52 protein-coding genes, 1 tRNA gene and 5 pseudogenes (1 of these 58 only partly in view) are annotated in these 56,668 nt (G+C 60.6%); 30 read left to right on the top strand and 28 right to left on the bottom strand.

Annotation, left to right across the window (positions count from 1 at the left end; translation table 11 throughout):
* The first annotated feature begins 311 nt into the window (after nt 1-311).
* Entirely contained in the window at nt 312-1,622 is a 1,311-nt protein-coding gene (locus R1A29_RS11710) for an MFS transporter (RefSeq protein ID WP_085708385.1), read from the top strand.
* A 73-nt stretch (nt 1,623-1,695) separates the two neighbouring features.
* Here R1A29_RS11710 and R1A29_RS11705 read toward each other — a convergent pair whose 3' ends face one another.
* Nucleotides 1,696-3,684 (bottom strand): peptidase U32 family protein, encoded by a 1,989-nt coding sequence (locus R1A29_RS11705; protein ID WP_085708386.1) that lies wholly within the window; start codon nt 3,682-3,684, stop codon nt 1,696-1,698.
* 126 nt (nt 3,685-3,810) lie between these two features.
* Nucleotides 3,811-4,191 (bottom strand): RidA family protein, encoded by a 381-nt coding sequence (locus R1A29_RS11700; RefSeq protein ID WP_438301562.1) that lies wholly within the window; start codon nt 4,189-4,191, stop codon nt 3,811-3,813.
* A gap of 496 nt (nt 4,192-4,687) precedes the next feature.
* Between R1A29_RS11700 and R1A29_RS11695 the strand changes: the two are divergent.
* Nucleotides 4,688-5,072: pseudogene (locus tag R1A29_RS11695) on the top strand (DUF6124 family protein).
* An 85-nt stretch (nt 5,073-5,157) separates the two neighbouring features.
* Here R1A29_RS11695 and R1A29_RS11690 read toward each other — a convergent pair.
* The gene (locus R1A29_RS11690) at nt 5,158-5,595 is read right to left on the bottom strand and encodes an ATP synthase beta subunit C-terminal domain-containing protein (protein ID WP_438301561.1); all 438 of its coding nucleotides are present in this window, start codon (nt 5,593-5,595) and stop codon (nt 5,158-5,160) included.
* Between the two features lie 318 nt (nt 5,596-5,913).
* Between R1A29_RS11690 and R1A29_RS11685 the strand changes: the two are divergent.
* A pseudogene (locus tag R1A29_RS11685) lies at nt 5,914-6,608 on the top strand (transposase).
* Nucleotides 6,609-6,784: 176 nt separating this feature from the next.
* On the opposite strand, the gene R1A29_RS11680 reads toward R1A29_RS11685, so the two are convergent.
* Nucleotides 6,785-7,018: a hypothetical protein gene (locus R1A29_RS11680; RefSeq protein ID WP_438301560.1), complete on the bottom strand. Its 234-nt coding sequence runs from the start codon at nt 7,016-7,018 to the stop codon at nt 6,785-6,787.
* Nucleotides 7,019-7,310: 292 nt separating this feature from the next.
* On the opposite strand from R1A29_RS11680, the pseudogene R1A29_RS11675 reads away from it, so the two are divergent.
* Nucleotides 7,311-7,457 (top strand): annotated as a pseudogene (locus R1A29_RS11675) (transposase); the annotation flags it as partial.
* A 133-nt stretch (nt 7,458-7,590) separates the two neighbouring features.
* Here the strand turns inward: R1A29_RS11675 and R1A29_RS11670 are convergent.
* A complete protein-coding gene (locus tag R1A29_RS11670; RefSeq protein WP_438301559.1) occupies nt 7,591-7,800 on the bottom strand; it encodes a hypothetical protein in 210 nt (69 codons plus the stop codon).
* 1,067 nt (nt 7,801-8,867) lie between these two features.
* Here R1A29_RS11670 and R1A29_RS11665 point away from each other — a divergent pair.
* Nucleotides 8,868-10,550, top strand: a complete 1,683-nt coding sequence (locus R1A29_RS11665) for an MFS transporter (RefSeq protein WP_134826597.1) — start codon at nt 8,868-8,870, stop codon at nt 10,548-10,550.
* A 35-nt stretch (nt 10,551-10,585) separates the two neighbouring features.
* Here R1A29_RS11665 and R1A29_RS11660 read toward each other — a convergent pair whose 3' ends face one another.
* Genes R1A29_RS11660 through R1A29_RS11640 form a run of 5 tightly spaced genes read right to left on the bottom strand, consistent with a single transcriptional unit; the run spans nt 10,586 to nt 15,383 of the window.
* Nucleotides 10,586-12,619 carry an LTA synthase family protein gene (locus tag R1A29_RS11660; RefSeq protein WP_438301558.1) on the bottom strand — a complete coding sequence of 678 codons (2,034 nt, stop codon included), beginning with the start codon at nt 12,617-12,619 and terminating at the stop codon, nt 10,586-10,588.
* A gap of 3 nt (nt 12,620-12,622) precedes the next feature.
* Nucleotides 12,623-13,225, bottom strand: coding sequence for a hypothetical protein (locus R1A29_RS11655; protein ID WP_438301557.1), 603 nt, complete (start codon nt 13,223-13,225; stop codon nt 12,623-12,625).
* On the bottom strand, nt 13,225-14,520 hold the full coding sequence (locus R1A29_RS11650) for a sialidase family protein (RefSeq protein WP_438301556.1): 1,296 nt from the start codon (nt 14,518-14,520) through the stop codon (nt 13,225-13,227). The genes R1A29_RS11655 and R1A29_RS11650 overlap by 1 nt, the downstream gene beginning before the upstream one ends.
* 51 nt (nt 14,521-14,571) lie before the next feature.
* The gene (locus R1A29_RS11645; RefSeq protein WP_438301555.1) at nt 14,572-15,117 is read right to left on the bottom strand and encodes a cytochrome b/b6 domain-containing protein; all 546 of its coding nucleotides are present in this window, start codon (nt 15,115-15,117) and stop codon (nt 14,572-14,574) included.
* Nucleotides 15,117-15,383 (bottom strand): PepSY domain-containing protein, encoded by a 267-nt coding sequence (locus tag R1A29_RS11640; RefSeq protein WP_114882494.1) that lies wholly within the window; start codon nt 15,381-15,383, stop codon nt 15,117-15,119. The genes R1A29_RS11645 and R1A29_RS11640 overlap by 1 nt, the downstream gene beginning before the upstream one ends.
* Nucleotides 15,384-15,553: 170 nt before the next feature.
* On the opposite strand from R1A29_RS11640, the gene R1A29_RS11635 reads away from it, so the two are divergent.
* From R1A29_RS11635 to mntP, 3 genes and pseudogenes are all read left to right on the top strand, one after another.
* Nucleotides 15,554-16,216, top strand: coding sequence for a response regulator (locus R1A29_RS11635; protein WP_119429240.1), 663 nt, complete (start codon nt 15,554-15,556; stop codon nt 16,214-16,216).
* Nucleotides 16,213-17,609: pseudogene (locus tag R1A29_RS11630) on the top strand (ATP-binding protein). Before R1A29_RS11635 ends, R1A29_RS11630 begins: the two are co-directional and overlap by 4 nt.
* 208 nt (nt 17,610-17,817) lie before the next feature.
* The gene (gene mntP / locus R1A29_RS11625; protein WP_432219446.1) at nt 17,818-18,381 is read left to right on the top strand and encodes a manganese efflux pump MntP; all 564 of its coding nucleotides are present in this window, start codon (nt 17,818-17,820) and stop codon (nt 18,379-18,381) included.
* 15 nt (nt 18,382-18,396) lie between these two features.
* Here the strand turns inward: mntP and R1A29_RS11620 are convergent, their stop codons facing one another.
* The 3 genes from R1A29_RS11620 to R1A29_RS11610 are packed head-to-tail and all read right to left on the bottom strand — an operon-like array spanning nt 18,397 to nt 22,634.
* Entirely contained in the window at nt 18,397-19,743 is a 1,347-nt protein-coding gene (locus R1A29_RS11620; protein ID WP_438301554.1) for an MFS transporter, read from the bottom strand.
* Nucleotides 19,744-19,792: 49 nt separating this feature from the next.
* The gene (locus tag R1A29_RS11615; RefSeq protein WP_438301553.1) at nt 19,793-20,866 is read right to left on the bottom strand and encodes a C45 family autoproteolytic acyltransferase/hydolase; all 1,074 of its coding nucleotides are present in this window, start codon (nt 20,864-20,866) and stop codon (nt 19,793-19,795) included.
* A 40-nt stretch (nt 20,867-20,906) separates the two neighbouring features.
* Entirely contained in the window at nt 20,907-22,634 is a 1,728-nt protein-coding gene (locus R1A29_RS11610; protein WP_438301552.1) for an amidohydrolase, read from the bottom strand.
* A gap of 105 nt (nt 22,635-22,739) precedes the next feature.
* Between R1A29_RS11610 and R1A29_RS11605 the strand changes: the two genes are divergently transcribed.
* Nucleotides 22,740-23,645: a LysR family transcriptional regulator gene (locus R1A29_RS11605; RefSeq protein ID WP_438301551.1), complete on the top strand. Its 906-nt coding sequence runs from the start codon at nt 22,740-22,742 to the stop codon at nt 23,643-23,645.
* A gap of 82 nt (nt 23,646-23,727) precedes the next feature.
* The gene (locus R1A29_RS11600; RefSeq protein ID WP_438301550.1) at nt 23,728-24,702 is read left to right on the top strand and encodes an AraC family transcriptional regulator; all 975 of its coding nucleotides are present in this window, start codon (nt 23,728-23,730) and stop codon (nt 24,700-24,702) included.
* Nucleotides 24,703-24,732: 30 nt separating this feature from the next.
* Here the strand turns inward: R1A29_RS11600 and R1A29_RS11595 are convergent, their stop codons facing one another.
* Entirely contained in the window at nt 24,733-26,643 is a 1,911-nt protein-coding gene (locus R1A29_RS11595; RefSeq protein ID WP_438301549.1) for a tyrosine-protein phosphatase, read from the bottom strand.
* A gap of 214 nt (nt 26,644-26,857) precedes the next feature.
* Here R1A29_RS11595 and R1A29_RS11590 point away from each other — a divergent pair, with 214 nt between their 5' ends.
* Nucleotides 26,858-27,142, top strand: coding sequence for a FecR/PupR family sigma factor regulator (locus tag R1A29_RS11590; RefSeq protein ID WP_438301548.1), 285 nt, complete (start codon nt 26,858-26,860; stop codon nt 27,140-27,142).
* Nucleotides 27,143-27,161: 19 nt separating this feature from the next.
* Here R1A29_RS11590 and R1A29_RS11585 read toward each other — a convergent pair whose 3' ends face one another.
* Nucleotides 27,162-28,466 carry an MFS transporter gene (locus R1A29_RS11585; RefSeq protein WP_438301547.1) on the bottom strand — a complete coding sequence of 435 codons (1,305 nt, stop codon included), beginning with the start codon at nt 28,464-28,466 and terminating at the stop codon, nt 27,162-27,164.
* Between the two features lie 30 nt (nt 28,467-28,496).
* Nucleotides 28,497-29,675: a M20 aminoacylase family protein gene (locus tag R1A29_RS11580; protein ID WP_438301546.1), complete on the bottom strand. Its 1,179-nt coding sequence runs from the start codon at nt 29,673-29,675 to the stop codon at nt 28,497-28,499.
* Between the two features lie 142 nt (nt 29,676-29,817).
* On the opposite strand from R1A29_RS11580, the gene R1A29_RS11575 reads away from it, so the two are divergent.
* The 4 genes from R1A29_RS11575 to R1A29_RS11560 are packed head-to-tail and all read left to right on the top strand — an operon-like array spanning nt 29,818 to nt 32,451.
* On the top strand, nt 29,818-30,771 hold the full coding sequence (locus R1A29_RS11575; RefSeq protein WP_438301545.1) for a LysR family transcriptional regulator: 954 nt from the start codon (nt 29,818-29,820) through the stop codon (nt 30,769-30,771).
* Nucleotides 30,772-30,829: 58 nt separating this feature from the next.
* On the top strand, nt 30,830-31,324 hold the full coding sequence (locus R1A29_RS11570) for a PaaI family thioesterase (protein ID WP_438301544.1): 495 nt from the start codon (nt 30,830-30,832) through the stop codon (nt 31,322-31,324).
* A 24-nt stretch (nt 31,325-31,348) separates the two neighbouring features.
* The gene (locus tag R1A29_RS11565; RefSeq protein WP_438301543.1) at nt 31,349-31,756 is read left to right on the top strand and encodes a RidA family protein; all 408 of its coding nucleotides are present in this window, start codon (nt 31,349-31,351) and stop codon (nt 31,754-31,756) included.
* A 32-nt stretch (nt 31,757-31,788) separates the two neighbouring features.
* A complete protein-coding gene (locus tag R1A29_RS11560) occupies nt 31,789-32,451 on the top strand; it encodes a glutathione S-transferase family protein (protein WP_438301542.1) in 663 nt (220 codons plus the stop codon).
* A 9-nt stretch (nt 32,452-32,460) separates the two neighbouring features.
* On the opposite strand, the gene R1A29_RS11555 is transcribed toward R1A29_RS11560, so the two are convergent.
* From R1A29_RS11555 to R1A29_RS11540, 4 genes are read right to left on the bottom strand one after another with little or no spacing between them, the layout of a single operon-like run.
* The gene (locus tag R1A29_RS11555) at nt 32,461-33,579 is read right to left on the bottom strand and encodes an agmatine deiminase family protein (RefSeq protein ID WP_438301541.1); all 1,119 of its coding nucleotides are present in this window, start codon (nt 33,577-33,579) and stop codon (nt 32,461-32,463) included.
* Between the two features lie 47 nt (nt 33,580-33,626).
* The gene (locus R1A29_RS11550; protein WP_438301540.1) at nt 33,627-34,730 is read right to left on the bottom strand and encodes an extracellular solute-binding protein; all 1,104 of its coding nucleotides are present in this window, start codon (nt 34,728-34,730) and stop codon (nt 33,627-33,629) included.
* Between the two features lies 1 nt (nt 34,731).
* On the bottom strand, nt 34,732-35,640 hold the full coding sequence (aguB, locus tag R1A29_RS11545; RefSeq protein ID WP_438301539.1) for an N-carbamoylputrescine amidase: 909 nt from the start codon (nt 35,638-35,640) through the stop codon (nt 34,732-34,734).
* 3 nt (nt 35,641-35,643) lie between these two features.
* The gene (locus tag R1A29_RS11540) at nt 35,644-36,696 is read right to left on the bottom strand and encodes an agmatine deiminase family protein (protein WP_438301538.1); all 1,053 of its coding nucleotides are present in this window, start codon (nt 36,694-36,696) and stop codon (nt 35,644-35,646) included.
* 137 nt (nt 36,697-36,833) lie between these two features.
* Between R1A29_RS11540 and R1A29_RS11535 the strand changes: the two genes are divergently transcribed.
* Nucleotides 36,834-37,721 carry a LysR substrate-binding domain-containing protein gene (locus R1A29_RS11535; protein ID WP_438301537.1) on the top strand — a complete coding sequence of 296 codons (888 nt, stop codon included), beginning with the start codon at nt 36,834-36,836 and terminating at the stop codon, nt 37,719-37,721.
* On the opposite strand, the gene R1A29_RS11530 is transcribed toward R1A29_RS11535, so the two are convergent.
* Both R1A29_RS11530 and R1A29_RS11525 read right to left on the bottom strand, forming a co-directional pair.
* Nucleotides 37,703-38,863, bottom strand: coding sequence for a radical SAM protein (locus tag R1A29_RS11530; protein ID WP_438301536.1), 1,161 nt, complete (start codon nt 38,861-38,863; stop codon nt 37,703-37,705). The two genes, R1A29_RS11535 and R1A29_RS11530, sit on opposite strands and share 19 nt — an antisense overlap.
* Nucleotides 38,864-38,930: 67 nt before the next feature.
* Complete coding sequence (locus R1A29_RS11525) at nt 38,931-39,878, bottom strand: LysR family transcriptional regulator (RefSeq protein WP_438301535.1); 948 nt, start codon at nt 39,876-39,878, stop codon at nt 38,931-38,933.
* Between the two features lie 135 nt (nt 39,879-40,013).
* Between R1A29_RS11525 and R1A29_RS11520 the strand changes: the two genes are divergently transcribed.
* The 6 genes and pseudogenes from R1A29_RS11520 (at nt 40,014) to leuD (ending at nt 44,369) form a co-directional block, all read left to right on the top strand.
* Nucleotides 40,014-40,418: a RidA family protein gene (locus tag R1A29_RS11520; RefSeq protein WP_438301534.1), complete on the top strand. Its 405-nt coding sequence runs from the start codon at nt 40,014-40,016 to the stop codon at nt 40,416-40,418.
* A gap of 78 nt (nt 40,419-40,496) precedes the next feature.
* Nucleotides 40,497-41,054, top strand: coding sequence for a transcriptional regulator (locus R1A29_RS11515; protein ID WP_438301533.1), 558 nt, complete (start codon nt 40,497-40,499; stop codon nt 41,052-41,054).
* Nucleotides 41,055-41,139: 85 nt separating this feature from the next.
* A pseudogene (locus R1A29_RS11510) lies at nt 41,140-41,697 on the top strand (HD domain-containing protein); the annotation flags it as partial.
* Nucleotides 41,695-42,207, top strand: a complete 513-nt coding sequence (locus R1A29_RS11505) for a GNAT family N-acetyltransferase (protein ID WP_438302031.1) — start codon at nt 41,695-41,697, stop codon at nt 42,205-42,207. The pseudogene R1A29_RS11510 and the gene R1A29_RS11505, both read left to right, overlap by 3 nt.
* Before the next feature lie 128 nt (nt 42,208-42,335).
* Nucleotides 42,336-43,757, top strand: coding sequence for a 3-isopropylmalate dehydratase large subunit (gene leuC / locus R1A29_RS11500; RefSeq protein WP_438301532.1), 1,422 nt, complete (start codon nt 42,336-42,338; stop codon nt 43,755-43,757).
* Between the two features lie 3 nt (nt 43,758-43,760).
* Nucleotides 43,761-44,369, top strand: coding sequence for a 3-isopropylmalate dehydratase small subunit (leuD, locus tag R1A29_RS11495; protein WP_438301531.1), 609 nt, complete (start codon nt 43,761-43,763; stop codon nt 44,367-44,369).
* Between the two features lie 39 nt (nt 44,370-44,408).
* Here leuD and R1A29_RS11490 read toward each other — a convergent pair whose 3' ends face one another.
* Complete coding sequence (locus tag R1A29_RS11490; RefSeq protein ID WP_438301530.1) at nt 44,409-45,326, bottom strand: LysR substrate-binding domain-containing protein; 918 nt, start codon at nt 45,324-45,326, stop codon at nt 44,409-44,411.
* Nucleotides 45,327-45,885: 559 nt separating this feature from the next.
* Between R1A29_RS11490 and R1A29_RS11485 the strand changes: the two genes are divergently transcribed.
* From R1A29_RS11485 to R1A29_RS11465, 5 genes are all read left to right on the top strand, one after another.
* Entirely contained in the window at nt 45,886-46,071 is a 186-nt protein-coding gene (locus R1A29_RS11485) for a DUF1843 domain-containing protein (protein ID WP_085708738.1), read from the top strand.
* A 34-nt stretch (nt 46,072-46,105) separates the two neighbouring features.
* Complete coding sequence (locus tag R1A29_RS11480; protein ID WP_085708430.1) at nt 46,106-46,738, top strand: DUF1842 domain-containing protein; 633 nt, start codon at nt 46,106-46,108, stop codon at nt 46,736-46,738.
* Nucleotides 46,739-46,780: 42 nt separating this feature from the next.
* Nucleotides 46,781-47,359 carry a DUF1842 domain-containing protein gene (locus R1A29_RS11475; protein WP_085734020.1) on the top strand — a complete coding sequence of 193 codons (579 nt, stop codon included), beginning with the start codon at nt 46,781-46,783 and terminating at the stop codon, nt 47,357-47,359.
* Between the two features lie 103 nt (nt 47,360-47,462).
* Nucleotides 47,463-48,926 carry a GDL motif peptide-associated radical SAM/SPASM maturase gene (locus tag R1A29_RS11470; RefSeq protein WP_265814775.1) on the top strand — a complete coding sequence of 488 codons (1,464 nt, stop codon included), beginning with the start codon at nt 47,463-47,465 and terminating at the stop codon, nt 48,924-48,926.
* A 201-nt stretch (nt 48,927-49,127) separates the two neighbouring features.
* A tRNA-Gln gene (locus tag R1A29_RS11465) sits at nt 49,128-49,202 on the top strand.
* A 50-nt stretch (nt 49,203-49,252) separates the two neighbouring features.
* On the opposite strand, the gene R1A29_RS11460 is transcribed toward R1A29_RS11465, so the two are convergent.
* The 3 genes from R1A29_RS11460 to R1A29_RS11450 all read right to left on the bottom strand — a co-directional run bounded on the left by R1A29_RS11460 (nt 49,253) and on the right by R1A29_RS11450 (nt 50,872).
* Entirely contained in the window at nt 49,253-49,645 is a 393-nt protein-coding gene (locus R1A29_RS11460; RefSeq protein ID WP_438302030.1) for a DUF1801 domain-containing protein, read from the bottom strand.
* Nucleotides 49,646-49,799: 154 nt separating this feature from the next.
* Nucleotides 49,800-50,141: a hypothetical protein gene (locus tag R1A29_RS11455; protein ID WP_085708435.1), complete on the bottom strand. Its 342-nt coding sequence runs from the start codon at nt 50,139-50,141 to the stop codon at nt 49,800-49,802.
* Between the two features lie 86 nt (nt 50,142-50,227).
* Nucleotides 50,228-50,872 carry an ATPase gene (locus R1A29_RS11450; protein ID WP_438301529.1) on the bottom strand — a complete coding sequence of 215 codons (645 nt, stop codon included), beginning with the start codon at nt 50,870-50,872 and terminating at the stop codon, nt 50,228-50,230.
* A 163-nt stretch (nt 50,873-51,035) separates the two neighbouring features.
* Between R1A29_RS11450 and R1A29_RS11445 the strand changes: the two genes are divergently transcribed.
* From R1A29_RS11445 to R1A29_RS11435, 3 genes are all read left to right on the top strand, one after another.
* Nucleotides 51,036-51,281 (top strand): hypothetical protein, encoded by a 246-nt coding sequence (locus R1A29_RS11445; RefSeq protein ID WP_114882441.1) that lies wholly within the window; start codon nt 51,036-51,038, stop codon nt 51,279-51,281.
* Nucleotides 51,282-51,332: 51 nt separating this feature from the next.
* Nucleotides 51,333-52,364 (top strand): NADPH-dependent aldehyde reductase Ahr, encoded by a 1,032-nt coding sequence (gene ahr / locus R1A29_RS11440; RefSeq protein ID WP_114882440.1) that lies wholly within the window; start codon nt 51,333-51,335, stop codon nt 52,362-52,364.
* Nucleotides 52,365-52,554: 190 nt separating this feature from the next.
* Nucleotides 52,555-53,016 carry a DUF3574 domain-containing protein gene (locus tag R1A29_RS11435; RefSeq protein ID WP_438301528.1) on the top strand — a complete coding sequence of 154 codons (462 nt, stop codon included), beginning with the start codon at nt 52,555-52,557 and terminating at the stop codon, nt 53,014-53,016.
* On the opposite strand, the gene R1A29_RS11430 is transcribed toward R1A29_RS11435, so the two are convergent.
* Nucleotides 53,013-54,377 (bottom strand): APC family permease, encoded by a 1,365-nt coding sequence (locus R1A29_RS11430; RefSeq protein ID WP_438301527.1) that lies wholly within the window; start codon nt 54,375-54,377, stop codon nt 53,013-53,015. The two genes, R1A29_RS11435 and R1A29_RS11430, sit on opposite strands and share 4 nt — an antisense overlap.
* 41 nt (nt 54,378-54,418) lie before the next feature.
* Nucleotides 54,419-56,668, bottom strand: the 3' portion of a protein-coding gene (locus R1A29_RS11425) for a TonB-dependent receptor plug domain-containing protein (RefSeq protein WP_438301526.1). It continues 138 nt past the right edge of the window; only the last 2,250 of its 2,388 coding nucleotides appear in the window; its start codon lies off the right edge, out of view; it ends in the stop codon at nt 54,419-54,421.

Raw genomic sequence — 56,668 nt, 5'->3', positions numbered from 1 at the left:
GATACAGCAACTTTTCATCCGGGCAATGAATGCGCTGGGGTTATCGATTCGGCCTGCGTCCCAACGTCGCAGGCCCCGCACCTTGGCAAACGCCGCACAAGGCTTAAAATCGCGCCTCCTCTTGCAGTCGCCCGACCGGCGCCTGCCCGCAGCCATGACAACCCTCAGGTTTGAACAGCCGGCGACTTTCACGAAGTCAGCCTGGCTCAATCGTCCTGCCCGTTCGGCGGTCGCTTGTCTTCAACACACTTCGGCTTGGCACTCGCATGCGCAGAGGCGCACGTTCCGCTGTTCGATCACTTGAGGTTTTTATGACACCGCGTTTGCTGGCCATGGCGCTGGCGCCCCTGCTCGGGCTGTTCATTGTTGCTCTGGGCAACGGCTTTCTGTCTTCTTTGACCACCCTGCGCCTGGGCGCGGCCGGCGAATCGGCGACGATGATCGGCATCGTGTCCTCGGCCTATTTCATCGGCCTGACCCTGGGCGCGATCTTCAACGACCGGCTGATCCTGCGCATCGGCCACATCCGCGCCTACAGCAGCTTCGCCTCGCTGATCGCCGCGACCATCCTGCTGCAAGGGCTGTTTTATGACACCTGGGGCTGGGTCGTGCTGCGCCTGATCAACGGCTGGGCCACGGTCGGCGTGTTTCTGGTGATCGAGAGCTGGCTGCTGCTGGCCGGTGACGCGAAGATTCGCGGGCGTCTGCTGGCGCTGTACATGATCGTTCTCTACGGCGCCGGGGTGCTGGGTCAGGCGTTTTTGGGGAAAATCACCGGGCTGGGCGACACCGCGCCGTTCATGGTCGCCGGCATGCTCGCGACCCTGTCGGTGCTGCCGATCGTGATCCTGCCGCGTGTTTCGCCGTTGCTGGAACAGGTCGAACCACTCAAGCCACGGGCCTTGCTGGGCGTATCGCCCACCGGACTGGTCGGCTGCTTCGGTTCCGGCGTGACCATCGCCGCGATCTACACCCTGCTGCCGCTGTACCTGCAACGCATCGGCCTTAACGTCGGCGAAGTCGGCAGCATGATGGCCTGGACGGTCCTCGGCGCGATGCTGCTGCAATACCCGGTCGGGCGCTGGTCCGACCGCAAGGATCGCCTGCAAGTGCTGACCGTGCTGTGCGCCGCGTGCACCGTGCTGTCACTGGTGATCGTGCTGGTGCCGCTGTCCTCGGCCATGCTCGCGGCGATGCTGTTTCTGCTGGGCGGCGGCGTGTTCGCGCTGTACCCGGTGGCGGTCAGCCACGCTGCCGACCGTGCGCCGGTCGAAACCCTGGTGCCAATGATTCAGGGCATGTTGCTGATCAACTCGCTGGGCTCGGCGATGAGCCCGCTGCTGATCTCCCCGGCGATGAACGCCCACGGCGAAACCGGCCTGTTCTGGGCCTTCGCCCTGGTCAACCTGGCCATGGTGACGTTCTTCTTCTGGCGTCGCGGCAAGCGTCCGGTGCCGGCCAACCCGGCGCCGTTTGCGGCGGCAGCGACGTTCTCGCCGACCGGCGCCGAGCTGCGAGTGACCGAAGATCTGCGTCAGGCAGCACAGGAGCACCCGCCGATGGTCGATGCGTTGAGCGGCGAAGCGGCGCCGCCAACGGCATCGCGCTACGAAGCCAGTTGAGTTTCTGGCGGGCAATAAAAAACCGGTGACTTTCGTCACCGGTTTTTTTATTTATCGCACAGCAGCCTCTGAATCAGTGCGGCGCCCGAGGAATGGTCTTCATCAGGTCTTCAGGGCTGATATGCCCCACCACACTGCCCGGCTGCGGCAGGTTCAGGATGTGGCCCTTCATCTTGCCGATCACGTGCATTTCGCACGGTTTGCAGTCGAACTTCAGGGTCAGCACTTCATCGCCGTGGATCAGTTGCATCGGCGCGACTTTGGTCTTCACGCCGGTCACGCCTTTGGCCTGTTTCGGGCACAGGTTGAAGGAGAACCGCAGGCAGTGCTTGGTGATCATCACCGGCACTTCGCCCGCCTCTTCGTGGGCCTCGTACGCCGCGTCGATCAGCTTCACGCCGTGACGGTGGTAGAAGTCGCGGGCCTTCTGGTTGTAGACGTTGGCCAGGAACGACAGATGCGCCTCCGGGTATACCGGCGGTGGCGTAGTCTCGGCCTTGCGCGAACCGCGCGGGTGGGCGGCAACACGGGCGGCGGTCAGCGCTTCGATCACTTCACGGCGCAACGACTTGAGCTGCGAGTTCGGGATGAAGAACGCTTGTGGCGCATCGAGTTTGATCGAGGTCGCGTGGTACTCGGTGGTGCCGAGCTGACCGAGCAGATCGTGCAAGGTGTCCAGCGCCTGTTCCGGTTTGTTGGCGACGCCGAACGGGCCGTCCAGCGCAACGCTGGCGCTGATGCCCTCTTCGCTGGTCACGGTCAGTTCCAGACGCTCTTCACGCAGCTTCGCCAGCCAGCTCACGCCGATACGACGCTCGGCGGAGGTCTTGAGCAAGGCCTGCTGCCAGTTGTGGTCGAGGTTGCGGTTCAGCGGGTGGTTCGGGCGCAGCTTGTACAGGCCTTCCGGCATTTCGTTCGGTTCGACGCGGTAGCGGTAGCGCTTCTCGCCTTCTTCCTCGAACTCGCCCTTGGCTTCGGCGATGTTGGCGCGGAAACCCACCACTTCGCGCTTGACCAGCACGTTGAGGCCGTCGCCGTTGGACAGCGGCTCGTGGGTGATGACCTGCATGTCACGCTTGCCGACTTTCTCGACGGTGCCCACCGCCAGACCGGTGAAGGTCGGCGAATCGAACGCACCGATGTCGATCTTGCGCTCGCTGACGAAGTAGTCGGTGCTGCCACGGTGAAAGGTCTTTTCCGGGTCCGGCATGAAGAAATGCGCGGTGCGGCCGCTGGAAGCGCGGGCCAGGTCCGGACGGTCGTTGAGCACGTCGTCGAGGCGCTGGCGGTAATAGGCGGTGATGTTCTTCACATAGCCCATGTCCTTGTAGCGACCTTCGATCTTGAACGAACGCACACCGGCCTCGACCAGCGCGCGGATGTTGGCGCTCTGGTTGTTGTCCTTCATCGACAGCAGGTGTTTTTCGTAGGCGATCACGCCACCCTTTTCGTCTTTCAGGGTGTACGGCAGACGGCAGGCCTGGGAGCAGTCGCCACGGTTGGCGCTGCGCCCGGTCTGCGCGTGGGAAATGTTGCACTGACCGGAGAACGCCACGCACAACGCGCCGTGAATGAAGAACTCGATGGCGGCATCGGTTTCATCGGCGATCGCGCGGATTTCCTTGAGGTTCAGTTCACGGGCCAGAACCAGTTGCGAGAAACCGGCCTGATCGAGGAACTTCGCCCGCTCAAGGGTGCGGATGTCGGTCTGGGTGCTGGCGTGCAGCTCGATGGGTGGAATGTCCAGCTCCATCACGCCCAGGTCCTGGACGATCAGCGCATCGACGCCGGCGTCGTACAACTGATGGATCAGCTTGCGCGCCGGCTCCAGTTCGTTGTCGTGCAGGATGGTGTTGATGGTGGTGAAGATGCGCGCGTGATAGCGACGGGCAAATTCCACCAGTTCGGCGATTTCGCTCACCTCGTTGCACGCGTTGTGGCGCGCACCGAAGCTCGGGCCGCCGATGTACACCGCGTCGGCGCCATGCAGGATGGCCTCGCGGGCGATGGCCACGTCACGGGCGGGGCTGAGCAGTTCCAGGTGATGTTTGGGCAAGGACATATATAGTTTTTAGTCAGGCTGTCACGGTCGAGGCGCGCATTGTAGCCGCGAAACGCGTGGCCGGCACGCCTGTGCTGCCGGGTGGCAGCCCTGCTCAGGGCAGAACTGCCATACCGAACCGCAAACTCAGGCCTTGGCGGCCATCGCAGTCACTTCCACCTTCATCCCTTCAACCGCCAGCGCCGCCACGCCAACCGCCGCACGCACCGGCCATGGCTTGGCGAAGAAGCGCTTGTACACCTCGTTGAACGCAGCGCGTTCGGCCATGTCGGTCAGGTAAATGGTCAGGTGCAGCACCCGGTCCATCGAACTGCCAGCCTTTTCCAGCGCGACTTTCAGCGCCTGCAACGTGCATTCGCTTTGCGCAGTGACGTCGCCCAGTTCCAGGCTGCCGTCGGCGCGGGTCGGAATCTGGGTCGACATCAGGATGCCGTTGAATTCGGTGACGTCCGAAGAGATCGAGTCTGCATCCGGATCCGGGGTGTAGGTGATGTCTTGGTTGGCCATGGGAAAGTCCTTCGCTGGCAGTGAGGACGGCGCCATCGCGCGCCGTTTCGGGCGGCCAGTTTACAGACACGGCGGCGGGTTTGAAGCCATGGCGGTTTCCGGGGTGGTTTCTGACGGATGTTTCAGTGTGTGTTGTGGGCCGATAAACATGTTTCGATCCGTGTGTTTAGAGACACCTGGAGTTACGCGCAATTGCCCACAAATCCTTGCGCCAGAGCCTACGGCTACGCCAGAATCCGCCGGCTTGTGCGCCTTGGGGTCGGCCGGTAACTTGGATCGGGTCACTGATTCGCAGTGATCGGGTTTAGCAGCCCGTGGTCAACCTAAGGTCGTACGCGCACTATCAATCAGGTTCCATGCCTGCATTTGATGGCGGCTGTACGCAGGGCGCTTCGGCGCGCCGGCTTCCTTAGGTTCCCCGGTCTGCTAACCTGCGTCCAGCTGCCTCCCTTCTTTTAGCAGAGAAGCGGTTTCAGCATCATTTCGGAACCTGAAAATGATCAAACCGACTCCAAACCCTCCGGTCACCGAACCGGCCAGCATCACCGACCCGACTTCCCCCTACGAATGCCCTGACTCCAAGAAATTCAACGAAGCCGCCAACCGCGCCCTCGACTACCACCTCGGCCCGATGACAGCCCACATGATGGCCGCGCCCTACACCCCCAACCGCCTCTACCAGACCAACCCGGCCAGCAACAACGAATCCCTGCTGGTCGACGCCGTCGAAAACCCTCGGTTCGGCCAACGTCATGCTCCACAACTTCGCCGACCTGCTCCAGGGTCCTCATCGCAAGACCGCTCAGGGTATTGCGCAAGTCGTGATGTTGGCGGAACTGGCGGTGAATCGGGTGTTGGATAAAGTCGTTCCGACGGAATAAGCCGTAGCGAAAAAATTTATATTCGCTATCACAAAGTTTCAAAAGGGGACGATAAATAAATCTGTCCCCTTTTGAATGCAAAAAATCAGTAAAGAGTCGGCTCTAGGTTAAATGGATTTTCTCGAAGCACTTTTTCTATAATGTCGTCAATATTTATTTTGGTGGGGCCTGCGTCAACAGCCACCTCTACCTCTTGCAGTACATAACCTGCAAGTTTAATTGTGTTTCTGGCTCTTGGGATCTGCAACTTATCCTCCGCACTTAGCTCGTCCATTCCTAATATTGAAATAATATCTTGAAGGGCTTTACCGTCTTGCAGAATTTTTTCAACTCCTATCGTGATGGTAAACGGCTCTCCGCTAGAATCTTCAAAATAAACCGTAAAATCATTCGAACCTTTAGCTTTTACTATCTCCGCAGGCTCCTGCGGATAGTTTCTCGATAAATATTCTTCAAGCTCTTGCTGGCTTTTATAACCAGAAAAAATGCATTTTGAATATCTTATTCCTTCTTTACGCGCCATGATCACTTTCCTCACTCCATACGATGTAAAAATCAAAAAGAATCAAAGGGGACAGAATCAAAGGGGACAGATTTATTTTCTGCGCACCCACAAGCAAAGTATCAACACAAAAACCCACGAACACACCTGATAGAAATAACAGTTTTTAATACTGATTCAGAACAACCAAAACCCTTAGCAATTATAAGAGACAGCGTATATTGGCTTATTTAATTCATACCCTTAGCCTCGGCAGATACATTCTCTGACACATTCAACCTGCCTCAGCCTCGCCACCTTCTAAACTTCATCCGTCAAAACAAGGACGTAGGAAGACCCATGCCCAGAACGGGACGCATCGTGTTACCCCACTACCCGCACCATATCGTGCAGCGCGGCCACAACAGGCAGGTCGTTTTCGCAGAACCAGCGGATTTCGAGCGCTACCTCTCTGACCTGCGCGAGCTCAAGGAAGCATTAGGTATAAAAGTTTTTGCCTACTGCCTGATGACCAATCATGTCCACTTGCTTCTCGCCCTGGGGAAACAACGTCCAACCTTGGACAACTCATGAAAGCCCTCGCCGGGCGGATGACGCGGTATCGCAACAAGGTTGAGGGGAGGACCGGGACGCTGTGGGAAAGTCGCTACAAATCCAGCGTTGTTCAATCCGACACTTATCTACTGGCTTGCAGTCGCTACATCGAGTTAAACCCCGTGCGAGCCCACATGGTGGCGCGTGCAGAAGACTATCACTGGTCGAGTTTCGCCCTGCGCCTGAGCGATTTCTCTGAATCCACATGGTTGGACAAAGATCCCTGTTTTCTGGAGTTAGGGCCTACGGATGTCAAACGGCGTGAACGCTATAAATCGTTTATTGAGATGGCGACACCCACCAATGAATTGCAACTCATAAGGGGCGCACTTCAGCGGGGTCAACTGACTGGCAACATGAAATTCGTCGACGAAATCGAGACAATCACTGGAAGACGCATTCAGCTCAGATCTCGCGGAAGGCCAGAAAAAACTGTTTAACATCAAAAGGGGACAATTAAATAAATCTGTCCCCTTTCTTCATTCAGAGAGCGGGGGCCACCAGAGAAAAGTACTTAACATCAATATGGAACAATTAAATAAATCTGCCCCCTTTTGAGTCCAACATCAAAAGGGCGACAATTAAATACATGTACCAACTTTTGTTCCATTAATATTTATCGCCGCCCTAAATCATCAGGCGTTATGAGCATACCCAAAGCTCTGTCGTCCGTATACTCCTCCCCTTTTTCATCCTCAAGATAAACCACAAAATCATTCGAACCTTCAACTTCTACTATCTCCGCAGGCGCCTGCTGATAGTTTCTCGATAAATATTCTTTAAGCTCTTGCTGGCTTTTATAACCAGAAAAAATGCATTTTGAATATCTTTTTCCTTCTTCACGCGCCATGATCACTCTCCTCACGCCATACAATCAAAAATCAAAAGGGACAGATTTATTTTCTGCGCACCCACAAGTAAAGTATCAACACAAAAAACCACAAACACACCTGATAGAAATAACAGTTTTTAATACTGATTCAGAACAACCAACACCCTTAGCAATTATAAGAGACAGCGCATACTGGCTTATTTAATTCATTCCCTTAGCCTCGACAGATTCATTCTCTGACACATCCAACCTGCCTCAGCCTCGCCACCTTCTAAACTTCATCCGTCAAAACAAGGACGTAGGAAAACTCATGCCCAGGACGGGACGTATCGTGCTTCCCCACTACCCGCACCATATCGTGCAGCGTGGCCACAACAGGCAGGTTGTGTTCGCCGAACCGGAGGATTTCAAACGCTATCTCTCTGACCTGCGCGAACTCAAAGAAGCATTAGGTATAAATAATCAAAGGGGACTAATCAAAGGGGACAGATTTATTTTATTTGAATGAAATTCGTCGACGAAATCGAGAAAATCGCCGGTAGACGTATTCAATTCAGAGAGCGGGGACCACCAGAGAAAAGTACTTAACATCAAAAGGGGACAATTAAATAAATCTGTCCCCTTTTGATTAAAATCCCCTTTAGCGGTTCGGCATTATTCACGTAAACCAAGGCCTTTGATTTTGATCTATCAATCTGAATAGCATCAAATTTAATACCAATCCCTCTTAATTTGGCTTGAAGATGAGAATCTGTTAGCAATGTTTCTGGCGGGAGATTTATCAATAATAGTTTTTTCACGACCTCGACCTCCAACAGACAACAAAAAAAGAATAAAAATCAAAAAACCAAATAGGACACGGAACAAAAAGGGGACAACAAAAGGGGACAGATTTATTTTCTGCGGAATAATCGAATTAAATAAATTCGCCTCTTAAATCCAGGTTCCTGATTAATCTTTGTCGTAAATTGTTACTCCATCAGAGTCTTCATCCTCCGTTAATTGCTCTTGTTCTACTCGCAAATGCGCTCCAGCGTTCCATTGCAGTTATTCATGTATTTTAGTGTGTCAGGCAGTATGTTTCTGATGCTATCTTTTTTCTCTTTAATTTCACGGGATTTCAAATTATCTGGATCCATCGGAACTGTATTGCCTGTTAGGCATTTTACGTTGACGACACAGTAAATATCACCACGACTAGGGTCCGCTGGCTGGGCAGTGGTTATTGGAGTATTCAGGTAGCAAGAATTGTGGGCCGAGCTAGCATTCCAGGCATCTTCACATTTATCTCCGTAGGAAAGTTCGCCAAATAGTAGAAGACTAGCAATGCAGTATGCTTTCAATAGAATGGGTGTTGAAAAAAAATTGGAAAATTTGGAGGTTTCTCTATGTAGTGAGGTCGCCATGATAAAGTCCTTGAATAGTTATGTGCGGCATTCAATGTGGCTTTGTAGTTTTCATTTCCTAAAATCAAAGGGGACAAATCAAAGGGAAATCAAAGGGGACAGATTTATTTTCTGCACACCCACAAGCAAAGTATCAACACAAACACCAAAAACCACACCTGATAGAAATGACAGTTTTTAATACCTATTCTGAACAATAAAAATTATGAAAAAACATAAGAAAACAAGAATACGAACTCATTTAGCTCATTCCGTTCCTGCCCCCCATCCATCTCCACGCGCCGCCCCCACTGGATATCCCCCCAATCCCAATTATGCTCAAAGAAACCCCGCCCTCCCGCGAGGTCGAGAGTCTGTGCACGCTCCACGAAACACCTGCTCCAGCACCAGCCAAAGGCCTCGGGTACGCGACGTTGATGAAGTGCTCCGGCCTATAACAACAAGCACGACGGAGAACACCCATGGCCGTACTCGACAGCATGTCCACCGGCAGTGCGCCGCATCCGCACCACAGTGTCAGCAAGGAGGAGCGCAAGGTCATCTTCGCTTCGTCCCTCGGCACGGTCTTCGAGTGGTACGACTTCTACCTCTACGGCTCGCTCGCCGCGATCATCGCCAAGCACTTCTTTGCCGGGGTCAACGAGACCACCTCCTTCATCTTCGCCCTGCTCGCCTTCGCCGCCGGTTTTGCGGTGCGGCCGTTTGGGGCGGTGGTGTTCGGGCGGTTGGGTGACATGATCGGACGCAAGCACACGTTTCTGATCACGATTGTGATCATGGGTGTGTCGACGGCGATTGTGGGTTTCCTGCCCGGTTACGCGACCATCGGGGTCGCGGCGCCGATCATTCTGATTACCCTGCGACTGCTGCAAGGTCTGGCGCTGGGCGGTGAATACGGCGGCGCGGCGACTTATGTGGCCGAGCATGCGCCGAAGGGTAAACGCGGGTATTTCACCTCGTGGATTCAGACCACGGCGACGCTGGGGCTGTTTCTGTCGCTGCTGGTGATTCTGGCCTGCCGCACCGCGCTAGGCACCGAGGCGTTCGAGGCCTGGGGCTGGCGGATTCCGTTCCTGTTGTCGATCCTGCTGCTGGCGGTGTCGGTGTACATCCGTCTGCAACTGAACGAGTCGCCGGTGTTCATGAAGATGAAGGCCGAAGGCAAGGCGTCGAAGGCGCCGCTGACCGAATCCTTCGCCCGTTGGGACAACCTGAAAATCGTGATCATGGCCCTGCTCGGCGGCACCGCCGGGCAAGCGGTGGTCTGGTACACCGGGCAGTTCTACGCGCTGTTTTTCCTGCTGCAAACCCTGAAGATTGACCCGCAGACCGCCAACCTGTTGATCGCCGGTTCGTTGTTGATCGGTACGCCGTTCTTCGTGATTTTCGGCAGCCTGTCCGACCGCATCGGGCGCAAGGGCATCATCATGGCCGGGTGCATTCTGGCGGCGGTGACCTACTTCCCGATCTTCCACGCGCTGACCCAGTACGGTAACCCCGACGTGTTCATCGCCCAGGAAAAGAACCCGGTCAAAGTGGTCGCCAGCCCTGACCAGTGCTCGTTCCAGTTCGATCCGGTGGGCAAGGCCAAATTCACCAGCTCCTGCGACCTGGCGAAAACCATCCTGGCCAAACGGGCGATTCCGTATGAAAACGTCGTGGCGGAACCGGGCACCGTGGCCCAGGTGCGCATCGGCGACAAGGTCATCGAAAGTTTCGAAGGCACCGCCCTGCCGGCCGCTGACTTCAAAACCCGCAACGACGCCTTCACCGCCAGTCTCGGCACTGCGCTGAAAGAGGCCGGTTACCCGGAAAAGGCTGATCCGGCCAAGACCAATTACCCGATGGTCTTGCTCCTGCTGACCGTACTGGTGATCTACGTGACCATGGTCTACGGCCCGATTGCAGCGTGGCTGGTCGAGCTGTTCCCGGCGCGCATCCGCTACACCTCGATGTCGCTGCCGTACCACATCGGTAACGGCTGGTTCGGCGGGTTCCTGCCGACGGTGGCGTTTGCGATGGTCGCGGCCACCGGGGATATCTACTACGGCTTGTGGTACCCGATTGTCATCGCGGTGATGACGGCGATTCTCGGCATCTTCTTCATGCCGGAAACCAAGGATCGCGACATCCATCACACCTGAAACCGTAGCGGCCCTCTTTCCTCGAGAGAGGGCCGTCAACGCACGTTGCGATACAGCATCAGCCGTGCGCTTTCATGCAGCCCTCGGGTCAGCTCGACCAATCGTTGAAACTCCTCGGGATGCGCGTCGGCGACGTTCTCCAGCGGTGTCGCCGATTTCAGGTCGTGCAACGTCGGCGCGCTGCCGTCGTGTTGCATCTGCAGCAAGTGATCCTTGGTTACTCCGCCGATCAGCGGAAATGTCCCCTCGCGCAACACCAGCGGCACCACTCGCTCGCCTTCGGGCGCCGGTTGCTGCAGGTCGCGGCCCATGGCGCGGTTGTCGAAAGCCACGCCGGCCATGCCCGCCACCGTCGGCAACAGGTCGGCAAGCCCCACCGCCTCTTCAATCACCTTGGGTTTCAGCAGCCCCGGCGCATGAATCAGCATCGGCACATGGTTGCTTTCCAGCCCCAGTTGTTCGAAGGCCGGCGGCATGTGCGGGATGCGGCTGATGCGCGTGTTGTGGTCGCCGAAGAACACGAAAATCGTGTTGTCGTAATAGCCGCCGGCCTTGGCCAGTTCCATCAGGCGACCGATGTTGAAGTCCAGCAGCCGCACCGCGTTGTATTGCTCGACGCTACGTGAGCCGGCGTTTTGCACCTGCTCCAGCGACAGGTTGCTGACCTCGAAGCCATCGTTGTCTTTGGGGATGGTAAACGGCCGGTGATTGCCCGAGGTTTGCACGTAGGCGAAGAACGGTTTTTCCCTGGGCAGTGCGCGCAGAATCTCATCGCCTTCCTTGAACAGATCCAGATCGGAAATCCCCCACACATCCACCCGTGGCGAACGCCAGTCGCGCTCCTCGTACAGGCGCACGCCGTCGATGCTTTGCTGGATCAGCGCATTGATGTTGGCCCAACCGGCGTTGCCGCCAATCATGTAGAGCTTCTGGTAATCAGTGAAGGCATTGATCAGCGTGCGCTGGTTGGTGATCAGCGGATGGCGGGTGGCGGTCTCCTGACGGGTGACGTCAGGGACGCCGGTGATGCTTGCCCACACGGTTTTTGCAGTGCCGGTGACCGGGACGTAGAAATGTTTGAAGAACCAGCTCTCGTTCGCCAGCCGATCAAGGTTGGGAGTCGGGTTCAACGGGTTGCCATACGCGCCCACCGCGCTGGTGCCGAGGGATTCGAGCATGACGAACATCACGTTAGGCGCACGCTCGGCCGCGACGTTGTATGGCTGCACGGATTGCCGGCGTTCGAATGTCAGGCTTTGCACATCCGGCCGATCCACACCCAGATAACGGGAAATGACCGGGTAATGCGCCCGCACCTGCGCCTCATCGAACTGCGCCTGCCCGGCCTTGAGCGTGTCGTAGAGGAACAGCACCGGGTTCAGGCCCACGGCGGCAATCTGCCCGTTGCCGGAAAAGAACGCATCGCTCCAGCGCAACGGCACCGGGTTTTCCAGGTTGAGTTTGTCGACCCGGCCCAACAGCGCCAGCAGGACGGCCACCACGCCGAGTCCCGCGCCTACGGCGACTGAGCTACGGCGAATCACTTGAGGTTCACCAGCCAGCGTCAGCCTTTCCAGCCGCACAAAACCGTAGAACCACAGAGCCAGAACCGCGAGCCAGCCCAGCGCAATCCAGATCACCGGATAGGTTTCCCAAACCATCTGCTGCGAAATCTGCGCATCCTCCAGATAACGCAGCACCGTGGCGTTGATCCGCACGCCGAGGTAGGCGTAATGGCCGAAGTCGATGATGTACACCAGACCGATCAGACCCAACGCCAGCAACAGATAAACCCGGCCCACGCTGCGCAATAGCGACACGGTGGTCAGATTCCAGCGCGGCAGCCACGCGACCACGGCCAGTGGCAGTACCAGCAACAGCGCCAGCCTCAGATCGAAACGAAAGCCGATGCCCAGGGTTTGCAGCCATTGCGGGTCGGCAAAGAACTGCGCGGCATCCACCCCGGAGAATCCGAGCAAAAACACCAGCCGCAGCAAGGCAAACAGCAGAAACGCCAGACCTGTCGCGCCCACGCCATAGCGCAGGCGACGCGATTGCAACCACCCCATCGTTTACCTCTGTGTCGTTCGTTGAGATGGCAGGAAATGCCACGCTGCCTTAATGCAAAGCCCAAATCCGGCAATCAGGCAATAACCCGCCAGCAGCGGATCTATCAGGTAATCCCAGTAGTTTTCCGAAGGCTTGAGGCGCAGCGCGAATGCCAACGTGGCCAGCGCCAGCATCGCCACGCCCAGCGTGTTACGCAGCCACAGCAGTGCCAAAGTCGCCAGCCCGATCACCACAATCATCGGCCGAGGATTGAAGCCCCAACGGTAAGGATCGACATAGGTCAGACCCATCGTCGCCGGGTACAGCAGCACCGTCAGCACCACAAACAATCCCAGCACCTGCACCCGCGAAAACATTCTCAAGGGTTGAACCACACCGAGGCGCAATAACGCAGCCCAGCCAAGAAACACCAGCGTGGTAATCGCCAGGTCATCGGTAAAACTGCGCACATACGCCGCCAGCGGCAGGCCGCCCAGCGGAATGAAGCTGACCAGCGCCAGCGCCGGCAACAGCCACGGACGCCAGCGCTGGGTGAATTGAAAGGAGCCCAGCAAAACAAAACCGAGCAGGATGAAACTCAAATGGGCTTGCCAGAGAAACAGCATCACAGACGCTCCGCCAGCCAGGCATCATTGAAGCTGACATGTTTGATGAAGGTGTTGTTCCAGGAATAAACCAGGTGATACAGGCCATCGCTGCCACGGCTGAAATACGGGTATTCGTACTCGAATTCACAGCCTTCGGGCTTGCACACGCGGTAGTCGAGGTTGCTCAGGAAGCGTTGCTCCAGTGGCAAACGCTGCGCGCCGCTGGAGGCGCGAAAGCCCTCGCCGATAATTGCCTTGTAGGCCTCGGGCGAAAACGGCTGGCCGAGGGGATCGGGGGACTGGTCGAGTTCGATCACGTTGCGCCAGTCGTTGAGATTCGCATCGGTGCCGTAAAGGCTGAGCTTGAAGCGACCGTCGCGCAGATCATTGAGCGCCACCAGCAAACCGTCATCAACGGTGCCCACCGCCGCCAGCGACGAGTTGGGGTTGGCCGGTTCCAGCGGATAGGGTTCGCTCCAGGTCTGCCCGGCATCTTCGGTGCGGCTGGCCAGCACCTTGTGATGGGTTTCACCGGCATAACGCAGCATCGCCACGGCGCGGCGTTCGTCCTGCGGCACGATGGTCGGTTGCAGCGAATGCTTGCCCCGGCTGATGCGGAATTTGTCGATCACGGCGCCGTCCGCGCTCAAGTACAGGTATTCGGCGAACTTGCCCATGAACTCGTGATAGACCGGCAGGCCGATTGAGCCATCGGCATGAAACACCGGTGCGGCGCGCACCAGGGTGCTGATGTTGAAGAACGGCGAGGTGATCAGCTGTCGCGGCGCCGTCCAGTTGCGCCCCAGGTCATCGGAAAACATTACGTTGATCGCACTGGTGGCCCAGCCGCCGACGGACACCGACACGTAGAACATCCACAAGCGCTGATCCGGCGCGAGGGCGATCACCGGGTTACCGAGTTTGCGGATGTAGCGCTGGGTGCCGGCGACGGTGGATTCGCGGGTGGCGAGTACCTGTTCGGCGCCCCACTCTGCGGTTTTGGCGTTGAAGCGCGCGGTGCGGATCTGCACGTCGGCGGCGCCTTCGCGGGAGCCGGCGAACCACACGGCCATCAGGTCGCCGCCGGGCAGCGCGGTCACCGAAGACGAGTGCACGAAATCATCCAGTTCCGAGGACACGAAACGGCTGCTGTACATCGGCTCGGCCGCATTCGCCGAAGCCTGAGCGGCAGGCGTTTCAACCGCGAACGGCGCCAGCACATGCTCCGGGTGACTGCGCCACGCTGCGAGGAAAATCAGGCTCACGGCAAGCGCGGCGACAACGAATTTCAAACGAAAGGACAAGGCACGCATAGGCAGCTCATGGCAGTTACGAGATGGCAATCCATCGAAAGGACATCCCTGTCACGGGCCCGGATCGTCCGGCAAACGACGCCGGCGCCCGGTGAGCATCGACAACGGCAGGTTGTCGCGCACTTGAACACTTTCAAACAGCGCCGCCGCGATGTGCACGATGACCAGCGCCAGCAGCACGTCGGCGGCGGTTTCGTGGACTTGCAGCGGCCAGTCGGCGCCCCACAGGGCATCGATTTCTTCCATGGCCCAGCCGCTGAGGCCGACGGTCAACATCGCCAGCAGCATCAAAATCATCACCAGCGCACCGATCGGCGAATGCCCGAGACGATGCTCGGGTCGCCCGGCGATCAGCGACCGGGCATGGGCCGCCAGCCGTGATGGCGTCGGCCAGAAGTCCGACCAGCGCGCACTGCGCGGCCCGACGAATCCCCACACCAGACGCACCAGCAGCCAGCCCACGGCGTAATAACCGAGCCAGACATGCCAGTCGTCACCGGCTTCATTGAAGAAGTAGTTGGCGGCAAAGACCCCGGCGATGGACAGGTGAAACACCCGCACCACCGGGTCCCAGAGGCGCAGGGACTCCCGTGGCATCAGCCCTTGATCTCGGTTTTCACCGCTTTGCCGCTGACCGGGTCGTGGTAGATCTCGACCTTGCGCTTGTCCTTGTCGAAGCCGTAGATCTCGTAGCAGTTGCCGTCGGTGACCTTGAACTTGCTGATTTCGTAGCCCTGGGATTTCAGCTGTTCCTGAAACGCCTTCTGGTCCTGCCACTGCGAACGTTCGGCCGTGGTGCATTGCGGGCCGGCGACGGCCAGGGGGCTGGCGACAATCAGGGACAACAGCACAAGTTTGCGCATGGAAGCACTCTCGCTGGATGGGAAAGGCCTCACTGTGCAAAACCAAGCTTAACGAAAGCTTAGTTGGCAACGAGTCGTAACATCTTCGCCGGTTCAGGGGCTGCCACGGCAGCAAGGCGAGCGGCATGATGCCGCCGGACACGCGCCCTATTTCCCACAGAGAAAATGCCATGCGCCTACTTCTGGTCGAAGATGACCGCGCCCTAGGCCAGGGCATCCGCGTCGCCCTGAGCAACGAGGGCTACACCCTCGACTGGCTACAGGATGGCGTCAGCGCGCTGCACGCATTGCGCAGCGAAAGCTTCGATCTGTTGCTGCTTGACCTCGGCCTGCCAAGGCTCGACGGCCTGGCGCTGCTGCAACAACTGCGCGCCAGCCAGCATGATTTGCCGGTGCTGATCCTCACCGCCCGCGACGGCACCGCCGAACGCATCGCCGGGCTGGACGCCGGCGCTGACGATTATCTGGTCAAGCCGTTCGATGTCGATGAACTCAAGGCACGCATCCGCGCTCTGTTGCGGCGCAGTCAGGGCCGTGCGCAACCGGTGCTGGAACACGCCGGCGTCTGCCTCGACCCGATCAGCCAGCAAGTCACCTGGCGCGGCAGCACGGTGGTGGTCACGCCGATGGAATATCAGCTGTTGCATCAACTGATGGCGCGGCCTGGCAAGGTTGTCACCCGCGAGCGCCTGTCGCGCACGCTGTACGGCTGGCAGGAACGGGTCGAAAGCAACACCCTGGAGGTGCTGATCCACAACCTGCGCAAGAAGCTTTCCGCCGAGTTGATCCGCACCGTGCGCGGCGTGGGTTACGTCGTGGAGCTCAAGCCATGAACTCGATTCGCGCGCGGATTCTGCTGCCGGTGCTGTTTCTGGTGTTGCTCGGCGATGTGCTGATCAGTTGGGCGGTGTTGCGCTACAGCCACCATGAAATCGAAGAAATCTACGACGCCCAACTGGCGCAAAGCGCCCGCCTGCTGCAAGGCGTGCTGGCCCAGCGCGCGCCCGGAGACAACGATTGGGAGCGCCTGCATCAGGCCTTCGACGAGGCGATGAGCCGGGACGGTGACGGCGATGGCGAGGCGGCGCATCCCTACGAGACGCGGCTGACCTTTCAGGTCTGGCGCAACGACGGCCAGTTGCTGATGCGTTCCGCCGAAGCCCCGATTCTGGATGCACCGCCCACCACTCTCGGCGCCCATGACTTGATGGAGAACGGCCGCGACTGGTGCGCCTTCCTGCTCCAGGATCCGCGACAAGGCCTGTTGATCTGGGTCGGTGAACGCGACGACATCCGCCAGGACCTGATCACCCGCATCGTCGGCCATACCTTGTGGCCGAGCCTGATCGGCGTACCGCTGCTGACCATTTTGATCTGGCTGGCCATCGGCTGGGGCTTGCAGCCATTGCGGGCCATGGCCCAATCGATTCGCGGCCGCGATACCGACACCCTGAAACCCCTGCACCTGAGCCCCCTGCCCCAGGATCTCGAGCCGATGCAGACCGCGCTCAACCGCTTGCTGCAACAGATCGACAACCTGCTGGCCCGGGAGCGACGCTTTATCGCCGACGCCGCCCACGAGCTGCGCACGCCGCTGGCGATCCTGCGGATTCATGCGCAGAACGCGCAGTTGGCCAACACCCCGCAACAGCGCGAGGAAGCGCTGGAGTTTCTGGTCAGCGCCGTGGACCGCGCCACACGCATTGCCAGCCAGTTGCTGACCATGGCGCGCATCGAGCCGCGTCTGGCATCACCGCAAAATGCCCGTATCGAACTGACCGCGCTGGTGCGCGAGGAACTGGCCGAGCTGACACCGCTGGCCCTGGAGAAAGACGTCGAGCTGATCCTCGACAGCGATCATCACTGCCCGGTCGATACCGATCCGGTGGCGTTGGCCATCGCTTTGCAAAATCTGGTAACCAATGCGCTGAACTTCGCGCCCCCGGCAGCGAAGTGCGGATTCAGGTGCAACCACAGGCCTGCGGTTCGGTGTCGATCAGCGTCGAAGATGCCGGCCCCGGTATCGATGAGCAGCAATACGCGCGGTTGTTCGAACGCTTCTACAGCGAGGGTCACGCCAATGGCGCGGGTCTCGGGCTGGCCATCGTGCAAATGATCGTGAGCAAGATCGGCAGCACCCTGCAGCTGTACAACCGGCCTGAGGGCGGGCTGTGCGCCGAGCTGCGAATCCCTGCGGGATCAGCAGAACCTGCGCCGGGCATTTAACGAAATTTTCATGTTTGCCTGCCTATGATCCGGGCCTTCGTTGGGGAGTAACCTGCTTCCGAGCCCCTCGGAAGCGTTCGTATCAACATATTCGGCAACATGCCGTGGTGCGAACACCTTCGGGTTGGTGAGACCGACGACACATCCATGCCGAAAGTCGGGCGTGTGGTTGTGTCGTTGACTCATGGCCCGACTGGAAGTATTGCCCGTGAATCCTGTTTCCCTGATCTTCCTCGCACTCGCCATGTCCACGGATGCCTTCGCGGCCGCCATCGGCAAGGGCTCCAGCCTGCACAAACCTCGCATCACCGAAGCCCTGCGCACCGGGCTGATCTTCGGCGTCATCGAAGCAATCACCCCGGTCATCGGCTGGTTCATCGGCCAGGCCGCCACCCGCTGGGTGGAAAGCTGGGACCACTGGATCGCCTTCACCCTGCTGGTCGCACTCGGTTTGCACATGATCTACAACGGCCTCAAACATGAGGAAGCCGAAGAAGAAAAACCGGGGCAGCACTCGTTCTTCATTCTCGCGGTCACCGCCGTGGCCACCAGCATCGACGCCCTGGCCGTCGGCGTCGGCCTGGCGTTTGTCGATGTGAACATCTGGGTAGCCGCTGCCGCCATTGGCCTCGCGACCATGACCATGGTCACCATTGGCGTGATGCTGGGCCGGGTGCTCGGTACCGTGGTCGGCAAACGTGCGGAAATCGTCGGTGGCGTAGTGCTGATGATTGTCGGCGCGACGATCCTCTACGAACACCTTTCGGCCTGATCCCGAATCCCGGTGTCAGGGTGTCTGCAAACGCCCCGGCACTGTTGCAGAGGTCGGCGCGCCACTTGATGGCGCGTCGATTTGTTCCAGGCTCAGGTGCGCGGTCTCCTTGAGGAAGAACGAGCAGACCGCCACGATCCCCAGCGCCACCGCCCCGTACACCGCAACACCAAACGCGTCGTGGTTGTTGGCAATCAGAATGGCCGTGGCCGCACTCGATGCCGTCCCGCCACCCAACGCGGCACCGATCTGGTACGCCGCCGACATCCCTGAATAACGCATGTCCCGTGGAAACTGCTCGGCGAGAAACGCCGGGATCGGCCCCTGCGTTGCGCCCATGAACGCACCGATCACGATGTAGGCGAACGTCGACACCAACAGACTTTTCAGCCCCACCAACGGGAAGAACAGGAAGAATCCGCAAGCCATGATGAACGCGCCGAGGATCATCACCTTGCGCCGGCCAATGCGGTCGGACAGTAAGGCAAACAGCGGCGCAGTGATGACGATGGCAACCGATAACGCGATGTCGAAAATCAGCGCATCGGTGCTGCCATAACCCAGTTGCGTGGCGTAGGACAGAAAGAACGTGCTGCCGATGTAGGCGATAGTCACGTAGCCAAACGCGATGCCGGTGCACAGCAACATGGCCCGAGGCCGTGCGCGCAACGCTTCAATCAGCGGCATGCGCCCGTGTCCCTTTGACTCGCCCAACGACTGCGCCGGTTTCTGCAACCGCGCATACAACCCCACCAATACCAGCACGCCACCCAGCCAGAACGGAATGCGCCAGGCAAACCCGGCAAGGTCATCGTTCGCCGCCACGCTAACCACGGCGAACACGGCCGAGCCGAGAATCCCGCCAATGCCGATGCCCATGCTGGTGAAGCTGCCCCACAACCCTCGACGCCCCACGGGTGCCGATTCGATGCCGAACAGCGCGGCCCCGCCCCACTCGCCCCCGGCGGCAAATCCCTGCACCAGTCGCAACAGCACCAACAACGCCGGCGCACCCGCGCCGATTGTTGCGTAACCCGGCAAGCAGCCGATCAGGAAGGTGCTCAGCCCCATCAACAGCAAAGTGATCACCAGCATTTTCTGCCGGCCGAGTTTGTCGCCGTAATGCCCGAACACCACGCCGCCCAACGGCCGGGCAAAGAACCCCGCGCCGAATGCACCAAAGGCTACGAGGGTCGCGGTGAGCGGGTCCATCTGCGGGAAAAACACCTTGGGGAACACCAGCGCGGCGGCGGTGCCGTAGATCACGAAGTCATAGAACTCCAGGGCGGTGCCCATGCCGGAGACGAAGAAGGTTCTCAGCGCCGACGGTGAACCCGTCGTACGTTCAGGGTGACTGGCCATGTGGGGTGCTCCTCTTGTTGTTGTTTTTCGGGGCGTTGCTGCAAGGATTTCAGAAGCGCTGGTAACCGTTGCGGGACAGCTGTTTTGGGTTGCCGGCGGCGAATTCGAGCACACAGGATTCGGTGTCGATGCCGATGGTCAGCAAGGTTTCCCAGCGCTCGGTGGCCGGCATGCTCAGGTCGGGATGGAAGCAGATCGGCGCCTCTTCGCCGGCGGCGCCGCACATGGCATCGGCCCGGCGCACGAGGTCACCCTCGGTCATGCCGTTCAGCAAGGCGTTGACGTGATCGATGCGCGCGTAGGTGGTCGAGGCGTCCGGCGTGCGTTCGCCAGCGCTCAGCTCCGGGTCGAGGAAATGGTTGGTGTGGGTGATCCAGCCTTCAGTGTCCGGCAGCACCACGGCGGTGGCGGCAGGTGACATTTCGATGCTGCAGGCACGGATTTTCGAGTCTTCACGAGAGAACACGGTCAGCACCGTGGACGCACTGACCCGCGCCGAACGCGCCAGTTCGATGGCCTCATCGACGCTGCGCGCCTGCTCCAGAATCCGCCGCGCAATCGCATGCACCGGCACCCCGCCGCTGCCATCGTCGCTGGCATGGTGAAGGATGTTGAAGTGCAGCCCGAGCCCGGCGCTGTTGACTCCGATCTTGCCGAGCATGCCGAACTCGGTGAACAGCTTGACCGTCATCCCGACGTCAGTGGTCAGTTGCAGGATCAGGCCGTTGGGCACCAGCGTGTCGTGCCAGTCCCAGGTCTGGATGGTTTTCGGCGCCTGAGGGCCATGGGGCGCGAACACAGCTGTCGAGCATTCGCCTTCATTCGAGGGCATCACCGCGAGGATTTCAGTGCGGGCGTTCAGGGCCGCGAGTTGCCACAGCGGCAGATCCGCGCCTTCGGCCATGGCAACGACTTCCTCGGCCAGCGCCGGGCTCCAGTCTTCCAGGGCTTTCAGGCTGGCTTCGCCGATGGCGCGCACTTGCTGCGGCGGGATGTCGAGCTGATTGAAGAAGTCGAGGTACAGCGCAACGGTCTGGCGAATCTGCGCGCTGAAGGCATCACCGATCTGGTGCCCACGGGTTTGCGGGTTACGGGTGTCGGGGACGAAGCAATGAAGGTTCACGAAAGGCTTTCCTTTTTTGGCGTTGTAATCGGAGTGCGGCTTACGGCTGGCGGCGATAGATTTCGCGGCCGGCGAAGAAGGTGTTGAGCACCTGGGTGTCGCGCAGGGCTTCGGGGGCGACCGTGAACACATCGCGGTCGAGCACGATCAGGTCGGCCTGCTTGCCGGGCTTGAGCGAGCCGATGCTGTCTTCCAGCCGCAGGACCTTGGCGGCATTGAGGGTGTAGGCCTGGAACATGACCTGGCGATCGATGTCTTCGGCGGCGTTGAGCACGCCTTTCGGGCCTTTGCGGCTGACGGCCTGGTAAATGGCTTTCCACGGCTCCGGCGTGGTGATCGGCCAGTCGCTGGCCCCGGCGATGGTGGCGCCCTGCTTGAGTAGCGAGCGCGCCGGATAGGTGTACATGAAGGCCATGGCGCTGACGTAGGGCTTGACCAGATCCATGCTCGATTCATCGGCACTGGCCCAATACATCTGCATCGAGGCGATGACGTTCAGCGCCTTGAATCGGGCGAATTCTTTCGGGTTGACCATCTGCAAATGGGTGATGGAATGGGCGATGCCGCTCTGGCGATCCTTGCGCGCCTGCTCGATGCCATTGAGGGATTCGCGCACCGCGCGGTCGCCGATGGCGTGGATGTGCACCAGCCAGCCACGGGCGTCGGCGGCGCTGACCAGTTCGCCAAAGTGCGCCGGGTCGATCAGCAGCTCGCCGGATTTTTTCGAGTTCTTGTACGGCTCCAGCATCGCCGCACTCTGCGCGGGCGATTCGGCCACGCCGTCGGCGAACACCTTGATGCCCGGCAGGGTCAGGTTGTGCACGCCGAGGAACTGCTGGCGCACCTTGTCCAGCTCATCGAGCTCCGCTGGAGTGGCCTTCGAATCCGCCATCAGCAACGCTGCGACGTGGGCGGTGAGTTCGCCGTTTTCCGAAAGCTTCCTGTACGTCGGCAGCACGCCCAGCGAGTCGTTTTTCACGTCGGCGCCGGGTAGTTCGTTGGCCAGCGGGTCCATCCAACCGGTGATGCCCAGACTCTTGTAGTAATCCAGCGCGGCGCGACCGCCCGCCAGCAGCGCTTCATCGGTCGGCGGCGGCAACAGGGCCTGAACGGGATAGAGCCCGGCGTCCACCATAAAACCGTTCGGCTGCCCGTCCGGGTGATGACCGAGGGTGTCTTTCTCTTCGGGTTTGAGCGCCTGGATGCGCGCCGCATCGATGCCGGCGCGTTTGAGCATCGCCTGATTCGCCCAGCCGGTGTGCAGGTCCCAACCCAGCAGCAACAGCGGCTGATCGGCCCACTCGCCCTGATTGAAACGCTGCTCCAGCGCGTCGGTCTGGTTCCAGTAAGTCGAGGGCAATCCGCCGACACTCAAGAACTCGCCGCGCCGGGCCTTGCCGTCCTCACGCCATTGGCGCAAGCGCGATTCCAGTTCATCGAACGGCAACATCTGCCCGTCGAGATTGGCCTGCAACATCTGCAGGCCGCCCTTGATCGTGTGGGAGTGAGAGTCGATGAAACCGGGCATCACCACTTTGCCGCCCAGATCGATCAGCCGGGTGTCGGCGGTCTTGAGGCGCAGCACCTGCACGTCCGAGCCGACCGCCACCACCTTGTCGCCCTCGATGGCGACGGCCTGCTGCAGCGGCTGGCCGGGTTCGGCAGTGTAGATTTTCGCGTTGTGCAGGATCAGGTCGGTGGCCGCCAGACTTTCCAGCGAGGCACAGGCCAGTGCGGACGACACCATCAAGGTCAGAAGCTGCTTCATGAGCGTTCTCGTTATTTTTGTTAGGCTGAGGCCAGATTAGCCAAGCCCGCCGGATAACTGAATGCCGTCTCACGCACAACTTCTGTGCCCATCAGGAATAGATCAATGGACAAAATGAGCGCCCTGACCATGTTCGTCGCCACCGCCGAACACGGTAATTTCAGCCGTGCCGCCGAGGTGCTCGGCAACACGCCGTCGGCCCTGACCAAGGCCGTGGCGCAACTGGAGGAGGAACTCGGCAGCCGCTTGTTCGACCGCACAACCCGACGCATGGCGCTGACCGAGGCCGGGCGGATCTATCTGGAAGGCGCGCGTCAGGCGCTGTTGCAACTGCAACTGGCCAGCGAAGGTGTCGAACAGCTCAAGCACGAATTGCGCGGCGAGTTGCGCATCATCGCCCCGCCCTCCTTCGCCCCGGCCTTTCTCAATCAGGTGTGCTGCCGCTTTCTGAACGAGCACCCGCAGGTGAATCTGGAAGTGGATCTGAGCGACAACTACGACGACCCGGTGGATGGCAGCTACGACCTGGCGCTGCGTGACGGGCCGATCGACTTGCCGGGAGTCATCGCCCAACCGCTGGTGGAAAACCGCGTGCAGCTCTGCGCCAGCCCGGCCTATCTGGCGCGCAAGGGCAGCGATGTGTCACTGGACAACTATCACCAGCACGACTGGCTGATCTTCCGTCACCCGCTGCTCAACCGGCATTTCTGGTGGGTCAAACAGGGCGAGCGACGCTTGCGCATGACCCAGCCCACCCCGCGCATCGCCAGTGACAATTACGATTTCCTGCTGACCTGCCTGCTCGACGGCCAGGGCCTGCAATTTCTCCCGCAGTGGAGCGCCGCGCCGTATCTCGCCCGGGGCGAACTGGTGGAATTGATGCCCGAATACTGGCGTGAACCCAGCGCTTTCGGCCCGTGGATCTATGTGCTGTATCAGGCCCATCGGCGCAATACGCGCAAGGTGAAGGTGTTCATCGATTTCCTGAAGGCGCATTGGCAAGCGGCGTAATCCGTTTGTGTCATGTCGCTGTCATTCTCGGTTGCTAACGTCCTCGCGCCTCTTTGCCCCGACTGCCAAGGTGACCTTCCCGGTGTACTCAAGCCCGACGCGCCAGACCATCATCCTCAGATCCGCCGACATGTCCTGCGACGACTTCGGCGCTTTGTTTTCCCGCATGTTCGGCAACCGTTATGGCGATACACCGCCGCCGCCCAAGGACATCATCATCGGCGGCGTCTACGGACGGCACGACGGGGTCAGTTTCCGCCGCATGCATTACCGGGGTGATTTCACCGTGGCGTTCCCCGAGCCCTACGATGAAATCACCTTCGTGATCCCCACCGCCGGCAAGATCATTTTCAACGACTCGACCGAATCGCTCGGCATGCCGCACATCGGGCTGGCCATCGACAAGGCGGATCTGCGCTCGATGCGCTTCGTCGACAATCATGCCCAGCACGGCATGTCGATCAGCCGCGCAGCGCTCACTGAACGGCTGTCGTCACTGCTGGGGCGACCGATCGTACACAAGCTGCATTTCGAGCCGAGGGTGGATCTGAACAGCCCGGCGTTTCAGGGCATTCGCGCATTGATCGATCTGGCCACCGGTACCGAATTCGACCTGTTGTTGAACGCCGGTTCGCTGATGCCTTCGCGCCTGCGGGAGATGCTGGTGGATGCGGTGCTGGAAGCCTGGCCGCATAACTTCAGCGAAGCCTTGCGTCGACCCGAGGCGCAGATCGCACCCCGGCATGTGAAACAGGCCATCGAATACATTCAGGCGCATCCCGAGCACCTGGTCAGCGGGACGGATCTGGCGGGACTGGTCAACGTCAGCCTGCGGGCGTTGCAGGAAGGTTTCCGACGGTTTGTCGGCACCTCGATTGTCGCGTACCAGCGCCAGGTCAGACTGGAGCGTGCCTGCGAAGCGCTGAAGCACCGCCAATCGTCATCGGTGACCGACGTGGCCCTGCAATACGGATTCAGCAACGTCGGCCGATTCTGCCAGTACTTTCAGGACGCCTACGGCGTGAGCCCCGCAGAAATGCGAAAAGGACTGCGCTGAGGCAGTCCTTTTTCTTCACCTTCAAATTGATCAGAACTGATAACTGGCCTTGAGCCCGCCGCTGAAGCCATGGCTATCGCCACCGCCGCTGGCGCCGACTTCGGCACCCAGGCTCAGGGCGCCGAGGTTGGCCATCAGGTTGACGCCGCCACTGAACTGATCGCGGTTGTCGAACGCCGCGCGCTGTTCGATATCCAGCCCCAGCAGATGCCCTTCGCTGTCGACCTGATGATCACCGAGCACACGCTCGTAACCGACCCGCACACCCGGCACCAGTTGCCACGCGCCCATCGGCATCGGGGCGAACGAGACGTCGAGATTGGCCACGGCGCTGCGGCGGGTTTGCTGGATGTCGTCGACGTCGAGGGCCAGTTCGCTGCCCTTCTCCTGGAAGCCCGACAGGTCCAGACGACTGACGCGCACGCCGAGGCTCGGCTCCAGAACCACATCGTTCATCGGCAGGCGATAACCCAGCGCCAGTGTGGCGCCGCTGAGGTTGCCATGGGTGTCGCCCTTCGCCGAACCGAGGCCGCCGCCGAGATCGCGCTTGCTGTCGTAATCGACGTAACCGGCGCTGAGGTTGGCATCGGCAAACAGGCCACGCTCCAGACTGGTGAAGCCATAACGGGCCCCCAGATTGAGGAAGGTGAAGTCGGTATCAGCCTCGCCGCCTGCCCCGCCGACGGTGCCTTTGCTGTAACCGATCCCGCCCCGTGCGCTGAGTTGCTCGGAGAAGCGCTGGGTGACGCCGACCATCAGCCCCTGGCTGTGTTCGTTGCTGCTTTGCGCATGGGCCGAACCGTCGGTGCCGAGGTAACCGGCGAGCGCGGTGCTCCACAAACGGTACTGGCCGACCTTGAGGTCGGTGCCGCTGGCGAAAGGTGCGGCGGCCTGCTCGATCATTGCGTTCTGACGCAGCAGGTAACTGGCCGCATCGGCGTGCACCTGACCGCCCACCGTGGACTCGACGCCGCCCAGAGTGCCGGCGTCGATGGCCGATTGCAGGTAGTAGTTGTAGGCGCTGTAGGTGCCCGACAGTTTGCTGTTCTGCAGTTCCTGCAACAGTTGCGCACCAGCGGCGGCGTTGCCGATCAGCCCGGCCTGACCCGGCAGGCTGTTGTACTCGACCATTTTTCCGCGCAGCACGTAAATGGTTTCCTGGGACAGACCCAGACCCTGCTTGAGGTAGTTGTCCATGCTGCCGTATTGCGCGGTCACCTGATCCAGGCCCGCTTGCAGGTAACTCGCTTCCACGCCCAACAGCGGCGCGTAAACCGCGGCCATGCTCGGCGGCATCATCGCCAGCGTCTTGGCCACGCGGGCGGCGGTGTAGTCGTTGGTCGCCAGGTAGTTGCTCATGATCGTCGCGTTGTCGACCCCGGCGATGCTTTGCAGCACGGCGGCGGTCCAGCCGGTGCGGTCCTTGCCGGCGGTGCAATGGAACAGCGCGGCGCCGTCGACGCCCGCCAGTTCGTTGAACAACACGCCCAGTTGACCGCGCATGCCGGCGTCGCTGACAAAGGCGCGGTTGGTCTCCTGCATCATCGCAATCGCATCGGCCGCGCTCTTGAACGAGACCGTGGTGATGTTCGCGCCCGAGGTGGTGGCGCCGATAATGTCGATGTTCTGGTAGGTCGCGCCGCTGATCATCGTGTCCGGCGTGGCCGCGATTTCGCTGGGGGTGCGCAGGTCAAAAACGGCCTTGATCCCCAGACCGTTGAGGGTCGCCAGATCCGAAGCCGTCGGCGTCAGCGCGTTGGAGCGGTAGAACACTCCGGCGCGCATCGTGCCGTCATGGGTCGTCGAGTAGGCCGTGGTGATACCGGCAACATCGCGGAAGTTGTCGATGCCCTGCAGGCGCGGGGTATCAAGGTCGGCCGCGTGGGCGGCGGCAATGGACAGACTCAACACGGACAGCGAACACAGAAGACGTGGAAACACGATGCAGCCTCATTGGAAACCGGTTGGGCTGCCCACTATCTACAACGAAATGTGACTGAATATGGCAAAACCTCGAAAAGCGTAAATGGCGGCGCGATCTGTCCGGCGGGCGCGCATTCTGTCCGTCAGGCAAGCTAAATCCCTGTCGAACTTTGACGTTTTTTTTGCAAGAGGCAGGGTAAAGTGCCCTCTCCGGCCATCCTGGAAGCAGTCAATGAACCTCCAAAGCCCTCAAGACGCCGACGATGAAGTCCTCAATCAGGCGGCGCACTGGTGCCTGCGTCTGCAAGACGAAACCTGCACGCCTGACGAACGCCAGGCCTTCCAGCAATGGATTCAGAGCAGCCCGCGCCACGCCTTCGAGTACGCGAAGATGCTTGAGGTCTGGGAGTTGAGCGATCAATTGCCCGACGAGCAAGACAAGTCGAAAAAACGCAAGGCCACGACACTGCCGTGCAGCTTCGAAGAGTTTCAACGCAACCTGGCGCAGCGCAACTAGTGCGCCGCGCCCGGGCCGCTCACTCCAGCGGCCTGCCTGCGGTCTCCCGCACCATCGCCAGCCCCGCCAGGGTCAGGCACAGACACGTCATCACATACAGCGCAGGCGCGTTGTTGTTGCCGGTCAGACCGATCAGCCCGGTGGCAAAGAACTGGGCGAACCCGCCGAACACCGACACACCCAGGCAATAGATGATCGACAGGCCGGACGCGCGAATCTTGCGGGGGAACATCTCCGTCACCAGCACCAGCGTCGGCACGGTAATCAGCACCAGAAACAACGTGGTGACCATCGAAACACCCAGCAGCGTACCCAGGGTCGGAAAGCGGTTCATCAACATGAACGCCGGATAGATCAGCAACAGCATCGGAATGCAGCCAAGCGCGATGGTGCGACGACGGCCGATGCGGTCGCTCAAACGACCGGCCCAGATCGACAGACTGATCTGCACCAGCGCCCCCAGACACGCAGCCGTGGTGCCCATGGTCATCGGCAGGTGCAGCACGCTGACGGTGTAGTTGGTCATGTAATCGAGCACGATGTAGCTGGATGCCGTGCTGCCGATCACCAGCAATACGCCGGTCAGCAGGACTTTGCGATAGTCACGGAAAATCAGGCGCAGACCGGAGGTGGCGCCTTCGTCTGGCGGTTCCTGCTCGGCGGTTTCATCGAGGTGACGACGGATATACAGCCCCACCGGAATCACCAGCATCCCCAGTACGAACGGCAGTCGCCAGCCCCAGCTTTCGAGGGATTCGGCCGACAAGGTCGAACTCAACGCCAGCGCCACCAACGCGCCGAACATGAAGCTCAAGCCCTGGCTGAACAACTGCCAGCTCCCATAGAAACCTCGGTTTTTGTCGTCGGCGTACTCCATCAGCATCGCCGTAGAGGCGCCCACTTCGCCGCCCATGGCAAACCCTTGAACCAGCCGCGCCAGCACAATCAGCACCGGTGCGGCGAGGCCGATCTGCGCGTAGGTGGGGGCGATGGCAAACAGCAGCGAACCGAGCGCCATCAGCCATAGCGTGAGCATCATCGCCGGTTTGCGACCGACCCGGTCGGCGTAGGCACCGAGCACGATCCCGCCAATCGGACGCATGCCGAAGCCGACGCCGAACGTGGCCAGTGACAGCAGCAATTGCCCCAGCGTGCTCTCTACCGGGAAAAACTGCCGGCCGATGAGCGTGGCGAAAAAGCTGTAGACGGAAAAATCATAGAACTCGAGGCCTGAGCCAATGGTGATCGCGGCAATGGCCCGCGCACCGATGGGCTTGCGCGTCGCGGGTGCAGAGGCAGCGGCGCTGGTAATGGCAGTGGACATGGGGCGAACTCCTGAAGTTGTCGATACGGATCAGGCCAGGAAGGCTTCCACCAGTCGCACCCAGTAACTGGCGCCGGTCGCCAGGCAGTCGTCGTTGAAGTCGTAGCCGGGGTTGTGGACCATGCAGCCGCCCTCCCCGTCGCCATTGCCGATCAGCAGGTAACAGCCGGGGCAGCGTTGCAGCATGACCGCGAAATCTTCGCTGCCGGTCAGCGGTTTCATGTTCGGGATCAGCCCTTCCTCGCCCACCCAATCGACCGCCACCTGCCGCGCAAAAGCAGTCCTGGCCTCATCGTTGAACAGCGCCGGGAAGCGTTGCGCCTCGTCCACATCCACCGTCGCCCGCGCCCCGAAACCGCTGGCCTGAGCCTGGGCGATGCGGGTGATGCGCTCGATCAATTCATCACGCACCGAAGCCTTGAGCGCACGCACGCTCAACTGCAACTCGGCGTGATCGGGAATCACGTTGGCGGCCATCCCGGCATGAAAGGCCCCCACCGTCACCACCGCCGTGTCGAGCGGATCGACAGTGCGCGAGACGATGCTCTGCAATGCCATGACGATTGCGGATCCCGCCAGCACCGGATCCACCGCCTTGTGCGGCATCGCGCCATGGCCGCCCACACCGTCGACGCGGATCGTCACGGTGTCGGTGGAGGCCATGAACGGCCCTTCGAGAAAGCCCAGTTTGCCCACCGGCAACCCCGGCATGTTGTGCATGGCGAACACCGCGTCGCACGGGAAAAGCTCGAACAAGCCGTCATCGAGCATGCGTTGCGCGCCGCCGTCGCCCTCTTCAGCGGGCTGGAAGATCACCGCCAGCGAACCGTCGAAGTCGCGGCTTTCCGCCAGATATCGCGCCGCCGCCAGCAGCATCGCCGTGTGCCCGTCGTGCCCGCAGGCGTGCATTACGCCTTCGTGGCGACTCGAATACGGCAGCCCGGTCTGCTCGATGATCGGCAGCGCATCCATATCGGCGCGCAGGCCGATCATCTTGCCGCCATTGCCCTGGCGCAGCAGGCCGACCACGCCGGTGCCGCCCAGCCCGCGATGCACCTCATAGCCCCACTCGCTCAACTTGCCCGCCACCAGATCGGCGGTGGCGAACTCTTCGAAGCTCAGTTCCGGGTAGGCGTGAATGTGTTGGCGCAGCGCGATCATTTCTTCTTCGAGCGCACGGATACCGGGCAGTGCAGGCAAGTCGGTCATCAGCAGGTTCCTTGTTTTTATGGGGGCGTTTTCGGGTGTTCGACTGATACCCTGCGATCCTAATGACTTGCCGAATGCCGCGGCAGTCGCAAAAAACGGGGCTGAAAACCGTGGGTTTACACCGTCACAACCGGAGAAAAGGATGAAGCTGCATCAACTGCGGGCGCTGGTGATGATTGCCGACTGCGGCAGCATTCGTGCGGCGGCGCGGCAACTGGGGGTTTCGCAGACCGCCGTGGCCAAGGCCCTGCGTGAACTGGAGGAACACCTGCAATTGCCGCTGCTGGTGCGCAATGCCAGCGGCGTGGTGCTGACCGCTTACGGCCAGTCGCTGCTGCAGCATGCGCGGCAGATGCTCAGCCAGCTCGAGCGCGCACAACTGGAGCTGACACACCTGAGCGATCAGGCCCAGGGCCAGCTGCGCCTGGGCATCTCGCCGTGGATGGGCATGACCCTGTTGCCGGAAGTCGTCACCCTGTTCCGCCAGCGCATGCCGCAAGTGCGCCTGGAAATCTTCGAAGGCCTGATGGCCGTGGCCCTGCCAAAACTGCGCGACGGAACGATGGAGTTCGCGGTGGGCCTGGTCTCGTCACTGCTGCCGCGTCCGGAGTTCGTCAGTGAGCCGATTTTCTCCTACCGCATGGCGGTGGTCGCCCGTCACGAGCACCCGCTGCGCAAGGCCAGTTCCATCCATCAACTGGTCGAACAGGACTGGGTGGTCAACTACCCCGACGCCAGCCACGAAGGCTTGATGACCGAGCTGTTCTGGCAACACGGCGCGCAGATAGACCTGCAACACATCCACCGCGCCCACTCGCCGCAACTGACCCTGTCGCTGATCGAGCAGACCGACATGCTCAGCTACTTTCCCGAACCGATGCTGACAGTGCCCGGCTACCGCGAACGCGTTGCCCGACTCGATCTGGCCGAGACCTTCGCCAACGATGTCATCGGCATCGTCACCCCGCGCAACGCCCCGCTGGGTGCGGCGGCGCAGTGTTTTGTCGATTGCCTGCTGCAAGTGATCCGCCGTCGTGCACGCTCGGCACGGCCGGAAGATGTCGAGTTGTTCGATACGTTGGGGTTGTTGATCTGACGTCGTTCAAGGTTAAGATTCGGCCCGGTTCGGCTAACAGTTTAAGGATGACCACGGCATGTCCCCACTCGACACCTCCCTGCAAGACACCGCCGCCCCCGACGGCGTCTGCTTCGGTTGCGGCAGCAGCAACCCGCACGGTTTGCACATCAAGAGCTTCTGGCACGAAGACGGCGTACACGTCATGGCCGAGCATGTGCCCGAAGCCAAATACTGCGGCTGGCCGGAGCTGGTCTACGGCGGTTTGATCGCGATGCTGGTGGACTGCCACTCCAACTGGACGGCGATGGCTTACCACTACCGCGCCGAAGGCCGTGAGGCCGAAAGCCTGCCACGGATCAACTGCGTCACCGGCAACCTCGGCATCAAATTCATCAAGCCGACGCCCATGGGCGTCCCGCTGACATTGAAGGCGAAAGTCGAAGGAGACGTCGGGCGCAAGAGCCGGGTGATCTGCGAGGTGTATGCGGGGGATGTGCTGACGGCGGTGGGTGATTCGGTGTTTGTTCGGGTGGATACCGAACAGTTGGCGGCGAATGCCCACGGCCGCTGAAATGCAACGCTGAAGGAAAACACCATGCCCGATCGCAAAATCATCATCCCCGAATCCATGAAACCCATCGTCGAACGCGCCGGTTACGCTCCGGCGGTTCTGGTCGGCGACACGCTTTATTGCGCCGGTCAGGTGGGCCGCACGGCTGATCTGGCAGTCATCGAAGACCCCGAGCAGCAATTCATCCGTGCCTGGGAAAACCTCGACGAAGTGCTGAAGGCCGGCGGTTGCGCCTTTGAGGACGTGGTGGAGATGACCACCTATCACGTGGACATGAGCCGACACATGCCGGTGTTTCGCGAAGTGAAGAACCGCGTGTTCCCCAAAGGCTTCTGCGCCTGGACCTGCATCGGCGTCAGCGAGCTGGCCCATCCGGGGCTGCTGGTGGAAATCAAATGCGTGGCCGTGCGCAGGCGGGCTATACCTGTGTAGTGTTTTTCACTATCACCGCGAGGCGTTGAACCATGGACTTGACCCTCTACTACCATCCGTTGTCGTCCTACTGCCACAAAGCCCTGATTGCCCTGTACGAACACGGCGTCGCCTTCGAAAAACGCCTGATCGACCTGTCCAGCGAAGCCGAACGGGCCGAGTTGCGCGCGCTGTGGCCGTTGGTCAAATTTCCGGTGCCGCAGGATCGTGCCCGTCAGCGCAACGTGCCGGAGTCGAGTGTGATCATCGAGTATCTGGATCGCTATCACGCCGGGGCTGGCCGCCTGATCCCCGACGATTGGGACACAGCGCTGCAGGTTCGCCTCTGGGACCGGTTTTTCGACAACTACGTGATGACGCCGATGTCGCAGATCGTCGCCGACCGCATCCACAGCAGAAACACCGACCTGAGCAGCCAGCGCACCTTGCTGAACACCGCCTACGACATGCTGGAAAACCAGTTGGCCACCCACCCGTGGATCGCCAGCCCGGACTACAGCATGGCCGATTGCTCGGCCAGCCCGGCGCTGTTTTACGCCAGCACGCTGGTGCCGTTTGGCACCGACCGCCCTCGCCTGAGCGCCTATTTCGAGCGGCTGGTGCAGCGCCCGTCTTTCAGCCAGGTGATCGACGAAGCCAAACCGTGGTTTGACTTCTATCCCTTTGCCGAAGCGCTTCCCCAACGGTTTCGCTGACGAACGGCCTCACGCCGGCTGGTGACTGGTCACGCAGTGAATCCCGCCACCACCGGCCGCGATGGCGTCGATGTTGATCTGCACCACGTCGCGGTTCGGGTAGAGCTGCTTGAGCAGGTCGAAGGCCTTCTTGTCGGCATCCTTGTCGCCAAACTCCGGCGCAATCACCGCGCCGTTGATGACGAAGTAGTTGATGTAACCGGCCGCGAAGTCGTCGTTGTTCTTGTTGAATTTGGTCTTGCGCGGCTTCAGCGGTGGCGACACGGTGTGAATCTGCAGCGGGCGACCGTCAGCGTCGGTTGCCTTTTTCAGGATTTCCAGGTGCGCCAGCGTGACCTTGTGATCGTAGGATTGCGGGTCGGTGTCGAGGTTGGCGATCACTACACCGGGCTTGACGAAGCGCGCGTAGAAGTCGACGTGGGCATCGGTGATGTCCTTGTCCTTGATGCCCGGCAGCCAGATGATCTTGCGCAGGCCCAGGCGTGATTTCAGTTCCGCCTCGACATCGGCCTTGCTCCAGCCGGGGTTGCGGTTGGCGTTGACCCAGCAGCTTTCGGTCATGATCCCTGTGCCGTGACCATCGACTTCGATACCGCCGCCCTCGCCCACCAGTTCGCTACGGATGTAGGTCGCTTGCGCGTCTTGCGCTACACGTTGGGCGATTTTCGCGTCTTTGGAGTGCTGCTGCTTGTTGCCCCAACCGCTGAAATTGAAGTCCACCGCACCCAGACCACTTTTGTCATCGATGACGAAGTTGGCGCTGATGTCGCGCATCCAGATGTCGTCGAGGTTGGCGATCTGGTAGGTGATGTTGGACGTGCCGCAAATCTCTTCGGCCAGGCTGCGCTCGCCGCTGCGGCAGTAAATGGTCAACGGCTCGTAACGGGAGATGGCGCGGGCGATGCGGCCCAGGGCTTCCTGGACGTCTTCGGTGAAGTCTTCCCAGATCGCGTCCTGCGCGCCGAACGCCATGTAGGCACGTTCGTGTTTGTCGCCCTCGTCGGGCATGAACCAGCGACCTTCGCTGGCCGCCAGTACCCGTGCCGGGGACAGGCCGAGGCCCATGACGGCAGCGCCCACGCCGGCGGCGACTGAAACCTGTTTGATGAACTCGCGACGAGTTGGCATGTGTAACTTCCTGATGTGTAAGGGGCCGCCGAAGCGGCCCGGAAAAATCACTTTGCAGTGGCGGTCTTGAACTTGGTCCAGGTGCGCATGCGGGCGCGCATGTCGGCCTGGGGAATATCCTTGCCCGGTATCAGACGAGCATAGGTCGCTTCGTCGAGGTAGATGTCCGGGTTGTTGCGCATCGCCTCATCCACCATTGGCCGGGCCTTGGCGTTGGAGGTCGGGTAACCGGTGAAATTGCTGATCGCGGCCATGTTTTCCGGTCGCATCACGAAGTTGATGAAGTCGTAAGCGTATTCCGGATGTTTGGCATCGACCGGAATGGCCATGGTGTCCATCCACACCGTGGTGCCTTCGCGGGGCACGCGATACTGGAAGCGGGTCTTCTTGCCGGCGCTGTCCGAGGTGCGCTGGGCCTGGGTCATGTCGCCGCTGTAACCGAGGGACAGACACAGGTTGCCGTTGACCAGATCGGTCACCGGTTGCGACTGGAACTTGCGGATGTACGGCCGCAGCTTCATCAGCAAGTCACTCGCCGCCGCCAGGTCCGCAGGCTTGGCGCTGCGCGGGTCGCGGCCCAGATAATTGAGCACCACGGCCAGCACTTCGTCCGGTGAGTCGATCATCGAAATCCCGCAATCAGCGAACTTCGCCGCCAGCTCCGGTTTGAACAGCATGTCGAGGCTGTTGACCGGCGCATCAGCCATGCGCTGCTTGATCTGCTCAGCGTTGTAGGTCAGGCCGATGGTGCCCCAGGTATAAGGCACCGTGGCCTTGTTCGAATGCTCGTAATGGCTGCGCAGCTTTTGCAGGCCCGGTTCGATGTCGTTCATCGCCGTGACTTTCGACGGATCCAGCGGCAACAGGCTGCCGGCGCGCATCAGCCGTTCGGCCACGGTGTCGCCGGGGAAGATCAGGTCGTAGCCACTGCCGCCGGAGAGCATCTTGGCTTCCAGGGTTTCGCTGCCGTCCATCACGTCGTAGATCACCTTGATCCCGGTTTCGGCGGTGAACTTGCTCAGGGTGTCTTCGGCGAAATAATCCGCCCAGTTGTACAGCCGTAGCGTCTTGTCTTCGGCGTGCACGGCCGGCATCAGACCAGCCAGCGCCAGACCCAGGACGCCCAGCAACCACTTGTGTGAGGTATGCATATCAGACTCCTTGAGGATTCCAGCGGGCGTGAAGGTGACGGCCGTCCTGACTCAACAACGCACCGTACATTTCCGGGCGACGGTCGCGGTAGATGCCCCAGCTCAGGCGATCTTCGCGCATGGCCGACAGATCCAGGCTTTGCACCAGCACGCCGGTGCTGGCGCGGTCGGCTTCGGCGAGCATTTTTCCCTTGTGGTTGCAGATGAACGACGAGCCATAGAAATTCATTTGCAGCGTCGCATCGGTGCCCGCCACTTCGCGGCCGACGCGGTTGGACGCGATCACCGGCAGCAGGTTGGCAGCCGCGTGGCCGCGCATGGTCATCTGCCAGTGATCCCGTGAATCCAGATCCGCGCAGCCCGGTTCCGAGCCGATGGCGGTCGGATACAGCAGCACCTCAGCACCCATCAACGCCAGACAGCGGGCGGTTTCCGGGAACCACTGATCCCAGCAAATGCCCACGCCGAGGCGACCGAATGCGGTGTCCCAGACTTTGAAACCGGTGTCGCCGGGACTGAAATATTCCTTCTCCTGGTAGCCGATGGCGTTGGGGATGTGGGTCTTGCGGTACACGCCCAACAGACGCCCGTCGGCATCCGCCACGCTCAGGGAGTTGAAGTAGGCGTTGCCGGCCTTCTCGTACCAGCTCAGCGGCAGCACCACGCCGAGTTCACGGGCCAGCGCGGCGAAGCGCGACAGCACCTGACTGTCGCGGTACTCCTCGGCCAGCGCCATATGATGGTGACTCTGCTCGATGCAGAAATACGGCGTGGCGAACAGCTCCTGCAACAGAATCACTTGCGCACCCTGTGCCGCTGCTTCACGCACCAGTTGCTCGGCGCGATCAAGGTTGCTGTTCAGGTCCCAGGTGCACGGCATCTGGGTGGTGGCGACTTTCAACATCGTCATCGATCAACCCTCCACCGGCCAGGCTGGCTGTTGCTGGGTAATGCAATGCACACCGCCGCCGCCATGGGCCAGGTGATTGATCTGCACCGGCACCACTTCACGGCCCGGGAACGCCTTGGCCAGGGTTTCTGCCGCCACATGGTCGGCCTCGATGCCATACGCCGGCATGATGATCGCGCCGTTGGCGATGTAGAAATTGGTGTACGAGGCGCAGAACACTTCGGCTTCGGTGTCCACGGCATCGGTGGCTTCATACAGCTCGATCAGCTCGAATTGGCGGCCCTGGGCGTCGGTGGCCAGTTCCAGTACGCGGCGGTTCTCCCGCACCACTTCGGCGTATACCGAGCTGCGATCGTGAGTCGCATCCACCAGCAACACGCCGGGACGGGCGAAGGCGCAGACGCCATCGACGTGGCCGTCGGTCATGTCACCGGTGACGTAATCCGGATCCCCCGGCAGCCAGATGGTTTTTTTCACGCCGAGCAGGCGACTGAAGATCTCTTCCATCTCGGCCTTGCTCACGCCGGGGTTACGGTTGGGGTTGAGCAGCACCGATTCGGTGGTGATCAACGTGCCCTCGCCGTCCACGTGGATCGCGCCGCCCTCGTTGCTCAGCGCCGTGCCGAAGCACTCGCCGCCCAAGTGATTGAGCACGCGACGGGCCAGGCTTTCGTCCAGATCGTGGGCCGACTTGCCGCCCCAGGCGTTGAAGCGCCAGCTCACACCGGCCAGACCTTGCTCCGGATGAACGACGAAGCTCGGGCCGGAGTCGCGGCACCAGCTGTCGTTGACCGCCAGCGGGATCAGTTCGATGTTCGGCCCGCACAAGGCCTTGGCGCTGGCGATGGCCGACGGATCGACGACCATTTTCACCGGTTCGAACCGGCCGATGGCGTTGGCGACGCGGGCGAAATCTTCCTGCACCAACGGCAAGGTCACGCGCCAGCCCGACTCCCACAGGGCTTTGTTGTGGGGCCAGACCATCCAGGTCGCGGCGTGCGTCACCCACTCTGCCGGCATCATCCAACCGCTGTTGTTGTTTTTGTTCTGCTGCATGGTAAAAAGCCCTTTGAGTTAAGCCATTGTGTTCAATGAAAACAGCCTTGGCGGCGTTGACGTGCATGCTAATGGCGGCCTGACGGGCAAACAAACGATGGATTTAGCGGAAAACTGATTAGAGGAACTTATCGATCATGCTGAAACACTGGCCACCCCTCAGCTCGTTGCGCGGCTTCGAAGCCGCTGCAAGATTGGGCAGTTTTCACAAGGCCGCCGAGGAACTGAGCCTCACGCAGTCGGCCATCAGCCAGCAGATCCGCAGCCTTGAGGCGTACCTGGAGCAGCCGCTGTTTTTTCGCAGCGGGCGCAGCGTGGCGCTGACCGACGCGGGCCACGATCTGCTCAGCACCACTCAGGCGATGTTGCAGCAACTGTCGGTGGGCATCCGGCGGCTGGGGCAATACCAAAAGCCCAATCAACTGGTGCTCAACACTACGCCGGCGTTTGCCCGGCACTGGTTGCTGCCGCGTCTGGGGGATTTCCGACAACAGTACCCGCAGGTCGATCTGTGGATTTACAGCACTGATGAAGTGCCGGACATGGCGACCCAGACCATTGATATCGCCGTGCGCGACGACATCAGTTCTCAGGCTGAGTGCAGCTTCAAGGTTCTGCATGCCGACCGCCTCTTTCCCGCGTGCCATCCGAGCGTGTTGGCGCAGCCCGCCGCGCAGCGCACTACACTGCACGGTGAGCGGGAAATGGACTGGAGCCATTGGGCCGTAGAGGCTGGAGTTGATATCGGGCAGCAGGAACAGGGCTTGAACTTCTCTGACCCGGGCCTGCTGCTGGACGCGGCTTGCTCAGGTCTCGGAATTGCGCTGGTCAGTCAGTTGCTCAGCCGCCAGGCACAGGAAAACGGGCTGTTGCAGCCACTGGTGGAGCAAACCATTCGCGGCCCGAACTGGGCGATGCTGACCCATCGCGACAGCGAGAACGACCCGATGGCGCGATGCTTCAGTCAATGGCTGTCAACTCGACTGGCGGAGCCCGGACCGCTGGCTCAGACGACTGAGTATTGACCTGCGCCGAGCCGGCCTTCCAGCCGACCGAACAGTACGTAATGCTGATAACCGCTGGTAAAAGCCCCGGTAGAAATCGCGTTCTTGACGTCCTGATTCATATGCAGGTACTGCGCTTCGTCGAAGTTCTCAGCACTGACTTCGCCATTGCGCCCAAGCCTGTCGCTGTCGACTGGCAAGCCGTTAATCGTGCGCTGGTGGAAGTCGACAATCCGGTTGATGGCGTGACTTTTCAACGATCCCGTGTTGGGGGACATAGCGTAGATGTGCAATCCGTTGTTCGCGCAGCGATTGCACATGTCGACGCAGTTCGGCTGAGTGGACTTGCGTTCGGTCAGTTGCGCCAGCGGCATGTCCAGGTATTTGCCGACTTGATATTCGGTCTGATTGAAAATGGAACAACACAAGACGGTATTGCCATTGCAGTCAAGCACCAGCCAGTCATCCTTGAGCGTGCATGCCTGCTTGGGGTACTGGCGGACCAGATTGACCAGGTCGTCATAAGGCGGCAGCGCGAGTCGCTGCAAGGTCTTGCGATCGGTATCGGTCACCGACGGGTCGCGCTCGATCAGCGCCATCGTCTTCTCCAGCGGCATCATCACTGAGAAGCCGCTCGAGAACTCGAAGCCCAGGGCCTCGCTGAATTCGCGCATCAGCCCTTCTTCTTCGATGTTGTCCAGGTAGCGGTGGTAATAGACCTCGATCCGCGTGGTCAAGCCATGCTTCTGCTTGAGCTCATGCAGTTTGATCATGTTGGCCTTGACGACTTCAATGTCACCGCCAACGTGCCCTTGTTCGTACGTCTGCTGATAAAAACCTGACAGCGAGATGCGGAAGAACCATGGATTGGCGAGCATCGCCGTCTCCATGTTTTTCGCCAGATTCAGATTGGAACTGATACCGCTGCGCAAACCGGCCGCGTTGATGATCTCGACAAATTCGCCGATTCGCGGGTGGATCAACGGCTCGGTCCAGTTATACAGAAAAATCGACTCGACCCCTTCGCTTTGAGCCTTCTCGACGATCTTCCTGAACATGTCGAGTTGCATGGCTTTCTTGAAGTTGGCGTTTTCCGAGTTACCCATCGGACACGAAGGGCAGCTCAAATTGCACGCGCCGACAATATCGATGTACATATTCATTACGAGTGATCCTTGATTGAATAGCGGTGCAATCAGACCTGCCGACTTTCGAGATCGCTGTTATTCGCTATTTATTTGACAGTCCCGGAACGCGATCAGCAAGTTTTGGGCCATTGGCACGCTCGGCCATCAACTCCACGATCCAATCGATAAATACCCGCAGTTTTCGGCTGATATGCCGGTTCGGCGGATACGCGACATACAGCGGCATCGGCTCAAGATCCCAATCTTCGAACAGCGCCACCAGCTCGCCTCGGGCCTCATATTCAGCCGACATGTAGCGAGGCAGCCAAAGCACGCCCAGGCCGGCAAGGCCTGCCGCCAAATAGGCGTTGCCATCATCGACCGCCAGGACATGCCGGCCCCTGATCAGGAGAGATTCATTGGCGTTGCGCAGGGCGTAAGGCACCGGTTTGCCGGTGCGCGCCCAGAGAAATCCCACCACCCGATGCTGCGTGTCTTCCAGCTCCCCGGGATGCTCAGGCGTTCCGACGCTATCCAGATAGCTCGGCGCCGCAAATACCCCCAGTTGCAGGTCGGCAACCCGACGGGCCATCAGCGACTGATCCAGCAATTCGCCGCCGCGCACCACGCAATCGACATTCTCATCGATGATGTCGACGATGCGATCACTGACGCCCATGTCGATCTGAATATCCGGATAACGCCGGTGAAAGTCCGGCAACGCCGGTATCAGGATCAAGCGTGCCAGCGGGCTCGGCACATCCACCCGTAGCCGCCCGCGGGGTGCAGCAGAAGCCTGGCTAATACCGGTTTCAGCATCGTCCAGGTCCGCCAGAAGCCTGACCACCCGCTCGTAGTAAATCGCACCGTCAGCGGTAACGTTGACCTTGCGCGTGGTGCGGTTGAGCAACTTGATCCTAAGGCGCGCCTCCAGTTGCTGCACCAGATGGGTCACGGTGGTCTTGCTCATGTGCAGGGTTTCGGCGGCTTTGGTGAAACTGCCCGCCTCCACCACTCGGGCGAAGGCCTGCATCGCGTCAAAACGGTCCATATCCAACCTCTAATGGCGGCTCGATTGTTTGGAATTTACAAACAGTGATCGCCAAGGTTGCGCGTTTATCGGGCCGATGCAAGTCCCCAGAGTTTCTCCATCGCAGGTTTTTCAACCCATTGAAGGAGACACCCCATGACCCATAATCAGCCAAAACGCGACGTGGTTTTTCCTCCCGGGCGCCATGCCTTGTACGAGCGCAATCGCTATTCGCCGGCCGTTCGTTCCAACGGTTTTCTGTTTGTCTCCGGGCAAGTCGGCAGCCTTGAGGACGGCTCGCCCGAGCCGGATCTGAAGCAACAGGTGCGCCGGGCCTTCACCAACCTCAACGCGATTCTCGGCGCGGCCGGCGGCAGCTTTGATGACGTGGTGGACGTGACCGTGTTCATGGTCGACCCGCAATCGACCTTCGAAACCATCTGGGAAGTGGTGCCCGAGTTCTGGGGCGAGGCGCCTCATCCGACGATTACGGCGGTCGGCGTAACGTGGCTGTATGGCTTTCAGTTCGAGATCAAGGTGATTGCCAAAGTGCCGGAATGACCTGATATCGCGTCGATTTGCAGCACGGGCCGCCAGTCTTCAGACTGTCGGCCCGCATTCCTTTTGCGATCCATCGCCATGCCCGACATCTTGCTCAAGCCCAGTCTCCCCGGCATCGCCCTGCGCCGCTGGCGTGTGCTGCACCGCGTCAAGCAAAGCCATGCCGCTGAGTTGTTCAAGGTTACCCAGTCGACGATTTCCCGTTGGGAAAGCGGTGTGCAGGCGATGGAGCCGGACGCGCATCGGCAACTCGAAACGTTGCTCGCGGCGCGACTCGACAGCGCCGCCGATCAGGCCCTCGCACGACTGGTGACGGAAAGTGCGCGGCCGGTTCACCTCGTCTGCGACCTGACCCATCGCCTGCTGGCCTGCTCCCCGGCCCGGGCCGCGCAGTTCGCCAGCCCGCTGAGCGATCTGCTGGGGCAATCGCTGTGGCGTTTTGCGACAGCGGAAATCCAGCACAAGGAATCCTTGCTGGATGACACCGGCTGGCGGGAAGTACAGGCGCCGCCGGCTCTGGAATTCCTGACGGGCAGCAATGACTCCGCCCTCGTGCCGATCCAGCCGGGCCTCTGCCGCTGGACGCGGATCGCCCTCTCCGACGGCACCGCCGCACGGCTGGTGGAAACGCTATAGGCCACCCGCCGCATATTTTATGCGTGGACGATGATCGAGCCCGGGCCTAGGCTTTGAGCCCTGCTCTCTATATCCCGGCTATCGTATGAACCTCGAAAAAATCAAGGGACGCCTCGACTTCCTGCGCGAAGCAGAACGGCTCAAGGACGTCCTCAGAAGCGCGCACACTTCCTCCGGGCGCAGCGAAAGCACCGCCGAACACAGCTGGCGCCTGTGCCTGATGGCGATCGTGTTTGCCGACGATCTGGCCGGGCTCGACGTGCTGAAAGTCCTGAAAATGTGCGTCATCCACGACCTCGGCGAGGCCATCAACGGTGACATTCCGGCGGTCGATCAAGCCGGTTTTCCCGACAAGGGCAAACAGGAACGCAACGACTTGCTGCTGCTCACCCGGTCTCTGGACGACGCCCTGAGAAACGAAATCCTCGCGCTCTGGGACGACTACGAAAACGCCGGCTCCCCCGAAGCCAAGGCCGTGAAGGCACTGGACAAGCTGGAAACACTTTTACAACACACTCAAGGACAGAATCCGCCAGACTTCGACTATGGCTTCAACCTGGCCTACGGCAAGCAATACACCAACGCCGATCCGCTGTTCGAAACCCTTCGGACCCTGATCGACCGGGATACCCGAGAACGCATGAATACAAACATCACCCTCCGCAACGAACGCCCCGAAGACATCGACGCCATCGCCCGAATCACCGAGGCCGCGTTCCAGCACGAAGAACACTCCAGCCACACCGAACAATTCATCGTCAACGCCTTGCGCCGCGCCGGCCAGCTCAGTGTTTCGCTGGTGGCGGTGGAGAACGACACGGTGGTCGGCCATGTAGCCATTTCACCGGTGACGATTTCCTCCGGCACTCAAGGCTGGTATGGCCTGGGCCCGATCTCCGTATGCCCGACCCGCCAGCAGCAAGGCATCGGCTCGGCGCTGATGAAAGCTTCGCTGGCGGAGTTGCAGCGCATCGGCGGCGTTGGTTGCGTGGTGCTGGGTGATCCGGGCTATTACGGTCGTTTCGGCTTCAAGGCCCATGCCGGTCTGGAGTTGCCGGGGATTCCGGCGGAGTATTTTCAGGCGTTGGCGTTTGGCGGGGAGTTGCCGGTGGGTGTCGTGAAGTATCACGAAGCTTTCGAGGCTACCGAGTAGCACCCCAGCGTTTTTAATTGCTCACATTTCGTGTTCAACGGCTTCACCAAAGCGCGCTTGATGCAGGTTCTGCAATCAACAATTCTGTCCGTACGTTGTTTTTGCACTGACAGAAAAGAGCCTGCGCCATGCCCAGCCCGAGAACCCTGTACCAGAAACACATCGACAGCCACACCGTCTGCGATCTCGACGATCAGGGCCATGTGCTGCTTTACATCGACCGCCAGGTCGCCAACGAATACACCAGCCCCCAAGCCTTCAGCGGTTTGCGCGACGCCGGGCGCAAAGTCTGGCGGCCCGCTGCGACATTGGCGGTGGTCGATCATGTGAACCCCACCGCACCAAAACGCATCGCGACCATGCCCGACGCCGGCGGTGCGCGGCAGGTGTCTTATTTCGAAGAGAATTGCCGCGACTTCGGCATCGAGCTGTTCGATGTGCTGGACAAGCGCCAGGGCATCGAACACGTCGTCGCACCGGAACAGGGTTTCATTCTGCCTGGCATGGTGGTCGCGGCCGGTGACAGCCACACCACCACTTACGGCGCACTGGGAGCGTTCGGTTTCGGCATCGGCACCTCGGAAATCGAACACCTGCTGGCGACGCAGACCCTGGTCTACAAACGCCTGAAAACCATGCGGGTGACGGTGAACGGCGAGCTTGGTGCGGGCGTCACGTCGAAAGACATCATCATGGCGCTGATCGAGCAGATCGGTGCTTCAGGGGCCACCGGTTATGCCATCGAATTCGCCGGCCCGGCGATCAGCGACCTCAGCGTCGAAGCACGCATGACCATCTGCAACATGGCCGTGGAGGCCGGCGCTCGTGGAGCGTTCATGGCGCCGGACGACAAGGTCTTCGCCTATCTGCAACTCAAGCCGCGCGCGCCGAAAGGCGAAATCTGGGAGCAGGCGGTCGAGCGCTGGAAAGGCCTGCACAGCGACCATGGCGCGGTGTTCGACAGTGAAGTCAGCCTGGATGTCTCGGCGCTGGAACCGATGGTCACCTGGGGCACCAGCCCGGATCAGGCCGCCCCGGTCGGCGGACGAGTGCCGGACCCGGCCAGCCAGCCCGATCCGATTCTGCGCCAAGGCCTGCAACGCGCCCTCGATTACATGGGCCTGACACCCGGCACGCCGCTGAACGAAGTGGTGATCAGCCACGCCTTCATCGGCTCCTGCACCAATGCGCGGATCGAAGACTTGCGTGACGTTGCCCGTGTGGTGCGCGGCAAACGAGTCGCGGCTCATGTGCGGGCGATGATCGTGCCCGGCTCGACGCTGGTGCGCGATCAGGCGGAAGCCGAAGGGCTGGCGCAGATCTTTCGCGACGCCGGTTTCGAATGGCGGCAATCGGGATGCTCGATGTGCCTGGCGATGAACGACGACGTGCTCGCGCCCGGTGATCGCTGTGCGTCCAGCACAAATCGCAACTTCGAAGGTCGTCAGGGCGCCGGGGCGCGCACTCACCTGATGAGCCCGGCGATGGTTGCCGCAGCCGCCATCACCGGACATTTGACTGACGTTCGCGCCTTCGCGCCGGGAGTTTGAGCCATGCAACCGTTCACCACTATCAGCGGCAGCGCCGCGCCGTTTCTGGCGGCCAACATCGACACCGACGTGATCATGCCCAAGCAGTTTCTCAAGGGCATTGATCGTCAGGGGCTGGACCGGGGGCTGTTTTTTGATCTGCGTTTTCTGGCCTCGGGTGCGCCCAACCCCGAGTTTGTGCTCAATCAGCCCGCCTGGCAGGACGCGGCGTTTCTGGTGACCGGACCGAATTTCGGCTGCGGCTCCAGTCGTGAACATGCGGTGTGGGGCTTGAAGCAGGTCGGGATCCGGGCGCTGATCGGCACCACGTTTGCCGGGATCTTCTACGACAACTGTCAGCGCAACGGCGTGCTGGTGATTCAGCTCGATGCCGCGCAGCTCAAGCAGATCGCCGACATCATCAGCGTTCCGGCGACCGCGCATGTCCGCGTGAATCTGCCCGAGCAGATCATCGAACTGGCAGACGGAACACGCATCGCTTTCGAGATTGATGAGTTGCGCAAACAGTCACTGTTGCTGGGACTGGACGCCATCGGCACGACGCTGCAACGGGCCGGGCAGATTCGCGCGTTTGAAGCGCGACATCTGGCAGAAAATCCCTGGCTGGGCTGAACACAAAAAACCGGGTGGCTCACTGAACCACCCGGTTTTTCATTCGACGGACAAGTCGCGGAAATACTCTTCAAGAAACTCCACGCAGACCCGCAACTTGGCCGACTCGCTGAGCCGCGTCGGGTACACCGCCCAGACGTTGGCGCTCTGGGTGTAATCCGCCAGCACCTGCACCAGCCGCCCCTGTTCGAGCATCGGTTTGACGTCCCACATCGAGCGCAACAGAATCCCGCCGCCGCTCAAGGCCCACTCCATCACGATCTCGCCACTGTTGGAGGACAGCGGGCCGCTGACCCGCACCGATTCCTGCTGCCCGTCCTTGGTGAGTTCCCAGATGCCGAACGCATTGTTGCGTTCCTTCAGTACCAGGCAATCGTGGTCTTGCAGATCTTCGAGGGTTTGCGGCGTGCCCCGGCGTTCAAGGTAGTCCGGCGTGGCACACAGCACCCGCCGGTTGCTGACCAGTTTGCGCGCCAGGTGCTGGCCCGGCAGGTCATCGCCCACCAGAATCTCCAGGTCGAAGCCCTCGCCCACCAGATCAACTACGCGGTCGAATACGTCCAGGCGGATGTCGAGCTTCGGGCAGGTTCGGGCCAGTTGGCTGATCGCCGGCGCCACGTGATTGCGGCCAAAACCGAAGCTGCTGCAAATGTGCAGCGACCCGGCTGGCTGGTGCCGGGCCTGGGCCATCTCGCCGAGGAAATCATCGAAATCCCCCAGCAGCTTTTCCGCCCAGATCCGTACCCGCTCGCCATCGTCGGTCAGGGCGATGCGCCGGGTGGTGCGGTGCAACAGTTTTGTCGAGAGCGTGCTTTCGAGCACCGCGATGCGTTTGCTGACGTAGGCCGGCGAATAGCCCAACTCATCGGCCGCGCTGGCGAAGCTGTTCTTGCGGATGACTGTCAGGAATACCTTGAGGTCTTCGGGCAAGGGAAACTGGTCACGATTCGTGTTCATACAGCGCGCTCATCCACTGCCTGCTTCATGATTCGCGCAGGATAGCAGCGGCCATGACCGTTCGGCGCTTTTTCTGGCAGCCCCGAACAAACAGGACTAGGGTTGCGTGGCTGGCGATATGCTGGCCACTTGGCAAACGTCTCTCGACGAACGCCATCAGCAGCACTGGAAGAAAAATCAGGGATGGTTTTTGTGCTTGCGGGTTAATGCACTCTTGATGAGTGAACAACCTATCCCTGTGTTTCGTTGCTTTCTATCAAGGACAGAAAGATGACCAACGTACAGGCGAACTTCTCTTGCCCTCTGCCACGGCAGACGCGCCTCCCGACTCAGAACAGCAGGCCGGACAGCAGACCCGACGGTTTCGGCTGACGCCCGCGGCGTCGCATCGGCGCCCATTCAATCACCACGATTTGACGGATCCGGACGGATCAGGCGTTCACCTCGCCAGGCACCACTGTCGCCAGTGATTCCTGCCGCTGGCTGTCGCCTGCCTGTCAGGAAAGACGCCCCTCGCCTGAAGGGGATGTTCGGCAACCACCACGAGGAAACCCTCGATATGACTGGCTCAAAACACAACATGCCGCCTTACGGCGTCGCTATCCAGAGCGCTATCACGGGAGGCGATCTGCAACAGATGAAGACTTTGTTGAAGCAGCGCGATTCAACGAAGCCGGAAGCGAAGGAGCTGCAAACCGCGTACGAAAAACTGGCCAAAGAAGTTTCCCGTCTGGAAAAACACTAAGGCCATTTCCCACATTGCAATGGAGGCAATTCACATGTCTGGTTCAGTTCAGCAACAAAATGTCGGCTTGTTCCCCGTGAGCTATCGGATCGGCACGGGTCAGCCGGGGGCGCAGAGCCTTGCGCTCAACCTGCTGGTTTCCACACCGCAGCATGAAGTCAGCGGCACCTCCGCCATCACTCAGGCAACCAATCCTCCGCTGGACATCGATTCGGATGTCTGGGGCGAATACACCTACCTGACGGTCATGAAGCCGGGTGTCAGTAAAATCCTGATTACCGCCGAGGGCAATGAAGGCGGCCCCGGCTCCAACTCCATCGTGAACTTCAAGATTCAACTGGTGGTCGGCACCGACTGGCGTGAAGGCGTGGCCAATTACGAGTATTTCGACGGGCAACGCTGGCACGAGCTGAACAACGTGCCGGCGCATCTGGTCGAGGTGCCCTCGAATGTCTTCCAGCCGTTCCATCCCGGCCCGGTGATTCTTCCGCATCCGCCGATCCTGCCGCTGTATGCCGCGCCGATCCAGAGCGCCATCGCCAGTGGCGACCTGGCCCAGATGAAAAACCTGGCGAAGCTCGCCCAGCAGCAACTGGATCAGCAACCTCAACTGCAAAAGGCACTGGACGCCGCCAAGAGCGAAATCAGCAAGCTGCAGGCCCGCTGATTCGACCACTGAGTCCGCCATTCACTTAAGGGAGTAAGCACCATGTCGATTGGACTTTTTCATACCCGCCTCATCGCCAGCAACTCACTGCTCGGCGCTCCGGTTCTGACACTCGACCTCGTGGTCGATACCGTGCGTAAAAAAGTCAGCGGCGCTGCCAGCGTCTTTCAAAGCACCTGGCCACCGGTCAATTTCCATGCCCGGGTCTGGGGCGATTATTCCGAGGCACGGCTGACCCCATCGACCGAGAATTACATCATTCTCACCCTCGATGGCAGCCCGAGCGGTCCGCTGAGTCAGATTGCGCAGACCTTCAGCCTCAAGGGCATCCTCGACGACTGGACCAGCGGCTTTGTCGATTACCGTTACAACGAGGGTGGCCAGTGGCATTACGTGAGGCACGTCGCTGTGCATCAGGCGCCGACCATCGAGCCGCAACCGCACGAGCGTCACTTCCAGCCGCTGTATGCCGTGGCCGTGCAGCAGGCGCAAACCAGTGGTGATCTGGCGCAGCTGAAAACCGTGGTGCAACAGGGCGAACAGCAACTGGCCCACCAGGGCGCATTGCGCAGTGCCCTCGAGCAACTGAACGCAGAAATCGCGCGTCTGGAAGCACGCTAAACCGCACGCCCCGGGCGAGGCCACTGCCGGCCTCGCCCGGTCTTGCGGCGAATCGAGATCAGTCCAATCGTGCCGCGCACAGGACCGTGCGCAAGGATCTCCCATGACAGACATCCGCCCTGCCCGTTACCTCAGTGACACCGATCTCAAACGCTACGTGCCGGTGCACGTGGTCTGGGAAATCACCCTGGCCTGCGACCTCAAATGCCTGCATTGCGGCTCACGCGCCGGGCATCGACGCCCGGATGAACTGAACACCCGTGAATGCCTCGATGTCATCGATTCCCTCGCCGCACTCGGCACCCGCGAGATCACCCTGATCGGCGGCGAAGCCTATCTGCGCAAGGACTGGACGCAACTGATCCAGGCCATCCACGACCACGGCATGTACTGCGCGATCCAGACCGGCGGACGCAACCTGACGCCGGCGAAGATGCAGGCCGCAGTCGATGCGGGCCTCAACGGAGTCGGGATTTCGCTGGATGGACTCGCACCGTTGCACGACAAAGTGCGTAACGTGCCCGGTTCGTTCGACAAGGCGGTCGATACCCTGCGCCGGGCCAAGGCGTCCGGGCTGGCCGTCAGCGTCAACACCCAGATCGGCGCGGCCACCCTGCCTGATTTGCCGGAGCTGATGGACACCATCATCGAACTCGGCGCCACCCACTGGCAGATCCAGATCACCGTGGCCATGGGCAATGCCGTGGATCACCCGGAACTCTTGCTGCAACCCTATCAATTGCTGGAGGTGATGCCGCTGCTCGCACGGCTGTATCGCGAAGGCGTGGACCGCGGCCTACTGATGAACGTCGGCAACAACATCGGCTATTACGGCCCTTACGAACATTTGTGGCGCGGCTTCGGAGACGAGCGCGTGCACTGGAGCGGTTGCGCGGCCGGTCAGACGGTGCTGGCGCTTGAGGCCGACGGCACGGTGAAAGGCTGCCCGTCACTGGCGACCGTCGGCTTCTCCGGCGGCAACGTGCGCAACATGAGCCTGCACGATATCTGGCACTACAGCGAAGGTATCCACTTCGGCCGCCTGCGCTCGGTCGACGACCTGTGGGGCTACTGCCGCAGTTGCTATTACAACGACGTCTGCCGGGGCGGCTGCACCTGGACATCGCACTCGCTGCTGGGCAAGCCCGGCAACAATCCTTACTGCCATTACCGCACCCTGGAACTGCAAAAGCGCGGACTGCGCGAGCGCATCGTCAAGCTCGAAGACGCCGCGCAACGCTCCTTCGCCGTCGGCCGTTTCGATCTGATCACCGAACGCATCGACACCGGCGAGCAAGTCAGCAGCGTCAGCGACAGCGGCCAGGTGATCAAACTGGCGTGGATCAATCAGGGCCAGAAGTCGCCGGAGGAAGGACGCATCCCCGTGCAACTGGCACTGTGCCGCAGCTGCCTGCAATACATTCACCCCCACGAATCGATCTGCCCGCACTGTCACGCCGACGTCGCGGCGGCCGAGGCCAGGCACCAGACCGACCGGGCGCGTCAGCAGGCGATCATGAACACGTTGACGGGGTTGCTGGGGGTGGCGCCGAGTACGTTGGTGTGAAATCGGCTCCAGGCGCCCGCAGGATTCGGGCGCCTGGACCTCCAAAATGGCTCGAAAATCCGGCCCTCTCAGCCGCTCGGGGAAATAAGTAGCTGTTTTCCATGAAATTTATTTGCCTGAGGGGTTCCCAGAACGCAAGAGCGCTGGTAAAGTGCCGCCCACTGTTGCAGAGGTCCTCTCGGGACTGAACACAATAGCTACAGGGGCGTCGCCAAGCGGTAAGGCAGCAGGTTTTGATCCTGCCATGCGTTGGTTCGAATCCAGCCGCCCCTGCCATTTTTTCCTCGTTTCACCCTCCTCCGCTTCATCTCTGCCTCAACGGCAAATCACTTTTTCGAATTCAACGTAATCGCCGAACGCACCAGCGCTTTCAGTGCCTTTGCATCTATTTTGTCGTCTTCGTGAACATCAATCGCCCGCCGGGTATTGCCTTCAAGGCTGGCATTGAACAGTCCCGACGGATCCTCCAGCGCCGCGCCCTTGGCAAACGTCATTTTCACCACGGCCTTGTAGGTCTCTCCGGTGCAGATGATGCCGTTGTGTGACCAGACCGGAACGCCGCGCCACTTCCACTCCTCGACGACCTCCGGATCGGCCTCGTGAATGATCGCGCGAATTTCGGCCAGTTTCTGGCCGCGCCAGTCGTTGAGTTCCTTGATTCTTGCGTCGATCAGCGCCGAGGGATTCTCGGTCGCCGCGCCACCACTGTCCTTCTTCATATCCTTGTTCTCCCGAAAACCTTGTCCGCTATCCAGCGTAGCGCCGACTGCGCCAGACGACGGGCAAAAAAAAGCCCCGCAAGGTGCGGGGCAAAGGAATTGGTTGGTTGCGGCCAACCAAAGGAGCATCGTCAAAAGCGCTGACCGTCAGGCGTTACAGGCACTCCTGGGCAGCCCGTTCAAAACTCGACGGCATGAAACTCGACGCCAGCAAGTGGCGCTCGTACAAGAACACCTTGCCGCCATCCTGCGCCTTGTAGGCTTCCAGCACGTTGTCCGCCGACACTTTGCTCGGCACCACAATCCGGTAGCTGCGCTGGGTCTGGGAGACGGTCGGGTTCATCGCACTGTTCTGCAGTTTCGGCACGACGCATTCGGCGTACTGGGCCGGGGTCTTGTGAGTCTGCAAGGTCAGCGTCGGATCGTTCGGCGCGGAAGCGCAGGCGGTCAGCAGCAAAGTGGCAGAAGCCATGGCAGGGATAAAAAAGGCACGCATGGATAAAATCCTGAAAATAAAAGGTCCGGTTCTCAAGCAACGTTCAGCGTCACGGGCGCTGCCGTTGCGATTTCTGATTTGGGTGTTCAGCCTGCACTCACCAGGGCTTTGAGCGAATCGTCGAACTGCTTCAAGGCGCTGAATTGCAGGTCCCGTTGTTTTTCGATCTGGGCTGCAATCTCGGGTGCAGCCTTGTTGTGAACCCACACCGACGGCAGCTGTTTCTCCACCGCACCTTCGGCCTTGCCGATGTATTGCAGGTTGGCGTCGTAGAAACGTGCGGCGAAGCGCGCTTCTACCTGGCTGTTACGCTGGGTCAATAGACGGTTGTGGGTGTCGAGCATCACCACCACGTCGGGATGGGCCTGTACCAGTTGATCCAGGCTGTCGTAGACGGTCACCGAGAGAAACTGCTGTTGCAGCGAACTCATCAACCAGTCGATGGCCAGTTCCGGATCGGAGCTGTTGACGAAGGCCTCGCGGATTCGCGCATCGAGCGCATCCTTGGCACCGTTCACCGCCACATCGTGGTAACGCTCGAGGTATTGCAGGTTGTCCAGGGTGTTTTCGCTGTACAGCACACCCACAGTTTGCGAATGCTGCAGCCCGCTGCTGGCGCCGCCGATGGGAAGAAAATGGCACGTACCGGCGTCGGCTGCGTAAGTCGGTGCAGTGGTGGCTACCCCGCCCATCAGCAGGGCGACCAAAGCCAGTCGGGTCAGAGTCTTCATCGCGCAAATTCCTTGAGCTGCGTTTCGATGGAGGCGATTTTCCGCCTGTCGGCCGCAAAGCAGAACTTGCGTTTCTTGATGGTCACTATTACTTGAACCAATAGTTGCGCAGCGTGCAGACTGCTGCACACTCGATCACAACGAAAACAAATGAGGATTTTCCGTGCGTACCTTTGATTTGATCCGCGATGCCGTCCTGCCCGAATTCCGCGACCGGGTGGCCGAATACCTCGTCGAATACGAAACCGTGCTGGGCCAGTCGGCAGACGATTCGGAGTCGGTGCGGGCCGTGGCCAATCAGTTGCGTGGTTATCTGCGCGGCCTCAACACCACGCGAGTGCTGGGCATGGCGGACTGGGAAGAACTCGACCGGCGTGTGCTGGACACCTGGCTCGCGCATACGCGATGACCCGCTAGACTCTTCAGGCTGCGCCCGCAGCGCCAGACCTGGAGGTGTCCTGTGAGCAATAACACCGAACCGACGACGTTTACCGGTTGGGCCGCCACTTCGGCCGGCGCTCCGCTGGAGCGTTACAGTTACGATCCCGGCCCGCTCGGGGATGAAGAAGTCGAAGTCGCCGTGGAATATTGCGGCGTCTGTCACTCCGACCAGTCGCTGATCGACAACGATTGGGGCATCAGCCAATACCCGTTCATTCCCGGCCACGAAGTGGTTGGCCGCATCGTGCGTGCAGGCCCGCAGGTTCGCGGACTGGAAGTCGGCCAGCGCGTGGGCATCGGCTGGTACAAGGGCAGCTGCATGCATTGTTCGTCCTGCATCGGCGGCTCCCATCACCTATGCGCTACCGCCAAACCCACGATCATCGGCAGCCACGGCGGATTCGCCGATCGGTTGCGCACTCACTGGGCCTGGGCCCTGAAACTCCCGGACAACCTCGACCCCGCCCTCGCCGGCCCATTGTTCTGCGCCGGTTCCACGGTGTTCAACCCGCTGGTGGAGTTCGACATCAAGCCGACGGACCGGGTCGGCGTGGTGGGCATCGGCGGCCTCGGTCATCTGGCGCTGCGCTTTCTCAATGCCTGGGGCTGCGACGTCACGGCGTTCACTTCGTCACTGAGCAAACAGGACGAAGCCAAACGCCTTGGCGCGCACAAGGTCGTCGCGTCCACCGACAGCGATGCGCTGAAGGCGATTGCCGGCACGCTGGATTTCCTGCTGATCACCGCCAACGCCAACCTCGACTGGACGGCCATGCTCGCCACCCTGCGCGGCAAGGGGCGGCTGCACTTCGTCGGCATCGTGCCGGACGCGATTCCGGTGCACGTGTTCAATCTGATCCCTCAACAGAAATCCTTGTCCGCCTCCCCGGTGGGCTCGCCCGCCACGGCGGCGACCATGCTGGAGTTCTGCGCGCGGCATCAGATCCTTCCGCAAGTGGAGGAATTTCCGATGAGCAAGGTCAATGAAGCCGTCGAACATCTGCGCAGCGGCAAGGCGCGGTATCGGATTGTGTTGAACGCCAGTAAATGAATGAAAAGCGCATGAGTTAATCGCTCATGCGCCTTTTTTGTGCCCGGAGAAAAGGCTGTTTCATGGTTTTCTCGCTGATCTCCTTATTCCGTAAATCAAGCAGATGGCCATTTTTTAATCTTTTATCGCTATTACTGATGCCCCTTATGATGGCTCGCGCCTGCACTCAACTCATAAAAAGGGACGTTCCATGCAAAAAAGCCTGTTGGTGGCTGCACTGTTTCTGGCAATCAGCGGTTGTGCCACGCCTCCTCCTTCCTCCGTACATACCAAAGATCCCGCCAGTTCAACACTGCAAGGCGATGCCACGCGCCCGGCGCAAGCGCAGTGGGTGCGCACCGAGTTGTATTTCTCGGTGGGGTCGATCGATGGCAAGGAAGGTGTGGTGAGCCCCGCGCGCTGGCGCGAGTTTCTCGATCAGGAAGTGACGTCGCGGTTCCCGGACGGTTTCACCGTGCTGGACGCCTACGGGCAGTGGAAGGACCATGACGCGAAAGTGCCTGAGCGACTGGCGACCAAGGTGATTGTGATCCTGCACGAAGGCAGCCCGAAACGTGAGCGCGACATTGAGGCGATTCGTCTGGCATACAAGCGCATAACGGGGGATTTGTCGGTGTTGCGCCTGTCGCAACCGGCCCAGGTTTCGTTCTAATCCGCCGTCTGCTGCAGAGCCTGCCGAGGTGTCGACACCAGGCGGCTCAACCCCGCCAGCACCAGCGCCCCCACCAGCAACACCCCGATCCCCAGAAACGCCCCCAACCCCACCACCGTCACGCTGGAATACAGCATGAACACGCACAACCCGAAAAACAGCAGCGGCAAAACCGGATAAAGCGGCACCCTGACCGGCCGCGGCACTTCGGGAAAGCGCCTGCGCAGAATGATCAACGCCAGGCTGCTTAGACTCAGGAACAGCCAGTACACCGGCGTCAGGTACTCGACCATGGTGTTGAAACCGCTCTGAGTAAAACTGCCGAACAGCACCAGCAACAACGCCACCGCCCCCTCCGCCAGCAACGCCTTGCGCGGCACGCCGTCGCGCTCGTCCCATTCGCCAAAGCGGCGCAATTGCGGCACATCGCGCGCGGCGGCGTAGGTGGTGCGGGCGCCGACCAGCAAGGTCGAGTTGATGGTGGCGATGGCCGCGATGCCGACCATCAACAGAATCAGCAGTACGCCGGGGGCACCAAAGGCGCGGTTCAACAGTTCCACCGCCGGCGCATTGCTCGCCGCCAGGCCTGCGAACCCCAGCCCTTGGACGAACGCCCAGTTCAGCGCCAGATAGATCGCCATCAACACCGTCAGTGCGCCGAGCATGGCGATGAAGATTCCGCGTCGGCCATCGCGCACTTCCGCCGACAACGTCGCCGCATCGCTCCAGCCGCCGAAGGCCAGAAACACGAAGATCATCGCGGCGGAAAATCCTGCCGCGCCGGTGTGTTCGGGCACGACGGGATCGCTGGGCAGCGTCGGTTCGATCCCTTGCCACGCCAGCCAGACCCCGGCGCTGGCAATGCTCAGAAAGCCCACGGCAAGCAGCCCGACCAGCACGGTCTGGGTGATGAAGCCGATGTGCTTGCCCGTCAGATTCAGCAGCACCAATGCCGCAATGATCGCGCCGGCAAACACTCCCGAGCCGTACTGTCCCAGTGGAAAAACCGCGTTGAAGTAATCGGCAAACATGAACGCCGACAACGCGATCCACCCGGTGTGCATCACCGAGAAACGCGACCAGGCGAACAGGAAACCCATGCGCTCGCCGTAGGCGGTACGCAGAAAATGATAGTCACCGCCCGGGTGCGGAAACGCGGTGGCCATCTCGGCGAAGCACAGGGCCCCGGCCATCGACGCCAATCCGCCGAGGACCCAGACCCAATAGAAATGTTCCGGCCCGACGTTCAAGGCAACGGTCGGCGCGGTTTTGAGAATATCGGTGGTGATGACCATGCCCAGGGTGATCAGCAACGCCTGGAGTACCGGCAAATGGCGTTGGGGGCCGTTGGTTTTACTCATGCGAGATCCTGCAGAGGGTCCGCCATCCATGGCGGCAAATCTCAGAAGCCGTAAGTGGCGCGAGCGTAGTAGTAAGCGCCGTTGGTGCCGATCGGCGACAGCACGTCATACGGCAGGTTGCCGCCGTAGTTGATGGCTGAACCGGAGCGTTCCGGATAGTTGTCGGTCAGGTTGTTGCCACCCAGGGCGATGTTGAATTTCGGGGTAAATTTGTAGGTCACCTCGGCATCCAGTTGCCACACCGCGCCATAGGTTTGCTCGGGCTGCGAATCGCCGAAATCGAACACCCGGGTGGTCTCGCCCTGTCGGGTCAGGCGCCCGAGCAAGCCCCAGTGTTCGCTGACCCAGTTGGCGGAAAACACGAAACGATCCTTGGGGGCCGCATCGGTCAGGGTGTTGGTTTCCTCGACACCCACCAGCGCATCGTTGCCGATCCCCAATGCGGTCAGCTGCGATGGCGTGCCCTTGGTGCTGGTGACCTTAGTGTGGTTGTAGGTGTACGCGGTGGTCAGGCCCAGTTGCCCTTCGTAGAACGGCTGATGGTAGTTGAGCACCAGTTCCGCACCGTGGGTGCTGGTGTCCGCGGCATTGGTGAAGAAGTTGACGTCGTGCACGCCCGGCACGCCGAAGTTGTCATTGATGTAGCTTTCCAGCGCGTCGCTGCCGATGCGCTGGGACAGCGTGATGCGATCCTTGACGTCGATGCGGAACACATCGAGGGAGGCATCGAAGCGATCGTTCAACTGGAAGGTCAGGCCGAGGCTGTAGTTGTTCGAAGTTTCCGGATCGAGCTTCTGTGCACCGAGTGCCCGGGCAATCGGATCGTTGACCGACAGCACACGAATGTCGGTGAGCGTGCCGCCCTCGCCGAAGTTGCTGGTGGTGTTCTGGAAACCGCTCTGCGCCAGCGAAGGTGCACGAAAGTTGTTCGACACCGCGCCGCGCACCGCCCATTGCTCGGTCAGCTTGTAGCGGCCACTGAGCTTGCCGGTGAGTTTGCTACCGGCATCGTCGTAATGTTCCCAGCGGGTGGCGGCGTCGACGAAGAACCGGTCGGTGAGATCACCGGACAATTCGGCGTAAGTGCCGAACACGTTGCGGTCCAGATCCGACTCTTCACTCGGGCGCAAACCGTTGGCGCCATCAGCCCCGGAGCCGATGTAAGAAGCCTCGTCACCGGCGAACGTCAGGTAGTTCTCGTAGCGATATTCGCCGCCCAGCGCCAGCACGAACGAGCGGCCGCCGAGGCGCAGCTCACGACTGAAATCCAGGTTGGCCGTGGTCTGGCGCAGCTCGTAATCGCCAGTGTCAAAACGGGTCGGCGAGTCCGCACCGAGGCTGACGTTGAGGGTGCGGCGGGTCGCCGATTCGAAGCGGTTGCGGCCATGGGTCAGGCTGCTGTCGAAATCCCAATCGTCGCCGATCAGGCCCTTGAAACCGGCGGTGGCGGAAATGTCGGTGTTGTCGCCAAGGGATTGCGGCAGGTAGCCGTTGGGATAGAACTGCGGCTGCTCCGACGGATAACGGTAGAACTCGGCGCCGGTGGTATGACGCTGGTTGTAAGTGCCGAAGCTGTAGGCCTTGCCGCCGGCCAGCGGCAGTTCGCCGTTGAACCACAGGTTCACGTCCCGCGCCAGGCCATCGCCCATCACGTAGTTACGCTGGCCCGGCGTGTCGGCAAAGCCATCGAAACCGGCGCGGTTGGTCGGATTGCGATTCTTGTACTCGGTACCGCCACGAATGAACCCGCCCTCCTCGCCCAGCCGGGTGCCGATCTTGGCCGTGGTCACACTGTTCTGGCCGTCGGTGGTGGTTTTGCCGATGGCGTCCTGATGGGTGTGATACGCACCGTAACTGGTGGAGATTTCACCGCCCTCCGGGGCGTCGTCGAGGATGATGTTGATCACCCCGGCAATCGCGTCGGAACCGTACTGCGCACCCGCTCCGTCACGCAGCACTTCGATGCGTTTGATGGCGCTGATGGGGATCGAGTTGAAGTCCACCGGCGCCGTGCCGCGACCGATTTTCGACGAGTCGTTGACCACCGCCGAGGTGTGTCGGCGCTTGCCGTTGACCAGTACCAGCACCTGGTCCGGGCTCATGCCGCGCAATTGTGCAGCGCGCACATGGTCGGCACCGCCGGAGTTGGACTGGCGCGGCAGGCTGAACGACGGCAACAGCGTCTGCAGCGCCGCGCCCAGTTCGCCGTCGGCGGCACCGGCGGACTTGAGGTCTTCGGCGGTCAGCACATCCACTGGCACCGGCGAATCCAGTACCGTGCGCGCCGTGCC

Source organism: Pseudomonas sp. NMS19W (assembly GCF_051554255.1).
Classification (GTDB): domain Bacteria; phylum Pseudomonadota; class Gammaproteobacteria; order Pseudomonadales; family Pseudomonadaceae; genus Aquipseudomonas; species Aquipseudomonas kribbensis.
This window is presented reverse-complemented; position numbering and strand designations above follow the sequence as displayed.

Coding starts and splice junctions, on each gene's coding strand:
- R1A29_RS11710 (WP_085708385.1), top strand. CDS start 312: ATGACACCGCGTTTGCTGGCCATGGCGCTGGCGCCCCTGCTCGGGCTG.
- R1A29_RS11705 (WP_085708386.1), bottom strand. CDS start 3,684: ATGTCCTTGCCCAAACATCACCTGGAACTGCTCAGCCCCGCCCGTGAC.
- R1A29_RS11700 (WP_438301562.1), bottom strand. CDS start 4,191: ATGGCCAACCAAGACATCACCTACACCCCGGATCCGGATGCAGACTCG.
- R1A29_RS11690 (WP_438301561.1), bottom strand. CDS start 5,595: ATGGCGCGTAAAGAAGGAATAAGATATTCAAAATGCATTTTTTCTGGT.
- R1A29_RS11680 (WP_438301560.1), bottom strand. CDS start 7,018: ATGGCGCGTGAAGAAGGAAAAAGATATTCAAAATGCATTTTTTCTGGT.
- R1A29_RS11665 (WP_134826597.1), top strand. CDS start 8,868: ATGGCCGTACTCGACAGCATGTCCACCGGCAGTGCGCCGCATCCGCAC.
- R1A29_RS11660 (WP_438301558.1), bottom strand. CDS start 12,619: ATGGGGTGGTTGCAATCGCGTCGCCTGCGCTATGGCGTGGGCGCGACA.
- R1A29_RS11655 (WP_438301557.1), bottom strand. CDS start 13,225: ATGCTGTTTCTCTGGCAAGCCCATTTGAGTTTCATCCTGCTCGGTTTT.
- R1A29_RS11650 (WP_438301556.1), bottom strand. CDS start 14,520: ATGCGTGCCTTGTCCTTTCGTTTGAAATTCGTTGTCGCCGCGCTTGCC.
- R1A29_RS11645 (WP_438301555.1), bottom strand. CDS start 15,117: ATGCCACGGGAGTCCCTGCGCCTCTGGGACCCGGTGGTGCGGGTGTTT.
- R1A29_RS11640 (WP_114882494.1), bottom strand. CDS start 15,383: ATGCGCAAACTTGTGCTGTTGTCCCTGATTGTCGCCAGCCCCCTGGCC.
- R1A29_RS11635 (WP_119429240.1), top strand. CDS start 15,554: ATGCGCCTACTTCTGGTCGAAGATGACCGCGCCCTAGGCCAGGGCATC.
- R1A29_RS11620 (WP_438301554.1), bottom strand. CDS start 19,743: ATGGCCAGTCACCCTGAACGTACGACGGGTTCACCGTCGGCGCTGAGA.
- R1A29_RS11610 (WP_438301552.1), bottom strand. CDS start 22,634: ATGAAGCAGCTTCTGACCTTGATGGTGTCGTCCGCACTGGCCTGTGCC.
- R1A29_RS11605 (WP_438301551.1), top strand. CDS start 22,740: ATGGACAAAATGAGCGCCCTGACCATGTTCGTCGCCACCGCCGAACAC.
- R1A29_RS11590 (WP_438301548.1), top strand. CDS start 26,858: ATGAACCTCCAAAGCCCTCAAGACGCCGACGATGAAGTCCTCAATCAG.
- R1A29_RS11585 (WP_438301547.1), bottom strand. CDS start 28,466: ATGTCCACTGCCATTACCAGCGCCGCTGCCTCTGCACCCGCGACGCGC.
- R1A29_RS11580 (WP_438301546.1), bottom strand. CDS start 29,675: ATGACCGACTTGCCTGCACTGCCCGGTATCCGTGCGCTCGAAGAAGAA.
- R1A29_RS11575 (WP_438301545.1), top strand. CDS start 29,818: ATGAAGCTGCATCAACTGCGGGCGCTGGTGATGATTGCCGACTGCGGC.
- R1A29_RS11570 (WP_438301544.1), top strand. CDS start 30,830: ATGTCCCCACTCGACACCTCCCTGCAAGACACCGCCGCCCCCGACGGC.
- R1A29_RS11565 (WP_438301543.1), top strand. CDS start 31,349: ATGCCCGATCGCAAAATCATCATCCCCGAATCCATGAAACCCATCGTC.
- R1A29_RS11560 (WP_438301542.1), top strand. CDS start 31,789: ATGGACTTGACCCTCTACTACCATCCGTTGTCGTCCTACTGCCACAAA.
- R1A29_RS11555 (WP_438301541.1), bottom strand. CDS start 33,579: ATGCCAACTCGTCGCGAGTTCATCAAACAGGTTTCAGTCGCCGCCGGC.
- R1A29_RS11550 (WP_438301540.1), bottom strand. CDS start 34,730: ATGCATACCTCACACAAGTGGTTGCTGGGCGTCCTGGGTCTGGCGCTG.
- aguB (WP_438301539.1), bottom strand. CDS start 35,640: ATGACGATGTTGAAAGTCGCCACCACCCAGATGCCGTGCACCTGGGAC.
- R1A29_RS11540 (WP_438301538.1), bottom strand. CDS start 36,696: ATGCAGCAGAACAAAAACAACAACAGCGGTTGGATGATGCCGGCAGAG.
- R1A29_RS11535 (WP_438301537.1), top strand. CDS start 36,834: ATGCTGAAACACTGGCCACCCCTCAGCTCGTTGCGCGGCTTCGAAGCC.
- R1A29_RS11530 (WP_438301536.1), bottom strand. CDS start 38,863: ATGAATATGTACATCGATATTGTCGGCGCGTGCAATTTGAGCTGCCCT.
- R1A29_RS11525 (WP_438301535.1), bottom strand. CDS start 39,878: ATGGACCGTTTTGACGCGATGCAGGCCTTCGCCCGAGTGGTGGAGGCG.
- R1A29_RS11520 (WP_438301534.1), top strand. CDS start 40,014: ATGACCCATAATCAGCCAAAACGCGACGTGGTTTTTCCTCCCGGGCGC.
- R1A29_RS11515 (WP_438301533.1), top strand. CDS start 40,497: ATGCCCGACATCTTGCTCAAGCCCAGTCTCCCCGGCATCGCCCTGCGC.
- R1A29_RS11505 (WP_438302031.1), top strand. CDS start 41,695: ATGAATACAAACATCACCCTCCGCAACGAACGCCCCGAAGACATCGAC.
- leuC (WP_438301532.1), top strand. CDS start 42,336: ATGCCCAGCCCGAGAACCCTGTACCAGAAACACATCGACAGCCACACC.
- leuD (WP_438301531.1), top strand. CDS start 43,761: ATGCAACCGTTCACCACTATCAGCGGCAGCGCCGCGCCGTTTCTGGCG.
- R1A29_RS11490 (WP_438301530.1), bottom strand. CDS start 45,326: ATGAACACGAATCGTGACCAGTTTCCCTTGCCCGAAGACCTCAAGGTA.
- R1A29_RS11485 (WP_085708738.1), top strand. CDS start 45,886: ATGACTGGCTCAAAACACAACATGCCGCCTTACGGCGTCGCTATCCAG.
- R1A29_RS11480 (WP_085708430.1), top strand. CDS start 46,106: ATGTCTGGTTCAGTTCAGCAACAAAATGTCGGCTTGTTCCCCGTGAGC.
- R1A29_RS11475 (WP_085734020.1), top strand. CDS start 46,781: ATGTCGATTGGACTTTTTCATACCCGCCTCATCGCCAGCAACTCACTG.
- R1A29_RS11470 (WP_265814775.1), top strand. CDS start 47,463: ATGACAGACATCCGCCCTGCCCGTTACCTCAGTGACACCGATCTCAAA.
- R1A29_RS11460 (WP_438302030.1), bottom strand. CDS start 49,645: ATGAAGAAGGACAGTGGTGGCGCGGCGACCGAGAATCCCTCGGCGCTG.
- R1A29_RS11455 (WP_085708435.1), bottom strand. CDS start 50,141: ATGCGTGCCTTTTTTATCCCTGCCATGGCTTCTGCCACTTTGCTGCTG.
- R1A29_RS11450 (WP_438301529.1), bottom strand. CDS start 50,872: ATGAAGACTCTGACCCGACTGGCTTTGGTCGCCCTGCTGATGGGCGGG.
- R1A29_RS11435 (WP_438301528.1), top strand. CDS start 52,555: ATGCAAAAAAGCCTGTTGGTGGCTGCACTGTTTCTGGCAATCAGCGGT.
- R1A29_RS11430 (WP_438301527.1), bottom strand. CDS start 54,377: ATGAGTAAAACCAACGGCCCCCAACGCCATTTGCCGGTACTCCAGGCG.